Here is a 54366-nt window from a genome sequence, read left to right on the forward strand (position 1 = left end):
GGCGAGGCACCGAGTGGTGGGGCAAAGCGTTTTTTGGTTACTTTTTTAGGCGTTTGTAAAAAAGTGACCCGCTGTAAGAGCGGAACCATAAGTGGCCGTTACCGCAGCAACGGATATGTACACCCCACCCCACCCCACCTCACCTCACCCCAACTACCATCACCGCTCCACGGGCACCGAAAGCCCCGAATTCCCAAGCGCATGACTACGCGCATCAAAAAACCGCAACTCCACCTCCATCCCCTCAAACAACTCCGCAAAACGCCGCTTCTGCTGCTGAATAAACCCCGCACTGCGCCCAAACACCGAAATCGCCAACGTGCTGATCTTCGCCTGTCGAATCGCCTGCACCAGATGCACATCCTGCGCGCCGAGGTGATGCCCAAAGATGCATAGCCCACCTTCATGGCCCAACAGCTGCTCATAACAGAACGACAAATAGTCAGAACTGCGAATGGTCTTCAGCTTCTCCTCAACCTTGCCCTCGCTGACAAACAACGGCACATCATCCAGCGTCTTGATCGTGTTGTTGATCGCAAAACTGCTGAGCAACGTGCTGTCAGTGGTCGGCAATTTACGCGCCGTACCGTCAAGGTTACGCACCAGGTGCAGGCCACCATGCAGATACAAAATGCGCGTGGTGTCGCAGGCAGTATTACGCAGGTCAAAGCTCGCATCGGCACTGCGAAACAGATCATCGATGCCCGGCGCATGCAGGATCGCCCAGTAGTTGAGCAGGTCGTAATTGCTGGTGAACACCGTCGGGTAACTCGCCAGCTCCTGATGGAGGGTCGCCAGTGTCGACGGCTTCACCAGGCGCCACGGAATATGCACGCTGTGGATCGTATTGATCAGCGCTTCCTTGATCGCGTAATAGCGATTACGCGGCGCAGCCGAGCTGACCGCCAGGGCCTTGTTGACCCGGCTGGTGGTTTTCAGTGCACCCAGCACCTGCTCGAAGCTGCGGGTCTGCATCGCGTCAAACACGCTGAGTTCGGACTGGCTCAGGGGTTTTTCTTCCACGGTGCGGGCGTTTTCGAACAGTGAGTCGTAGGCAAAGTCTTCCCACACTGCGCGGCTGGCACCGTTGCCGATCAGGATCCCGCTGATGGCGGTACTGCTGCGCAAAGCGTTCCAGTCTTCTAGGTGGGCATCAAAATCCTGGGAATCCTTCATTGCGGCGGGTCTACTCGAAATCGGCTGGGCGGTGACTTTATCACGAGCGGGCGTTGATCCTGGTCAAGATGCCGCAGGCAATCGAGGTCGATGCTGTAGGCATAACGACTTTAAAGGATTAGCCACCATGAGCAGCACCTTCTTCATTCCCGCCGTCAACATCATGGGCCTCGACTGCCTCGACGAAGCCATGACCGCGATTCGCAACTACGGTTTTCGCAAGGCGCTGATCGTCACTGACGCCGGGATGGCCAAGGCAGGTGTGGCCAGCATGATCGCCGAGAAGCTTGCGATGCAAGACATCGACTCGGTGATCTATGACGGCGCCAAGCCCAACCCGAACGTCGATAACGTCGAAAAAGGCCTGGCACTGCTGCAACAGAGTGCCTGTGATTTCGTGGTGTCACTGGGCGGTGGCTCACCCCATGACTGTGCCAAGGGCATTGCCCTGTGTGCGACCAACGGCGGGCACATCGGCGACTACGAAGGCGTCGATCAGTCGGCCAAACCGCAACTGCCGCTGGTGGCCATCAACACCACCGCCGGCACGGCCAGCGAAATGACCCGCTTCTGCATCATCACCGACGAAACCCGCCACGTGAAAATGGCCATCGTCGACCGCAACGTCACGCCGCTGCTGTCGGTCAACGACCCGGCGCTGATGGTCGGCATGCCCAAGGGCCTGACTGCCGCCACCGGCATGGACGCACTCACCCACGCAATCGAAGCCTACGTGTCCACGGCTGCCAACCCGATCACCGACGCCTGTGCGATCAAGGCCATCGAACTGATCAGCGCCAACCTGCGGATTGCGGTGCGCGACGGTAAAGACCTGGCCGCCCGGGAGAACATGGCCTACGCGCAGTTCCTTGCCGGCATGGCCTTCAACAACGCGTCCCTGGGGTTCGTGCACGCCATGGCGCACCAGTTGGGCGGGCTGTATGACTTGCCTCACGGCGTGTGCAATGCGGTGCTGTTGCCTCATGTGCAAAGCTTCAACGCCAGCGTCAGCGCCGAGCGCCTGAGCCATGTGGCACGGGCCCTTGGCGCAGATATCAAGGGTACGTCGGTGGAAGAGGGCGCCCAGGCGGCCATCGCGGCGATTCGCAGCCTGTCCCAGGATGTGGAAATTCCTGCCGGGCTACGGGAGTTGGGCGCCAAGTTGCAGGACATCCCGCTGCTGGCGTCCAACGCCCTGAAGGACGCCTGCGGCCTGACCAACCCACGGCGGGCGGATCAGCGTCAGATTGAAGAGATCTTCCGCAGCGCGTTCTGATCAGTCCTGGCCATGGCGACGCACAGCAGTGCGCCGCCCGCCAGCGTCACGCATAACACCGCCAACGGCCAGGCCTGCTGACTCGCCAGCAGGCTGGCCACGCCACCGATCGCCGCTGCCATCAACTGATGCATAAAGCCGCTCAAGGCCATGGCGTAGGAGCCGCTCACCGGTGATTCGTCATTGGCCAGCGACAGGCTGATGGGATAACTCATCGATTGGCCGAACACCGCCAGGCAATACGGCAGCCACAGCAGGATCGCCAGCCCATTGGCAAACAGGCTGCCCAGCAACATCGTCGCGCTGCCGCACATCACCAACGCCACGCCCCAACTCATCATCGACAGGCGCCCGGTGCGGGCGACGAGGCGATTGACCATCAACGCCCCCGCCAGATACGCCCCGCTGATTGGCCAGCCGAGCCAGCCATATTGCGCCGCGCTCCACTCGAAATGGCCCTGCAAAATCAACGGTGCGCAGGTGTTGAACGCGATGATCACCCCGTAACCCAAACCGCCCGCCAACGCAGGCCGCAGGAACGCCGGATGGCGCAGGATCGTGCCGTAGATGCGCCAGGCCGAGACGTGTCCAGAGGCTTTTTCCAATCTTGGAAACACCACCCGTTGCAGCGCAATCATCAAGCCGACAGCCGCGACCGCCAGCCCATAAAAGATCGCCTCCCAACCAAACGCCACCTGCAACAGCGAGCCCACAAACTGCCCGATGCCCAGGGCGATCACGAACGTCATGCCCAGCCACGACAAACCTTTGGCCAACAGGGCACCGCTGAAGCTGTCACGAACCAGCACCCGCGCCATCACCGACACACCGCCCGCACCGAGGCCTTGAACCAGGCGCAGGCCGAGGAACGATTCGAGGCTGTAGGCGGACGGAATCGCCGCACTGGCCAGCGCATACAACGCCAACGCTGCCAGCAACACCGGCTTTCTACCCAGGCGCTCACCGAGGCTGCCCCAGAGCAGCATCGGCAACGCCATGCCGATCAAGTACACCGCCAGGGCCAGCGCCACATGGTCCTCTGCAGCGGTCAATGACAAGGCAATCGCCGGCACGGCGGGCAGATAACTGCTGATGCCAACCTGGGACAAAAAGGCCGCGCTGCAGGCAATGGTGAGGGTCGTGGTGCTTTTCAAGGGGCAAAAGATCCTGTTGAGCAGTAAGCTGCAAGCCGCAAGCTACAAGTTGCCAGTGGGTTTGTCTCTACCTTGCAGCCTGAAGCTAACCGCTTGTCGCTTAGGAACCAACCTTATGAGAGTTCTATTATTCGGCGCCACCGGCATGGTCGGCCAAGGCGTGTTGCGCGAGTGCCTGCTGGCCAGTGACGTGCAGGAAGTCGTCGCCGTCGGCCGTACCGCGCTGACCCAGGAACACGGCAAGCTGCACCAGGTGCTGCATGCCGACATGTTCGATTTCCAGCCCCTGGAGCATCTGCTGCAAGGTTTCGATGCCTGCTTCTTTTGCCTGGGCGTTTCTTCGGTGGGCATGGATGAAGCCAAGTACACCCATTTGAGCTACGACTTGACGCTGGTGGCCGCCAGCACCCTGGCGCGGCTCAACCCGCAGATGACCTTTATCTACGTGTCCGGCGCCGGGACTGACAGCAGCGAAACCGGCAAAACCATGTGGGCACGGATCAAGGGCAAGACCGAGAATGCGTTGCTGCGCCTGCCGTTCAAGGCGGTGTACCTGTTCCGTCCCGGGGTGATCCAGCCGTTGCACGGCGTGCGCTCGAAAACCCCGCTCTACCAGTCCATCTACACTGTGGTCGGCCCGTTGTTGTCGCTGCTGCGCCATGTGCGACCGGCCTGGGTGGTGAGCACGGAAACCGTTGGCCGCGCAATGCTCTCGGCCGTCCGGCACGGTGCACCTCTGCCGGTGGTGGAGCAGGCCGATATCAATCGCCTGGCCACCGAGCGCGCCTAGATGCTGCACAAAAGCCTGGTTCGCCGCCTTGACCTGATCACCCTGCAATTGTTTGTGGCGGTGCATGAGGAGGGCACGCTGACCCGCGCCGCCGCCCGTGAAACTATCGCGGTCTCGGCGGCCAGCAAGCGCTTGATGGAGCTGGAACAGGTGCTGGGCGTCAGCCTGTTTGTGCGCCAGGCCAAGGGCATGCAGCTCACGGCTGCCGGCGAGACCTTGCTGCACCATGCACGGCAGATGCTGTTCAATGTCGAGAAGATGGGTCTGGAGCTGGGCGAACACAGTCACGGCGTGCGCGGTTATGTGCGGATGCTGGCGAACCTCTCGGCAATCATTCAGTTCCTGCCCGAAGACTTGCGCGACTTTTCCGCGCTGCATCCACAGGTGAAGGCCGACCTGGAAGAGCGGCCCAGCAATGGCGTGGTCCAGGGTGTGATTGACGGCGTTGCGGACCTGGGCATCTGTTCCAGCGACACCGATACCAAAGGCCTGCCCGGCGTGACCTATCGCCGGGACAAGCTGGTGGTGCTGATGCCGGCGGATCACCCGTTGGCCTCGCGCAAGACCCTGACGTTCGCCGAGACGCTGGACAGCGACTACGTGGGGCTGCATTCCGCCAGTTCGATAAACATGCGCACCCATGCGGCGGCGCGGGAGGCGGGCAAGGTGCTGCGCTTGCGGATCCATGTGCCGGGCTTCGATGCCATGTGCCGGATGGTCCAGGCCAACATGGGCATCGGCATCCTGCCGCAAAAAGCCTATGAACTGTTTGGCCGGGCGTTGGGCTTGCACGCGGTGCCGCTGACGGATGCCTGGTCGGACCGCAGCCTGATCCTGGTGGTGCGTGACGAGGCGCAGCTGTCGCCGGTGAGCCGGTTGTTGTTCGATTACCTGCGGCGGGAGCAGGCGTAAGCAAACCCTGTGGCGAGGGCGCTTGCTGTGGTGAGGGAGCTTGCTGTGGCGAGGGAGCTTGCTCCCGCTGGGGCGCGAAGCGGCCCCAAAATCCAGGGAGCGCTACGCACTCCAGCGGGAGCAAGCTCCCTCGCCACAACCAGTCCTTACTCAAGCGTTCGCATTTGGCGAACGCTCGTTGCCAACTGACGGTTGGATTTCTACTGCCTGCGTCCTCTAGCCTTGGCCCCACATTCCAAGAACAAGAGGTACACCCCATGACGGCTCCCCTGAGCGGTATCAAGGTGATCGAGATCGGCACCCTGATTGCCGCGCCCTTCGCCGCCCGGCTGATGGCCGAGTTTGGCGCCGAGGTGATCAAGATCGAAGCCATGGGGCAGGGCGATCCGCTTCGCAAATGGCGAAAGCTTCACGAAGGTACGTCGCTGTGGTGGTACCTGCAATCGCGTAACAAAAAGTCCCTGGCCCTGGACCTCAAGTCGGCAGAAGGCCTGGACCTGGTCAAGCAATTGCTGGGCGATGCCGACGTGCTGATCGAAAACCTGCGCCCCGGCGGCCTGGAAAAACTCGGCCTGGGCTGGGACGTGCTGCACGCCCTCAACCCCAAGCTGACCCTGGTGCGCATCTCCGGCTACGGCCAGACCGGCCCTTACCGCGACCGCCCGGGCTTCGGTGCCATCGGCGAGGCCATGGGCGGGATTCGCTACACCACCGGCAATCCGGATTCGCCACCGGCGCGGGTTGGCGTGAGCCTCGGTGATTCCCTGGCGTCGCTGCACGGTGTGATCGGCGCGCTGATGTCGCTGCTGCGGGTCAAGACCGGCCAGGGCGACGGCCAGATTGTCGACGTGTCCCTGGCCGAAAGCGTGTTCAACCTGATGGAAAGCCTGGTGCCGGAATACGACATGCTCGGCCATGTGCGCGAACGCAGCGGCGGCGCCTTGCCCGGCATCGCACCCTCGAACACTTACCTGACCGCCGACGGCGCCTATGTGGTGATCGCCGGCAACAGCGACCCGATCTACAAACGCCTGATGCTCGCCATCGGCCGTGCCGACCTGGCCGAAGCGCCGGAGTTTGCCCACAACGATGGCCGCGCTGCCAAGAGCGGCCTGCTGGACGCCGCCATCACCCACTGGACCAGCAGCCTGCCCATCGACCAGGTGCTCAGTGCTCTGGAAGCCGCCGAAGTACCGGCGGGGCGCATCTATTCAGTGGCCGATATCGTCGCCGATCCGCACTACCAGGCCCGCGACATGCTGCTCAGCGCCGACCTGCCCGGCGGCCTCACGGTGAAGATGCCCGGTATCGTGCCCAAACTGTCGGAAACCCCCGGCGCGGTGAATTGGCAGGGCCCGAGCCTGGGCCAGCACACTGATTCAATCCTCGGCGACCTGGGCCTGAGCGGCGCCGATATTCAACGCCTGAAATCCTCGGGAGTGGTGCAATGAAAAACTATTCCGATGCGCTGATCGTGCAGGAAGTCTCGCCCCGTGACGGCCTGCAAATCGAGCCGACCTGGGTCGAGACTGTCGACAAGATCGCGTTGATAGACCAACTGTCCATGGCCGGGTTTTCCCGGATCGAAGCCGGCTCGTTCGTGTCGCCCAAGGCCATTCCCGCCTTGCGCGATGGGGAACAGGTGTTCCAGGGCATCACTCGTCGCCCCGGGGTCATCTACGTGGCGTTGATCCCCAACCTCAAGGGTGCCCAGCGTGCCATCGAGTCCCGGGCCGATGAGTTGAACCTGGTGATGTCCGCCAGCCAGACCCACAACCTGGCGAATATGCGCATGCGTTGCGAAGCCTCGTTGGCGGCGTTCGGCGATATCGTGAGCTTTGCTGCCGAGCACCCGGTGCGCCTCAACGGCAGCATCGCGACCACTTTTGGTTGCCCGTTCGAGGGCAAGATCGATGAGGACCGCGTGCTGCAATTGGTCGACGCCTACCGCGAGCTGGGCATCCAGGGCATCAGCCTGGCCGACACCACCGGCATGGCCAATCCGCGTCAGGTCGAGCGCCTGGTCAAGCGCGTGCTCGAACGTGTTCCGGCGAGCGACCTGACCCTGCATTTCCACAACACTCGCGGCCTGGGTTTGTGCAATGTGCTGGCCGCCTACGAGGCCGGTGCGCGACGGTTTGATGCGGCATTGGGCGGCCTCGGCGGTTGCCCGTTTGCGCCCGGCGCGTCGGGCAATATCTGCACTGAAGACCTGGTCAACCTGTGTGATGAAGTCGGGATCCACACCGGCATCGACCTGCCGCACCTGCTGAAAATGTCGCGGCAATTGCCAGCCTTGCTGGGCCACGAATTGCCGGGCCAGGTGGCCAAGGCCGGGCGCAATTGCGACCTGCATCCGCCACCGGCCTACATCGCCACCTTGTAAGCCGTAACCAGACAACAAAAACAATCGGACGCCTGCGAGCAGTCCGCTGGAGAGAATCGATGAGCCTTAATACGTTGGAGGCCGGCGTGCGCCCGGCCGCTGAACACGATGCCGAAAAAGCCCTGGTCAGCAAGGTCGCCTGGCGCCTGATGCCGCTGATCATGGTCTGCTACCTGTTCGCGTTTTTTGACCGCATCAACATCAGCTTCGCCAAGTTCCAGCTACAGGCCGACCTGAGCCTGAGTGACACTGCCTATGGTCTCGGCGCCGGGCTGTTTGTGGTGGGCTATGTGATCTTTGAAGTGCCGAGCAACATGATGCTGTACAAGGTCGGCGCCCGCCGCTGGATCGCTCGCATCATGATGTCGTGGGGGCTGGCGACGGCCGCTATGGTGTTCGTCACGGCCGAATGGCAGTTCTACGGCCTGCGTTTCATCATCGGTGCGATGGAGGCCGGGTTTGCCCCGGGCGTGCTGTATTACCTGACGTTGTGGTTCCCGCAGCACTTCCGTGGGCGCATCACCTCGATGCTGTTCCTGGCGTCGGCGTTTGCCGGGCTGGTGGGCGCGCCGTTCTCCGGGCTGGTGCTGGAACACCTCGACGGTGTGCTGCAAATGCGCGGCTGGCACTGGTTGTTCTTGCTCGGTGGCTTGCCCTGTGTGGGCCTGGGGTTCCTGGTGCTCAAGCTGCTCAAGGACCGTATCGAGGATGCCCACTGGCTGACCCCGACGGAGAAGACGTTGCTGGCCAGTCGCATTGCCGTGCATGAACCCCACAAGAGCGGTGGCTCGTTGCTGGCTGCATTGCGTATCCCAGGCTTCCTGATGCTGGGTTTTATCTACTTCCTGATCCAGGTGGCGTCCTACGGGCTGAACTTCTGGGCGCCGCAACTGATCCGCAGCGCCGGCACCCAGAGCCCGGTGATGATCGGCTTGCTGACGGCGATTCCCTACGTCTGCGGCGCCATTAGCATGGTGGTGATCGGACGCTTGTCCGACGCCACCGGCGAACGTCGCAAGTTCGTCAGCGGCCTGGTGGCGCTGGGGGCGGTGGGGTTCTTCTGTGCCGGGATCTTTGCCGATCACACCACGTTCCTGATCGTCGCCCTGAGCTTGCTGGGCGCGGGGATCATCGCTTCGATCCCGACGTTCTGGACGCTGCCGCCGAAGTTGTTGGCCGGTGCCGGCGCGGGCGCTGCTGGCGGGATCGCGGTGATCAACACGTTGGGCCAGTTCGGCGGCATCGTCAGCCCGGTGATGGTCGGCCGGATCAAGGACCTCACCGGCAGCACCACGCCGGCGCTGTATGTCATCGGCGTGTGTGCGTTGCTGGCGGCGGCGCTGTTGCTGTGGGGCTTGCCTCAGAAGCTGCGCACCCTCGACAAGCGCTGATCAGCCGGCGGTCACCAGCGAGCGGGTGGGTGCGGCACTGAATTGAATCAGGGCCACACCGCCAATCAACATCAGCGCCCCGATCAACCGGGGCGCGGTCAATTGGCGTTCCACCAGCCCGAACAAGCCGAAGTGGTCCAGCATCAACGAGGCGACGATTTGCCCGGCCATCGCCAGGGCGATAAACCCCGAGGCGCCGAGCTTGGGCATCAGGATCAACGCCAGCGAAATGAAGCACACGCCGAACGCGCCGCCGCTCCACATCCACAGCGGCGCCTTGGTGATAAAACCCAGGTTGGGCAGCGGCAGGCGCAGGGCCAGGATCACCGGCAGCAGCACGATGATGCTCACCAGCAGCGAGGCCAGGGTGGCCCACAGCGGATGCCCCAGGCCGCGTCCCAGGTTGGCGTTGATCGCGCTTTGAAACGGCACCACTGCCCCGGCGAACGCGGCCAACAGCAACAAACCTACCCAATGCAACGTCGTCATGATCAATCTCCCAGAGGTTTTGCTGGACTCTAGGCTATTCGTCGCGCAAATTTAAATTCCAAGTTCTTATGCAGAACATGCAGCTGATGAATGATCTACGACGCATCGACCTTAACCTGCTGGTGATCCTTGATGCCTTGCTCAGCGAGCAACACGTGACCCGTGCCGCCGAGCGCCTGCACCTGAGCCAGCCGGCGGTGAGCCACGCGCTGGCGCGGTTGCGGGATTTGCTCGGAGACGCGTTGCTGGTGCGCCAGGGCAGTTCGCTGGTGCCCACTGCTCGTGCTCTGGAACTGGCCATGCCGCTGGCGGAAGCGCTGGCCCAGGTACAGGCGCTGCTGGAGCCCAATCGTTTTGATCCGGCGTCGGCCAAGCGCACCTTCCGGGTCGCCATGTCGGACTACAGTGCGGCGATTTTCTTGCCGGGGCTGGTGCGCACCTTGCGCCGGGAAGCGCCGGGGATTGATTTGCAGATTATCCAGGCCAGTCGCGAAGGCATGCTTGACGGTGTGCTCAATGGCGATATCGACCTGGCGGCCGGGGTGTTTCCCGACATGCCTGCCGAACTGCGCAGCACGCCGCTGTTTGAAGAGCATTACGTGTGCCTGGTGGACCGCGACAGCCTGCCGGCAAGCGGTGTACTCGACCTGCCCACCTATCTGGCGCGGCCCCACGTATTGCTGGAAATGCGTGGCAGCGGCACCCCGGAAATCGAACGGGCGCTGACGGCGATTCGTGAGCGCCGGCACGTGTCTATCAGCTTGCCTCATTGGGGTGTTGCACCGCAGTTGATCCAGGGCACGGACCTGATTCTTACCGTGTCGTCTCGCGGGCTGCTGAACATTGATCACGAACAGTTGTTGGCGGTGCCGCCGCCGTTTCACATTCCGTCGTTTGCGTTTGTGCTGGCGTGGCATTCGCGGCGGGGTGGGGACGCGGCGTTGCAGTGGTTGAATGGGCAGGTGCAGGTTGTGATACAGGGTTGATCGGCGTTACCAACTGTTCGGTGGTTGGCGCCGTGTGTGAAATATTCGAAGAACCTGTAACCGTCCCTCGCGAATACGATATGGCACGAGATAGGGCCAGCGTGGCATCACCCACTCACGTGTACCAGGAACGCGTCCTTCTCGACCCATCGCCGGAAACTCAGCAACATGCTCAAGCCCCGTCCGGATGGCCTGAACAAACTCATAAGCCGCTTTGGGGTTTTCCTGGGCGATGAAAGCTGCTTCATCATCAAGATTTTTGAGTGCTGCCTTCAGCCACTCAACGCGCATTGGCACGCCATTTGTTTGCCACTGCGTCTACTTCGGCGGCAGTTGCAAAGTCACCCGCATCGGCTTCTTTCAACGCCTTTTGAATTTCCTCGATTTGCCATGCTTCACGCGTCAGGTATTCGCGTAACGCATCGACGGCGAGGAACGATTTGCTGCGCCCGGTGGCCTTGGCAAGGCTGGCGAGTGTTTCGGAGATGTCTTCAGGTAGACGTAATGACATGACCGACATAAGTGCCTCGATGTAGTGATGTGTAATACAACATACTACATTGTCACCGTTGCATCGTTGTGTCCCGTTCGTCAGGACTGCTCCTCAGTAAGCCCTGACGACCGTTCGTCGCACTAACAAGTTTTTTCTAAACCTTTGCCGCCCTGAAAATTCAGATTCAGAGCGGGGCTCGTTTCCCTGCACCTGTTTATTACCTGGAGGAACCCATCATGAGCCGCATGGCTATCCGGTTACGCACCGCCAGTTTCGCGATGCTGCTGGGCCTCGGCGCCAGCAATGCTTTCGCCCAGTCGCCTGCCGATTTCATCGAGCAGGCTTCGGCCAAGGGCATGGCCGATATCGAGACCAGCCGCATGGCACACGCCAAGACTTCGTCCCAGGAGATCAAGGACTACACCATCGAAGTCATCAATGAACGCACCGTGGCCAATCAGCACCTGGCGGCCATCGCCAAGAAGCTCGACTTGCCGGTGGCCCCACGGGACAAGATTGTCGACAAGGCCGAATCGCTGATGCCCGAGCTCAAGGACGGCGACTCCTTTGACGCCGCCTACACCGCCCAGCAGATCAAGGCCAACGAAGACGCGATCGCCTTGTTCAAGCAGGAGGGCGCCGAGTCCGATATCCCGGAAATAAAGGCTTTGGTGGATGAGACCTTGCCCAAGTTGGAAGAGCGCCTGGAGAAAGCCCGGGCGCTGGCGTCGACGTACGGTAAGGGTCACCAGGGCGACGGTTGATTGCCTTGAGTACCCCATGAAAAACGGTGGCTGGAGTGATCCAGCCGCCGTTTTTTTATGCCTGGTTCAGGTCCGTCTTGGACCGGCCATTGTCATCCGTTGTTTCGGTAACCAGCGTCGTCACAGTGATGGTTTCACTGTCGCCGATGGTCTTGTATTCCTTGCGCAGTTTCTCCAGTTCCTTGCGGTCCAGGCCGTCCAGGCTCAATACGGCGTTTTGTGCATCCTTGGTGGCGCGCAGCAACTCGTCAATCTTGATATGCAAAATGTCGTTGTCGCGGTTTTGCGTGTTCTGGATCAGGAACACCATCAGGAAGGTGATGATGGTGGTGGAGGTGTTGATGATCAGCTGCCACGTGTCGTTGTAGTGGAAATAGGGCCCGCTCAGACTCCACAGGAGGATCAATCCCACCGCCGCGTAGAACGTGCGGGCGCTGCCTGCCCAGCGGGACAGGGATTGTGAGATGGCGGAGAATTTCATGACCGTTTTCCTATAAGGGTGGGTGATGAAAATACTGACCGCAGGCGCGCTCTGAAATTTCTTTTTACAATTGAGGATCTGAACAAAGTTGTACGTTTTCCTGCTGGGGGTCAGCCGTGATCCTCCAGCGCCAGCAGATACTGCTTGGCCTCAAGCCCGCCGGCGAACCCGGTCAAGCCACCCGACGCACCGATCACCCGATGGCACGGCGCAACAATCGAAATCGGATTGCGCCCGTTGGCGGCGCCGACGGCACGCACGGCCTTGGGGTTGCCTATCTGCGCAGCGATCTGGCTGTAGCTGCGGGTCTCTCCGAACGGGATGGTCAACAGCGCCTGCCAGACTTTCTTCTGGAAGTCGGTGCCGGCGAAGTCCAGTTCCAGCTCGAAACGGTTGCGGGCACCGGCGAAGTACTCCTTCAACTGTCGCTCGGTCTCCAGCAGTACCGGGCTGTTGCTGGCTTCTTGCAGGGCACCCAGGCGAACGCGATTGGGCCGCTCTTTTTCCCAGAGGATGGCGGTGAGTTTTCCGTCACGGGCCACGAGGGTCAGTTGGCCGACGGGGGAGGGCATGTATTTGTATTCGTAGGACATGGTCGGGCTCCTTGAGTGGGTATGGCTCTACTGTAGATGGGCCGACCCAGGGTGGAACTACGTTTCTTGCGGTCGAATTCGCGAACGACTTAGAAGTTCCAGTAAACCCAATCGGCGTAATACGGATACCAATAAAACCACGAGAACCAGTACAGCGCCTTGAGTACCGATGCCGTGCCAATGACAAAAAATGAAGCGATGTTGAGCAGCGTGATGATCACGGCAAATACGGTTACACGCCGACTGGCATGCAGTTGGGCAAACCGGGCGCCATAAACGGAGGCGGTGATGGACGCCAGCACCAACACGAGTCCCAGCGCAAAGGGCAGCCTGAGGAACGAGAGCAGCAGAGGAGCGATCAGCACCCAGCCCAGTACCTTGCGCAGTACGGGGCTGGGCGTGCGGTGTGAGGGAGGGCGCATTGCGCGGTTCCTTGAAGTGCTGTTACCGGTCCTGTTGCAATACCTTGAGGGCAGCAGACGCAAGAAAGCCCGAACGGCTTTTTTCTTCCGGATGATGCAGGACGTATTCGTCAATGCGGTTCAGCAGATAGCCGGGCAACGTGATATTGAGTTTCTGTGCCTTGCCCAGGTACTTGGTCACATCAATATCCACCACCGCCCACGTGCAGCCGGCATATTGCGGGTTGGCGGCATGGAGGGTGACTTTCTGTGCTGTAGGAATGGGCGCACCGTCTTCTGCGAGGATCTCGAAGTGGCCTTCGATCGCTTCGCGGGCCATGGCCATGGCGTCGTCCAGATCATCTCCAGCTGAGAAGCAACCGGGAATGTCCGGGACTTCCACACCCCAGGCATGGTCCTCGTCACCGGTTGAAATTGCGATTGGGTACAGCATGTTTGTTGTCCTCCACGAACGTGTTAGCTGAGCAGAGCTTGTTTCAAAATGCTCTTTGCGGTCTTGTCCAGCAGGTCCTTTTTAGGATGGGGAATCGTCACCAGCCCCGGCTTTGTCGGGTGCTTGAAATGATGATGGCTGCCTCTGATTCGCACCAGATACCAGCCATCCGCAACGATGTGACCTATCAAATATCGGCTGTCCACAGCACCTCCTTGTGGTGTGTGTTGGTGGAGACTATAACTACTGAAAATAAATTATCAACACTCTACCTACCAGCGGTCGATGACCGGTGTTTCTGTAGGGGCTGTATGCAGTGTATGAGCGCATGGGGACGGTGCCCGACGGAGGTATTGCGAGGTTTTTCGAGAGAACAATCAGGCTTTCTGACGAGCCTGCAGCAACTCATCAATTACCGTGAGAAATGCCGTGACCATCAAGCTGCTTGCGCCGCTGCGCGTAAGAACGAGCAGCCGTGCATACGCTTCCGCGTCCACCAACGGCCGATACGTCACGCCTTTGTTCATCAAACTCTGCGTACATTCCGGCACCAGCGCCACACCTTGTCCCGCCGCCACCAGTGCAATGATCGAGGTAATTTGCCGTCCCGACGGCCCGGCCCTCAGTGGCAAACCTTTGTGCCGATAAAGCTGCTCAATGGACTGGTTAAGCCCCGAGCCATAATCGGCTGGGAACAGAATCAACGGGTACCCACTCAACTGCGCCAGGCTGACCTCGGCCTGGTTGGCCAACGGGCTGTCGCTGGACACCGCCGCCACCAGCCGCTCCTCACCCAACGACAACGCTTGCACCTCAGTCTGACCGTCCTGGGGCAGTAACCGGCTCAAGCCGATATCCAGGCGGCCATCAGCCACCTGTGCGCCCAGGCTGCCGGAGGCGCATTCCACCAGCGTCAGTTGCACATCGGGAAAGCGTTGGGCGAAGGCTTGAATCGCCTGGCTGAACAAGTCCGACAGGGCTATCGAACTGACGTAACCCAGCGCCAGTTGCCCGGCGGCACCCGCCGCCAGTTTGCCCGCGATGACTTCAGCGAGGTCGACCTGCTCCAGCACCGCCCGTGCGTAGGGCAGGAACGCGCGCCCCTGGGGAGTGAGCGAAACCGTGCGACTGGTGCGGTCGAACAGGCGAAATCCCAGCTCAGTCTCCAGCGCGGAAATCTGCCGGGTCAACGGCGGCTGGGCCAGGTGCAGGCGAATGGCCGCTCGGCCGAAGTGCAATTCTTCGGCGACGGTCAGAAAGTAACGCAGCTTGCGTAGGTCGAGCATCCTGGCCCCAGGGTATTGATCGGTTCGAAATCGGTATTGGTCTCGGGTGTGCGGGTCATTCTATAAAGGCCTCAGATAATAAAACGAGAGGTTTCATGAAACCGCGCTTGCATTGTGCCCGTCTTGCCCTGTTCCTGTGTGGCTGCGCGGCGTTTCTCAACCTCTACGCCACCCAGAGCATTTTGCAGACCCTTGCCGCCAACTTTGAAGTGAGCGCCAGGGCGGCCGGTTGGAGCATTACCGTCACCACCTTGGCGGTAGCGCTGACCGCGCCCTTTGTCAGCCGCCTGACCGGGCGTTTTGAGCAACGCACGGTGATCTCGGCGGCCGCGCTGTTGCTGGCGTTGCCGGCGCTGATGACTGCCTATGCCAGCAGCTTTGCCGAACTGCTGGTGTGGCGCTTTATCGAAGGCATGCTGATCCCCGTGGTGTTCGCCACCAGCGTGGCCTACATCGGTGATCGCTGGCGCGGCGGCACCGTCACCGAAGTCACCAGCCTCTATGTGGCCGGCACCGTGCTCGGCGGGTTTGCCGGGCGCTTCGTCACCGGTGTGATGACCGAGTACGTCGGCTGGCGTGAAGCCTTCGAGCTGTTGGCAGTGTTGAGCCTGATGGTGGGCGGGTTTATCCAGTTCCTGCTGCCGGGCAATCCACCCCGAATTGCGCGACCTTCAACCACCTGGGCCGATGTGCTCGGCACGCCGTTGCTGGCAGCCTACGCCGTAGGATTTTGCGTGCTGTTCTCCCAAGTGGCGACGTTTACCTACGCTGGCCTTTACCTCAGCCAAGCCCCGTTCGACCTTGGCCCGGCGGCGCTGGGCACGATCTACATGGTGTTCCTGCTGGCCCTGGTGGTCATTCCCGTTGCCGGGCGCCTGAGCAAATCCCGCCCGCAATCCGAACTGCTGACGGCGGCTGCGGTGCTTGGCGTTTGTGGCTCGGGCCTGACCTTGCTGCCATCCCTGTGGTGCATCGTATTGGGCCTGGCCTTCAGCTCCACGGGCGTGTTCCTCGCCCAGGCCGCCGCCAGCGCCTTCACCACCGCCACCGCTCGCCACAACAAGGCCGGCGCCGTGGGCCTGTACCTCACCTGCTATTACCTGGGCGGCAGCTTCGGCGCCATCGTCCCGGCGCTGATCTGGGGGCGTTGGGGTTGGGTGGGGTGTGTGGCGCTGATCATCGGTTTCCAGCTACTGTCGTTGCTGATCGCCCTGGCGGGCTGGAAGCCCCTCCAACCTGAACTGAGCAAGACCTCATGAACGATGCCGTTGCCCTGCCGGTACCCGAGACTTCCGCCCGTCGCCGCTCGTTGATCGCCGGCTGCAGCGCCCACGCGATTCACGATGGCCTGACCGATGTGATCTACGTGCTGCTGCCGATCTGGCAAGCGCAGTTCGGCATGACCTACGCCCAGGTCGGCCTGCTGCGCGGTGCCTATTCCGGGATGATGGCGGTGTTTCAGTTGATGGCCAGTCGTGCCGCCAAACGCTGGGGACGCACGCCGATGCTGGTGGGCGGCACGGCGCTTGCCGGTGTTGCCTATCTGTTGGTGGGGCAGGCGACCGGGTTGGGCATGTTGTTGCTGGCGCTGCTGTTGGGCGGGCTGGGGGCGAGTACCCAGCATCCGCTGGCTTCTTCGATGATCACCGACACCTACGAGAGCGGTGGTGGGGTCAAGGAAGCGCTGTCTCAATACAACTTCTCCGGAGACATTGGCAAAACCCTGGTTCCCGGGCTGGTCGGCCTGTTGCTGACCGTCATCAGCTGGCGCGCGAGCGTCACGCTTCTTGGAATGCTGGGATTGGCCGCGGCGGGGTTGCTGTGGTGGCTGATCCCAACGCAGGCAGCGGCGTCTGCTTCCGGCAAAACCGCCAAGACCTTGATCGGAAGTGGCTCGGTCAGCGGTCTGCGTGCGCTGATCGTCACGGGCACACTCGACAGTGCCGTGCGGATGGGCTTTCTCACGTTTCTGCCCTTTCTTCTGCAAGCTAAAGGCGCCGGCACTGCGGGCATCGGTCTCGCGCTGACCATGCTGTTTATCGGCGGCGCCTTCGGCAAATTGCTCTGCGGCTACCTCGGCGCACGCATCGGCATGATGAAAACCGTGTGGCTGACGGAGAGCAGCACGGCGGTGTTGATCGTTGCGGCGGTGTACCTGCCGTTGAGCGGGTTGATGGTGATGTTGCCGGTGTTGGGGCTGGCATTGAATGGCACGTCGTCGGTGCTTTACGGCGCGGTGCCGGATCTCGCTGGCGCAGGTAAACGAGAGCAGGCGTTTGCCGTGTTCTACACCGGCACCATCGGCGGGGGCGCGTTGGCGCCGGTTCTGTTTGGCGGGCTGGGGGACTTGATGGGCGTGCCGGTGGCGGTGATGGTGCTGGCGGGGATGTTGTTGCTGACGTTGCCGTTGGCGTGGGTGGTGCAGCGGGGCTGCTCACTCAAATAATCGAATGATTGGCGACATGCCCCGGCTGTGCTTGCAGATCGATACCCAGTGCGTGAAGCACCTTGAGTACCGTTTCGAAGCGGGGCTTTGCTCCAGGGGCAAATGCCTTGTACAGACTCTCACGGCCCATGCCGGTATCGGTCGCGACCCGCGCCATCCCGCGAGCTTTGGCCACGTACCCGACGGCCCTGAGGAACTCCTCATTATCGCCGTCGGCCAGAACTTGAGAAAGGTATTCGCTGATGGCTTCATCACTGTCGAGCAGTGCCGCCATATCAAATGTCGTCAGTGTTTGGCTCATGATCAAACTTCCTTTGCCAGTTTTTTTGCTCGCCGGATGTCGGCGTCTTGTGAGGATTTGTCGCCACCGGCCAGCAAGACGATGACGGTTCTTCCTCGCTGCGTGAAATACACTCGATAACCCAGACCGATATCTACGCGCATTTCCGAGACACCATTGCCTACCGTCTTTATATCGCCCAGATTGCCAGCAGATGCGCGATCGATGCGCCGGGCGATGGCGATTTTTGCGCGTAAATCAAGTATTGCTGAATGCCAGGTAATGAAGGTCTGCGTTTGCTGGACTAGATAGTTCACGGATTTTCACTGTATCCATATGGATACTTGCTGGCAATAGGCATGAGCACGTGCGCGCGGCGCGGTTAGGCGCAGGAGAATGATGTGAGTAAGGCTAAGGATTCAAATGGTCTCTTGTTGCGAGCGATTGCAGTGTCGAAGTCTCTTGCAGTTGCTGGCGCCTAATCCATCAAGGATGCGATCCGCTGCGCATCCTCCGGCGTCGCCGGGTTGTACACCACCATATTCAGATCCTTGCGCCCATCGACCGCAAACACCGAATACTCAAATTCGATCGGCCCCAACACCGAATGGCGTATCCGCTTGATGCGATCACCATGGGCGCCCTGAACATCGTTTTCGCTCCACATCGCCTTAAATTCAGGGCTGCGTCGACACAGTTCATCCACCAGCGGCTGCACCTGCTCCGCCGCGCCTGAGCGCGCTGTATCAATCCTGAAAGCCCCCAACACAAACCGCGCCACGCTTTCCCAGTCGTATTGGGCCGCGCGGGAATTGGGATCAAGGAACATGAACCGCAGGATATTTCGCTGTTCCGGCGCCTGGGATCCGTAGTCCATCAACATCACCGTCGCCGCCTGGTTCCAGGCCACCACGTCCCAGGTCGCCGTACGCAGGATCGCGGCGCTGGGGTTCAAGGCATCCAGTACCCGTTGCAGGCGTGGCGTCACCGTTTCGTTTTGCTGATAGCGCACTTCGGGTGGGCGTCCGAAGGCCAGCAGGAACAGATGCTCGCGTTCGATATCGGTCAACATCAGCGCATGGGCAATCCGCTCCAGCACTTCCACCGACGGCGCGCCGCCACGGCCCTGTTCGAGCCAGGTGTACCAGGTGGGGCTGATGTTCGCGCGTTGGGCCACCTCTTCGCGGCGCAAACCTGGCGTACGCCGTCGTGCCGATGAGAAGCCGAATGCCGCCGGATCAAGCCGGGTACGTCGGTCTTTCAGATAGCTGCCCAACTGGTTTGCGCTCATAGCCTGTTAGCCTCTATACCCTGATAACTTCACTACTTTACCCGTATAGGGCAAGCGCACAGATTAGTCTCTGAATACACACGGAGATACGGTTCATGCGCATATTTATAACGGGTGCCAGCGGATTTATCGGGTCGGCTGTCGTCAAGGAACTGATCGCGGCGGGCCATCAGGTGCTGGGGTTGTGCCGCTCGGATGACAAGGTGGCAGCGCTGGAGGCCGCCGGGGCTCAGGTACATCGTGGGTCGCTTGAGGACCTGGGAAGCCTCAAGTCTGGTGTTGCCCAGGCGGATGGCGTGATTCACCTGGCGTTCAATCACGACTTCTCGAAATTCGTCGCGAACTGCGAGGACGACCGCCGGGTTATCCAGGCGCTGGGAGAGGCACTTGCCGGGTCGGATCGACCGCTGATCATTACCTCCGGTGTCGGAATTGCGAGCACCGTGCCGGGGCAGTTGGCGACGGAGGATGGTGCGGTGGTTACCTCAGCGCAAATTCCTCGTGCAGCGTCGGAAGAAGCGGCTAACGCTGTAGCCGCGACGGGGGTGAATGTGTCGGTGATGCGTTTGCCTCAAGTACACGACACCGTCAGGCAGGGGCTGGTTAGCCCGGTGATCGAGTTGTATCGCGAGAAAGGCGTTTGCGCTTACATCGCTGACGGGAAAAACCGTTGGCCGGCGGCACATATTCTGGACGTGGCCCGGCTCTACAGGCTGGCGATTGAAAGAGCCGAACCGGGCGCGAGGTATCACGCGGTGGCAGAGCGGGGTGTGTCGCAGCGGGAGATTGCCGAGGTGTTGGGGACTCGGCTTGGTTTGCCGGTTAAATCCATTTCGGCGCAAGAGGCTCAGGAGTTTTTTGGTTGGTTGGCAAGGTTTACCGCTCACGATATGCCTGCATCCAGTGCGATCACGCGCAAGACGTTGGGATGGGAACCGGTGGGGCCGGGGTTGCTTGCGGATCTTGCGCAGTTGGAGGGCTTTTAAGGTCGAATTGCTGGAGGGCAGATTACTAATGTTTTCGAGAACGGGTTTGTTTCATTAGTCGTTGTTTCTCCAGCATTCCAACGTCAAGGAATAGCGCTTCGGCTGCTTGCTGCTCTGAGACCGCCTGCAAGACGATGAAGCTTTTTACCTCGGCAAATACGTCCAACGTCGCTTCCCAGAGACTCATCGCCAAGGCTGGTTTTTTCCAAGCGGGGTTATCGAGAACCCGGATGAGGATGATCCGGAGCTGGTTTATTTCAAACGTATTCGGTGAATGAGACGGGCCGTTTGATCATTGTGAAACACCACGCTTGAGGCCTGGCTTAGTGTTTGCCGGAGTTGTGTGCTCCTAACACACGATGCAACTCCCCCGCGACAGCAAGCAGTTGCTGTTCCAAGGCTTCCACATCGGATGCATTGATCCTGTCATTGATGACAGGCAAGGTTTTCGCCCGCTTTTTCGGGGCGGTTACTAGGTTATGTGCATCCTGGGAGACCAGAGCCTGGCGCAGAATGTTATTGATCACCGTCTGATAGCCCGTACCGGCGTTTTCGGCGCATGTGCGTGCTGCATCGATCACGATGTCATCCAGCATGATGGTGATGCGTGTCTTGCCTTTGTTGCCTGCAATAGCACCGCGCTTCCCTGAGCTGAAATCGTATTCGTCTTTCATGGTTCAAACCTCCAGATACTGGCGTCGTTCACTTTTGGATGCGAGCCTTGCACTGATGATGCGTACGAAATTCGGATCACGGTAGGTGTAGGCCACCACCAATATTCGATCCTTTGCATCTTTGCCCACGACTACCCAGCGTTCTTCATCGTGGTCGCGGTCTTCTATCATCAATGCTTTAGCGTCGTGAAATACCGGTTCAGCATCGGCCAGGCTTACACCTCTGTGCTTTAGCTGATTCAGTGTGTTCTTGGTGTAGTCATACTGGATTCTGAAGGTTTTCATTATGCATATTTTATATGTATAAAAAAGCGATTGATTGGGGGATGGATCTTGAGGGAAGGGATGACGGATTTCCGTCGGTCGACGCTGATGCGCCCGGTATGAGGGGGATGCTTAGTGTGTAGGGAAGGTGAGGAACCAAGGGGGGATTGTTGAGCGCAGCTATCTGGAAGAGAGATCTTGCGGCTTTGCCTACACAGCCATCAGAATCGTCCCGGTTGTACGCCTTGGGCGACGTCTTTAAGGTTCGTCAGCCGCTGCCCATCAGCGGTCGGGTTTAGTAGCCCGATTTGATCAACGGCGTATGGCTGTGCCATTTTTCAGACGTTTGAATGTCTGGTCTTTATGGTGGCTGTACGCGGGGCGCCTTTGGGCGCGCCGGTTTCGTTGATCAACCGGTCTACTAACCCGCGTATAGCCGCCACCCTTTGTTTAGTAGCTTCGGAAGGTGGTCCTAACCGAGGATCAACAGATGTGTACTGGCTCGTATAACTCACCCACATTGATTCGACGCCCCCAATCGCTGTCGGATTGCTGGCGTTGCAGTTGGCGCTTTGACGAATGATCGGTGACGGTGATGCACGCATTTAAAGTGTTTGGCGCTGGATTTAGCGTGGTGTCGGTCTTGGCCATCGGAGTGATTTTTAACGGTGGAAATGCCTTTGCCCTGGATGCCACAAAAACCCCAGGCGACAACCTGCCCAACCTGAGCCGTGCGTACGTTCTTCAGGATTTCAATGCGCAAGGTCAGCCAGAAGAAATAGCGCTAGGCGAAAATCTTCAGAACGCCTATTTCTACACAAACTGTTATCGCTCATCGGGATGCCATCAAGGTGTGCCGGAAGGAGCGCTGGTATTCAACACACCCTCGGGTTTTAACGCGACGCCCAACAGTCACTATCCCCGGGTTGAACTGCGGGCAAAAAGAGAGTTCACCGCAGGTGATGTGTTTGATAACACCCAGTCCGGCGAGCTTTATGTGGTGCAAAATCCAAGCACAAAATCGATCATATTTGCCCAGATACATGGCGACAAGGCGGGAGGTTCGGAGCTGCTGAAGCTTCGCTGGGAAGGTGGCTCGATCATCGCCGGGACCAAAACGCGCTATGGGCAGAAGGAGCAACGGACAGTATTGCTGAAGGGGCTCGAGCTTAACGACAAGCTGAATTACAAGATTGAGGTCAAGGGCTCCGAGGGTGGCATGGTGCTGCTGGTTTCGGCTGCGGCGAATGGCAGGCAGGCCAGCCGGGAATTCGATATTCCGCCATCGGGTTGGCAGGGCATCAATCTGTATTTCAAGGCCGGGAATTACAACCAGACCGCTGAGCAGGACGGCGGGGCAGCTATTGTTGCGTACACCTCCCTGGATGTGGGTTACCAGTAGCAGTGTGCGCCGGTTCAGAGACTCCCCGGCCCAGCAACCTGCGTACAGTTTCACCCTGTCTGCGCAGTACTGCGTCAGTAATGCCGAGTAAAAAGATTCGTTCCCCCTCTCCCCATTAGCGTCCGACGTCGTTGTAAGACACTTCTCGTTGTTCGCGCCTCCATTGAAGTTCTCCACGGTGATTGCCTATGTTTGATGGCATCAAACCAAGGAGGAATGACCATGCCTCGAAGTGCCTTAGCAGAAGATGGATATCTGCATTACATGCCTCGTGTGAGCCAGACTCATTGCGTCGAAGAGCTCGCAGAATTACGTCGAGAGTTTGAACAGTTGGAGCCGGATGAGTACGCCCCGCCTGGAGTAAACAGGTTTCGACGGTATGGCAACGGAGTCATTCTTCCCTGGCAAGACACGCATAAAGGCCACTGGTTGCCAATCGTCAAAGATGGGGCAGGCCACGGACGCGCAGGTTACGACCAAGGCGGTAACAATCCGGATCACGCAAATATTCGCTACTTTCACGCGTTGAGTGATGCGGTAAAAAACAATCGAGTACTACTCGACCTGATCGATGAAGATTTTTCCCTGACGTTCTGGCAGCATCCTGGCCAGCCCCTTCCTATCTATTTTGGGGTGCATTTTGTAAAACTCACGTCCGCGAGTTCGGATCAGCCAGGTATAAGCTCACCGAACTTTTTTCACCAGGATGGAGAGCCCTTCACGTTTGCGCACTTGATCTACCGTTCTTCGAACATGACGGGTGGCATCAATTTTATTGGGCATCCGGAAATTCGAAACATGCTGTTTGAGGACGCGCGGTCAAGTCAGATTTGGGCGGAGTTTACCCTTTCGGAGCCTCTCGATAGTTTTGCCGTTCATGATCCGAAGGTTTCGCACTACATAAGCCCGATCAAGAAACTTGACGACGCCTCTCCCGGAGTCTGTGAGCGCTGTATTGTTTTGGTTGATTTCTCGCCAACCATTCAGAGGATATGACGGTGCAGGCGTTGAGCTCGATATTACCCATCTTGATTGCGTTGGGAATAGGCTATCTATCGAGCAAACTCTTGCTCCCGGATAAAGTTGTTGCCCGATTGGTCAGTCTGATCAGCCCTTTGGTTTGGGGGCTACTTTTTCTGATAGGCACTGAGTTCGGCGAAGTGGTTTCTTCGCTGGATGCGGTTGGCTATGTGCTCAAGACATCTTCGCTTGTCGCGGTCGCAACAACAGTGGTGCCTTGCATGCTGCTGCTGGGCTTGGCGGCTTTGAGAGGGGCTGGACGAGAACCAGGCAGGGTTGCCAGTTTCGATATGCATGGCGCTGCTGCTCCTCTGAAAGAGTGCTTTATTGCGCTGCTGATGGTGGCCTTGGGCGTGTTGTTCACATATGCAGAATCAACCGTTGCAAGCTTGTGGCTTCCACCCAGCAACGTGATGTTAATGGTACTGATCTTCTTGGTGGGACTCGACTTGTCGAGCATCAAGTTAGGTCGTGACTGGATCTCATGGGGCGTTCTATGCGTTCCGATTGCCGTGGTCATTGGCTCAATATTGGGAGCCTATGCGGTTCATTTCATCACTGGCGAAGATATCCGTTTGCTCCTGGCACTCTCGACGGGATTTGGATGGTTCACGCTATCCAGCGTACTGGTCGGAGGGCTGTCCGGAGAAGTTCATGGCGCTACGGCATTGCTCGCAGACCTGGGGCGCGAACTGATCGCGATCGCTTTACTGTACCTGGTCGGTGGCTTCCACCCAAAGGTCGGTATTGCCGCCGCTGGGGCAACCGCTCTGGACTCGACGTTACCGATCGTGCGCCAAACCTGCCACTGCGACACGCTGCCTACCGCTCTCATGAGTGGTTTGATTCTGACGGTGTTAGCGCCCTTTTTTATAACCTTCTTTCTGACCGCATGACGTGACCTCTTACTGGAGGAAATCATGACTCCACGATTTTCAGGAGAAAAACCGAGTCTGCAACCATCAGCATTTAAAAGTCTCACGCTCGGCCCGATGCTTGCCGCGTTTGAACAGCTGCTGATGTGTATCAAAACTCAGCCCAAGGCGTTGATCCCGGTGGCTATGTTCCTGTCGCTGGCGGGGCCTGTCCGGGCGGAGCCAACGATTATGGAAAATGTGCGTGGTTATACCGTGAGTGGAGGCGGTCTGATGCGTTTTGATGCGTTGGCCTTTGATGCGTCGGGCAAAGTGATTTGCGTCGGTATGGCGGCCGATCTTGCTGGCAAGCATGCATTGGCGACGCGCATCGATGGTAAGGGGGCGTCCCTCTTGCCTGGGTTGACCGATGCGCACGGCCATATCAAATGGCTTGGAGAGTCCCTTCGAAGCATTGCTTTACGGGGCTCTCCAACACTGGTTGATACGCAGGAGAGGCTTCGGGTATTCGCTGCAGCGCGCCCCGGCGCCCGTTGGCTGACCGGCTCAGGCTGGAACCACGTTACCTGGAAGTTGGGGCGGTTTCCGACGGCTGCCGAAATTGATAAGGTCGTTGTCGATCGACCAGTGTGGCTAATTCGGGTGGATGCCCATGCCGGATGGGCTAATACCAAGGCGATGCAACTGGCGGGTATTACTAAGGACACGCCTGATCCGAAAGGCGGACGTATCGAACGGGATGCAGAAGGTAACCCGACAGGTGTATTTATCGACGCCGCTATGGGGCTGGTCGCGGATATTATTCCGCTGCCTGACGAGCAGGAGCGAGAGGTCGCGTTGCAGGCTGCATTGGAGCATCTCAATGCACAAGGACTGACATCTGTGCACGATGCAGGTGCTGATAGGCAGATGATCAAGACGATGCGCGGTTTTGCCGATCGCGGCCGGCTTCCGTTACGTGTCTACTCGATGATCAACGGTGCGGGGGATGATTTCGCGGTGTTGTCCCAGGACGGCCCTTTGATCGGCTACGGCGATGATCGTCTTACCATTCGTAGCGTCAAGCTTTATGCCGATGGCGCTTTGGGAAGCCGTGGTGCGGCGCTGTTTGAGCCATACACCGACGACCCAACCAACAAGGGGTTGCTTTTTGAAAGCCGGCAGGAGATGAAGCACAAGATTGAGTCGGTACTGAAAGCCGGCTTTCAAGCTAATGTGCATGGCATCGGTGATGCTGCCATCAAGCAGGTCATGGATAGCTTTGAACAGACCTACGCCACAGTCGGTGGGCGCGCCTTGCGTAACAGGATCGAGCATGCGCAGGTGGTTGATGTGGCGCAGATACCGCGCTTTATCGATCTAGGGCTGATTGCATCGATGCAGCCTACACATGCTACCAGCGACATGAATATGGCTGAGGACAGGGTGGGTGTCGAACGGATCAAGGGGGCTTATGCCTGGCGCACTCTGCTTAACCAGGGAACGAAAATTGCGGCAGGGTCAGACTTCCCAGTCGAATCTGCCAATCCGTTCTACGGCATACATGCTGCCGTGACTCGCTCGGATCATGAGGGCAACCCCTTGGCTGGATGGCACCCTGAGCAGGCCATGACCCTCTTCGAGGCTTTCCGTGCATTTACGCTGGATGCAGCTTATGCAGCCCATCAAGAAGCTACCCAAGGCAGCATTGAGCCCGGAAAGTGGGCCGATTTTATCCTGGTTGATCAGGACATTTTTGCCGTCAGCCCGGCAGACATCTGGAGGACACGCGTCCTGCAGACTTGGGTTGGCGGGAAGAAGGTCTATCAGGCGATTGAATGAGCCCGGTTCGACCGTTTAATTTCCAAATCCCACCCATAAAAAAACCGGACACCAAGGACCGGTTTTTTTACACATCCCCCGTCAAAACCAGCCTGACGCAGGAGCAAAATCTGAGTGGAGCGGGTAGAGGGAATCGAACCCTCATCTAAAGCTTGGGAAGCTTTCGTTCTACCACTAAACTATACCCGCTCAGAGCGGCTGACTTTGTACCAGATGTGCTCGCGGATTTGAAGTTTTTCTTCGAAAATTCTGTGTTTTACGTGCCAACGGTCGATCGTGGGCAGGCGGCCCCCCTGGGAAATCCGGCCCGCCCACAACCCCACCGCTCATACGGCAAACGCATGCTGTGGCTGTGACGCGTGGTACCGCAACCGGCTTGGCTGCTGCTCCGGTCTCAAAAAGCCCATCAACGCCTCCCGGCTATCCCGGCACGCGGCCTTGTGCTCCATATCCAGAAAGTGCCCGGTTGCCTGAATCGTGCCGAAGCTGCTTTTCGCAATATGTTGCCCAAACAGCTTGGCATCCTGGGCACTGGTGTACTCGTCCCATTCGCCGTTCAAGAACAACACCGGTATATCAATCTGCTTAGCGGCCTTGAGGTAGCACAGCCGGTCGCTGTTGAGCACGTGGCTGATGTGAAAGTGCATCTGCCCATACTCGTGCTCGGCCAGGCTGCTCACGTGTTTGTGATTGAAGCGTTTGAACAGCGACGGCAGGTGTTTGCCGATGGTGCTGTTGACCAGGTGGCCCACGCGGTCGCGGTCGAGGTTGCCGAGGTAGTCGACACCGCGCTCCAGGTAGTCGCGCATCGGGGCGTTGATCACCGGGGAGAACGAGCTGATCACGGCCTTTTCCACACGGCGCGGGCGGTGGGCGAGGGCGACGAGGGTCGCGGCGCCGCCCCAGGAAAAGGACAGCACGTGTTCGGCGGCGAAGTGGTCGATGAGTTCCAGAAGGATCTGGCCCTCGACTTCTTTCGTCAGCATATGCTCGTGGCGGTTGTGGATTTTGGAGCGGCCAGCGTAGGGCTGGTCATACAAAACCACGTTGAACGTCGGGTGCAGGCTTTTCACGGTCTGGGCGAAAGACGCAGTGGTGGCCATTGAGCCGTTGACCAGGATGATGGTCTTGGCTGCTGCGTCCGCGCGATAGAACTCCGTGTAAACCCGATACTGACCCTGTATATCCAGCACAGCGATTTCTGGCCTCATGTCGTAAGACTCCTGGCAAGCGGGTAATGCGCGCAGATCACTCTGCACGAGCTTTGTGACAGGTAGGCATACGCCTGGAAGTGAGGGCCCATGTCGATCCGGTACTGGCTGGCCGACGGGTGTTGTTATGGCGGGCAATTTGCCGTGAGAGGCCCGCAGGTCAAGCGTGCGGACGGGCAAAGTGTTTCTTGTAGGTAGGGGTGACTCGCCAGTCAGATTGCGGCTGGCTGGGTTGATTCAAGCATCAGGGATGCCAGTTCGCCAGTCGATGGCGTGGGTTTTTGCCATCATCGGCTGAACGGTCATCAGACCTGTTGGATTTCAGCCTCTGTAAGCGCCCGGTAATGGCCTGGCGCAAGGGCTGCGTCCAACTCCAGCGGTCCCATGCGTTCGCGGTGCAGGCGTATCACTTTGTTGTCGAAGTGCCCGAACATGCGCTTCACCTGGTGATAACGCCCTTCAATGATGCTCAGGCGCGCCGTTCTGGGGCCCAATAGTTCCAGTTCCGCCGGTTGGGTGGTGAGGTCTTCAAAGGCGAAGTACAGGCCGGCGGCGAAAGTGGCCGTGTATTGCGGGCCGATGTCCTGCTCGGTCTCGACGTAGTACACCTTGGGCAACTTGGTTTGCGGCTGGGTCAGGCGGCGCGACCACTGGCCGTCGTTGGTAATCAGCATCAGGCCGGTGGTGTTGAAATCCAGACGACCGGCGATGTGCAGCTCGTGCTTGTCCGGTTCATCCAGCAGGTCGAGCACCGTGGGGTGTTGCGGGTCGGACGTGGCGCTGACGCAGCCCTGGGGTTTGTGCAGCATGAAGTAACGCGCGGGTTTGCCGGCTTGCAGCACTTCGTCATCCAGCAACACACGGCTGAACTCGCTTACCGGGTGGTGCGGATCGCTGATGGCCTGGCCGTCGACGCTGATCCGCCGCTCCACCAGCAACAGGCGAACCTGTTTACGGTTGAAACGCGGCAGGTTGCTGAGGAAACGATCTACGCGCATTACGACCGCTCGTTGCCGCGCAGTTGTTCGTCCACCTGGGCACAACGCGGGCACAGGCAGGCTTTGTTGCGCAGTTCCGCCGGCAAGGCTTCGAGCACCGCGGGGTCGATGCTGACGGAATAGCACCAGCACGCCTGGTCGGCAGTGCGCGGGTCGGCCAGGGCGCAATCGTTGCGGGCGCCGCAGGCGGGGCAGAGGGTTGGCGTGGTCATCGGTCGGTTCAGGCTGTATCGGACAAGGTCCCGGTGAAACCCGGTGTGCCTTGCACGATACAGCCCCGCCGCGTTATTGCAAATCACGCTCCAGCACCACCACCCGTTGGCCTGCGCCAATGCCGCTGCCGGGCTGCACCGGAATTTCCCGCACGGTACCGGCGAACGGTGCGACTACCGGGATTTCCATTTTCATCGACTCCAGGATCACCAGCACATCCCCCGCCGCCACGCGTTCGCCAGCGCTCACCTGCACTTGCCAGAGATTGCCGGCGATGTGGCTGTCGATGCTGTATTCGTTGGCCTGCAAGGGCGTGTCTGCGCCCGGTGGTGCGGCGAGTTCCTCGCTGTCGAAATGCGCCTGGCCGCTGGCGATCCAGCGTTCGCGTTCGGCGTTGAACGCGCGCTGCTGTTGCCCGCGAAACGCGCCGATGCTTTCGGCTTCCTGCGCGAGAAAGGCCTGGTAATCCGTCAGGTTCAACTGGCTGTGTTCGATGTTCAGTTCAAACCGCCCAAGGGGGAAATCCCGGCGTATCTGCACCAGCTCATCGGCGCTCACCGGGTAAAAGCGGATCTGGTCGAAGAAGCGCAGCAACCACGGTTTGCCATCGAACGCGGCCACTTCCCGGTAGCGGTTCCACATCTGCAAGGTACGCCCGACGAACTGATAACCGCCGGGGCCTTCCATGCCGTAGACGCACAGGTAGGCGCCACCGATGCCCACGGAGTTTTCGGCGGTCCAGGTGCGTGCCGGGTTGTACTTGGTGGTGACCAGGCGGTGACGCGGGTCCAGCGGCGTGGCCACGGGCGCGCCGAGGTAGACGTCGCCCAGGCCCATCACCAGGTAGCTGGCATCGAACACGGTGTGGCGCACTTCGTCGAGGTTGGCCAGGTCGTTGATGCGGCGGATGAACTCCAGGTTGCTCGGGCACCACGGGGCATCCTTGCGCACGGTGGTCATGTATTTTTCGATCGCCAGTTGGCAGGCCGGGTCGTCCCAGGACAGTGGCAGGTGGACGATGCGCGACGGCACCTGCAGGTTTTGGCTGGCGCAGACGGCGTGCCATTCGGCGGTGATCAGCGCCAGGAGGTCGGCGAGGGTAAGTTGTTCGGGCTGATAGTGGATTTGCAGGGAGCGGATGCCGGGTGTCAGGTCGATGACGCCGTGCAGGGCTTGTGCTTCGAGGGCTTGCATCAGGGCGTGGGCGCGAAAGCGCAGCACCAGGTCGAGTTCCGGGGCGCCGATTTCCAGGAGCAGGTGGGTGTCGCCGGCGAGGCGGGCGACGAGGCGGGTGTCGGCCTGGCCGATGTCCAGAACAACAGGCGACCTGATCATTCCCACGCTCTGCGTGGGAATGCATCCTGTGACGCTCTGCGTCATTGCGTCGACAGCGGGACGCGGAGCGTCCCAGGCGGCATTCCCACGCAGAGCGTGGGAACGATCCCAGTTCAAGGCGAGGTCGCGGGCGGTCTTGATGTCGACGGGGGTGAAGCAGATTTTGTCACCCGCCTTGAGCTGGCCCAACTGCCACAAGTCCGCCTCGATCACCGTCACCGGGCATACAAACCCACCCAGGCTCGGGCCGTCGGGGCCGAGGATCACCGGCATGTCCCCGGTAAAATCCACCGCACCGATCGCATACGGATTGTCGTGAATATTCGACGGATGCAACCCCGCCTCACCGCCATCCGTACGCGCCCACAGAGGCTTCGGCCCGATCAACCTCACACCCGTGCGGCTGGAGTTGAAATGCACTTCCCACTGGGTGGCAAAGAACGTCTCGATGTACTCGGGCTTGAAGTATTCCGGCGCGCCGTGGGGGCCGTAGATCACCCGCAGTGTTCGCACCTCGCCAAGCGGTTCAGGCACTAGCGTATTGCCGCAACTGAGATCCTCCAACGGCAGTAAGTGCAACACATCACCTGCCCGCAAAGCCCGCCCGCCATGCCCACCAAACTGGCCAAGGGTGAAGGTACTTTTGCTTCCCAGATAATCCGGAACCTGCAGCCCGCCGCGTACGCAAAGGTAGCTGCGAGCTCCGGCCCCGGCGATGGTGCCCAGGCTCAAGGTTGCGCCCGCCGGGATCAGCAACGCGGTGTTCATCGGTACCGCTTCATCATTCAAGCGCAGCACAATGGCTGCACCCGTCACCGCCACCACCGCCGCACAATTGAAGCGCAGCAACGGCCCGCTCATGGTGATTTCCAGCGCAGCGGTGCCCTCGGCATTGCCCAGCAGGCGATTGCCCAGGCGCAGCGCGCGACTGTCCATCGGCCCCGACGGCGGCACGCCTACGGCCCAGTAACCGAGGCGCCCCGGATAGTCCTGCACACTGGTTTGCGTGCCGGCGCTGAGCACTTCAAACGTGTTGGCGTGGTACACCAAATCTTCAAGGCAGCGCGTCCACGGATGGCCACTGGCGAACGGTGTAGCGAGCAGAATCTGGCGCAGATAATCGCGGTTGGTTTCCACGCCGTACAGTTGGCTGTTGCTCAGGGCTTGATGCAAATCCAGGCGTGCCTGTTCGCGGGTCGGCGCCCAGGTGATGAGCTTGGCGATCATCGGGTCGAAGTAGGGCGGAATCTCGCAACCGGCCTCCACCCACGTGTCGATGCGCAGGCCTTCAGCGACCGGGAAGTCCACATACGTCAAAAGCCCCGGGCTTGGCTGAAACTCCCGGCCCGGATCTTCGGCGTACAGGCGTGCCTGAATCGCGTGGCCGTGAGGCTTCAGTTGCAGTTCCCGCAATGGCGGCATTTCCCCGGCGGCCAATTGCACCATCCAGCGCACCAGGTCCACGCCCCACACTTGCTCGGTGACGCCATGCTCCACCTGCAACCGGGTGTTCACTTCCAGAAAATAGAAGCGGCCATCGGCGCTATCAAAGATAAATTCCACGGTGCCGGCGCTGCGGTAATTCACTGCCTTGGCCAGGGTGATGGCGGCACGGCACAGCTCATCCGCCATGCCGTCGGGCAGGTTCGGCGCCGGGGTTTCTTCAAGCACTTTCTGGTTGCGCCGCTGCACCGAACAGTCGCGCACGCCGAGGGCGATGACCTCGCCGCAGCCATCACCAAACACCTGCACTTCCAGGTGCCGGGCGTGCTGGATGTACTTCTCGATAAACACACCGGCATCGCTGAAATTGTTCTGGCCCAGGCGCTTCACCGCCTCGAAACAGTCGCGCAATTCATCGGCGCTGTGGCACACGCGCATGCCGATCCCGCCACCACCGGCGGTGCTTTTAAGCATGATCGGATAGCCCACGGTTTCCCCGGCCAGTAGTGCGGCGTCGAGGCTGTTAAGCAGCTCGGTGCCTTCCAGCAGCGGGATGTTGTGCTGCCTGGCCAACGCGCGCGCGGTGTGCTTGAGGCCGAATACCCGCAGCTGTTCCGGCGTCGGGCCGACGAAGGCGATGCCTGCTGTTTCGCAGGCTTCGGCGAAGGCGGCGTTTTCCGATAGAAAGCCATAGCCGGGATGAATCGCGGTGGCGCCACAGGCCTTGGCCGTGGCGAGGATTTTCTCCACCGACAAATAGGTGCCGGCCGCCGCGCCTTCGCCCAGGCTGTAGGCCTCATCCGCTTGCTGGATATGCAGGCTCGCGGCATCGGCTTCGGAATACACCGCCACGCCCTTGACCGAAAGCTCACGCAAGGTGCGCAGGATGCGGCAGGCGATGGCGCCACGGTTGGCGATCAACAGTTTTTCGAACATGGCAAAACCCCGCAGGCCGATGAGTGCTCGGCCTTGTCCTGGGATGCGGGCCGTCCCGCAAATGTGGATGGCGCTGCGGTCGTCCGCAGCGCAAATTTCAACACCAATGGAGATCAACTGTGGGAGCCGGGCTTGCCCGCGATGGCGGTGGATCAGTCACCCCATATGTCGGCTGATCCACCGCTATCGCAGGCAAGCCAGCTCCTACCGGTCATCTCCACAGTTGATCTTCAGCGTTTTCGCAGGCACTGCCCGGCCCGGGCCTGGCACAGGGCGAACAACCACTGGCGCAACCGCTTGATCTTCAGTTCCATACCAGTAACTCCGCAGGGGTTGGGTTGTAGCCGTTGCACGGGTTGTTCAGTTGCGGGCAGTTGGAGATCAGTACGATCACGTCCATCTCGGCCCGCAGGTCGACGTACTTGCCGGGGGCGGAAATCCCGTCCTCGAAGGTCAACCCGCCATCGGCGGTCACCGGCACGTTCATGAAGAAATTGATGTTCGGCCCGATGTCGCTTTTACCCAGCCGGCCATCGTGGGCACAGGCCCGCAGATAGTTGTCACGGCAGCTGTGCATGTAGCGTTTTTCCAGGGCGTAGCGCACGGTGTTGCTCTCTTGGGCGCAGGCGCCGCCAAGGGTGTCGTGGCGTCCGCAGGTGTCGTCGACGATGGTCAGCATCGGCTGGCCGAGGTTGGAATACAGCACGCTGCCGGTGCTCAGGTACACGCTGTTTTGCCGACGCAGGGTGCGCTGCACGTCGTAGCGTTCCCTGGGGTTTTTCAGGCTGTAGAACAGCGTGTCGACCGCCTGGTTGCCCTCAAGGTCGAGGATGCGCAGGGTCTGGCCGGCCTTGACTTCCATCAGCCAGGGTTCGCCGGCGGGAATGGTCGCGCGGTACACGGCCGCGTCCGGTTGTTTGGCGAGTGCGATAGACATGGCAGGTCCTCAGGCGAACAGACGGTCGGTGTTGATAAAGCCGCGCTCGTTTTCCGGGCGCGAGGTACGGCAGTGTTCGGCGACGCTTGGGTCGGCGTTCATCCAGCTGAGTTTCAGCGGCTGCGGCGCGTACTCGGGGTTGGGGTCCATGGGATGTTGCAGCGCGGTGAGCACCACCAGTGTGTCCATCGGTGCGTAGAGTTCGATGTAGTCGCCGGCCTTGGAGTGACCGGGGACAAAGTGCAGGCTGCCAGCTTTATCTACCGTGACTTTGCTGAACAGGTTGAGGGTCATCAGCAGGTCGGACAGCCCCAGGCCCCACTTGCCCAGTTCCACCAGCAGGTTGTCGGTGCCGTTGCGGTAGAAGCCGTTGCGCAGCTCTTGATAGCGGCCTTTGCCATATTTTTCCGCGACCTCGGAGGCGCATGAAACGCCGCCGATGCTGTCACTCCAGCCGCAGGTGTCGGCGGTGATGGCAGCCAGCACGCGGCCCATGTCCGAGTACAGGCAATGGCCGCTGGTGAGCTTGGCGGTGTGTTGGCATTTGAGGCTGTCGGGCAGGTTCAGGCGCTCGGTTTTTTCATTGGCATTGAGCAGGGTCAGGCTGACGTTGGCGCCGCCGCGAATGTCGGTGAGGCGCAGCAGTTGGCTGCGCTTGAGTACAAAGGAACGGTGGCCGCCGCCGGGGAGCATTTCCTCGGCGAAGGGTGGGAACAATTGAGTTGAGTCGGTCATTTGGAAGTGGCTCCAAGTTCGGCGGCGATCGCCTTGCGGCGCTCGCTGTTCAAAGGGATGTCGTAGGTGATGCGGGCGCCGTAGGCGCCGGGGGCGTGTGGGTCGAGGCGCACCTTGTCGAATACCAGCAAGCGGGTGCCGAGGCTGAAGCCTTCACTCAGGTCGTGGGTGACCATGAACACCGTCAGCCTGGTTTCGCGCCACAGCTCCAGCAACAGCAGGTGCATGTCTTTGCGAATGCCCGGGTCGAGGGCGCCGAAGGGTTCGTCCAGCAGCAACACGCGGGGCTTCATGATCAGCGCCTGGGCGATGGCCAGCCGCTGCTGCATACCGCCGGAAAGCTGCGCCGGGTACTTGTCCAGGGCATGGCCCAAACCGACTTTATGCAGCAGGGCTGCGCCCTGTTCCCGCGCCTGTTTTTTCGCGCTGCCGAACAGGCGGCCGAGCAACGCTGAACGCGGCAACTCAAGGCCCAGCGCAACGTTGTCCAGCACCGTCAGATGCGGGAACACCGAGTAGCGCTGGAACACCACGCCACGGCTGGCATCGGGTTCGGCGGCGAGCGGTTTACCGTCCAGCAGGATCTCGCCATGGCTGGCGGTTTCCTGCCCCAGCAGCAGGCGCAGGAAGGTCGATTTGCCGCAACCGGAGGTGCCGACCAGGGTGCAGAATTCGCCTTCCGCCACGTGCAGGTTCAGGCGCTCCAATACCACCTGATCGCCATAGCGCTGCCACACATTGTTGACGCTGATAAAGCTCATGCCCGCGCTCCTTCGTACCAGGGAAACGCGCGCCGGGTCAGGGCCTTGAGGCCCCAGTCCATCAGCCAGGCCAGCAGGGTGATCCACACCACGTAGGGCAGGATCACGTCCATCGCCAGGTAGCGGCGCACCAGGAAGATCCGGTAACCCAAACCGTCGGTTGAGGCGATGGCTTCGGCTGCAATCAGGAACAGCCACGCCGAGCCGAGCATCAGGCGCAGGGAGATCAGCAGGCGCGGCAGCAATTGCGGCAGCACCACCCGAAGCATCAGGGTCCAGGTGGAGGCGCCGAGGGTCTGCGCCTTCACCAGCAACTCCACGGGAATTTCCCGTGCCCGCTGTTCCAGGTCCCGCGCCAGGGCCGGGGTGATACCGATCACGATCAGCATCACTTTCGACAATTCCCCCAGCCCGAACACGATGAACAGGATCGGCAGGATCGCCAGCGGCGGCACCATCGACAGCACCGTCAGCAAGGGGGACAACGGTGCGCCAAACAGCGGCAAGGTGCCGGCTGCAATGCCCAGGCACAGGCCGGCGAGGGCGCTGATGCCCAGGCCGATCGCCAGGCGGCGCAGGCTTGAGGCGCTGTCTTGCCACAGCACGTATTCACCGGTGCGAGTGTCGGCGCTGAAGGCCAGGCGTTTCACTGCGTCGCCCATTTGTGCGGCGCTGGGCAGCAGCTTGTCGTTGGGGTTGTCTGCCAGGCGCTCGGCCGAGCCCACGAAGTAGGCGAACAGCAGCAGGGCGAAGGGCAGCAGCACCAACAGCAGGCGACTGGAGCGTTCCGGGTGACGGTTGATCAGGCGCATGGCCGGGTCCTCTTACAGCGTGCCGTCGGCGGCCATCTGTACGTAGCTGGGGTCGAAATGCAGCTTGAGGTTGGCGGTGTCACCGCGGGTCACGCCATTGGCGAAGCTCATGCCCACGGCGTTGGTGTCCTTGGCACCTTCACCCAGCAGGCCGTGTTTAAACGAGAACTCGGCGACTTTGCCCATGGTGGCGGGCAACTGCGCGCTGGTGGCAAAGGCCAGGGCTTCCTTGGGCGTGGCGAACAGCTTGGTGGTGTCCAGTTGCGACTGGAAGCCCTTGAGGTCGGTGCCGGAGGCCTTGGCCATGTGTTCCAGGGCGTCGGTGCTGGCGGCGTTTTTCGCGTTCATCAGCGCCACCACTTCAAACCAGGCGCCGGTCAACGCTTTGCCCAGCTTGGGGTTGTCCTTGAGGGTCTGGGTGTTGACCACCATCATGTCCATGATTTCGCCGGGCACTTCGCTGGAGTCGAACACTTCGGTGACGCCGGGCTTGGCCTTGATCTCCGAGAGCATCGGGTTCCAGGTGGTGACGGCCTTGACCTGGTCGGTGTTGAAGGCGGCGGCGATGTCGGCGTCGGAGGTGTTGACCACTTTCAGGTCTTTTTCGCTGAGGTTGGCCGACTCCAGGGCGCGGGCCAGCAGGTAGTGGGACACGGAAAGTTCCACCAGGTTGACGTTCATGCCCTTGAGGTCGGCGACGGTCTTGCCTTCACCTTTGATGACCACGCCATCGTTGCCATTGGAGAAGTCGCTGACCACCAGCGCGGTGCTGTCCACGCCGCCGGCTGCGGGAATGGTCAGGGCGTCCATGTTGGTCATGGTGCAGCCGTCGAACTGGCCGGCGGTGTACTGGTTGATGGATTCGACGTAGTCATTGAGCTGCACCATGTCGATCTTGATGCCGTACTTCTTGGCCCACTTGTCGAGGATGCCTTGGCTGCCGGCGTATTCCCACGGCATCCAGCCGGCATAGATCGTCCAGCACACGCTGAAATGGTCTTTGGGGGCGGCTTGGGCGGAAAAACTCACCACGGCGGCGAAGGCGGCGGCGAGCAGGGCGGGTAAACGTATCGAGGGCATGGATGCTTCTCCAGTTGATCAAGGGCGAGCAGGAGCAACGCGGCACCGTGAACGGTGGCTTGTCTCCCGGGCTTTTATCCCGCCGTGTAACCTCAACTGGAGGTCGCCGACTCTCGGACCAGCCACTCGCCTTAGCGAGCCGGAACCCTAGTCAGCCATTGCAAATTGTGGTGCCGCGAACCTGTGATGACTCCTGCACGGGAGAGGTAAAGCGAGAGTCGTGCCAAGTGGCACGGGCGCAGTAATGGCGTGGTTTGGCGCGAGGAGGAGGGAGAAACGTGCAGGGAATATGCATTGTGGTGGTGCGGGGTTGCACTGCAATGAGGCGACCGGCAGATGTATCAATCTATGTCTAAATCGCACCAGATTCCGTTTTTGATGTCAGATATTTCGTCAGGCAGTGAAAGCTGTTTGCCGCCCCCCAGCGTCGCTGGGTGTGCTCTTCCGCGGTCCAGGAGGCCGCCATGTATCGTCGACTGCTTCTCATCGCTTTGCTCGGCTTGACCCTTTCTGCGTGCGCGCCTTATTACGGTGGCGGCCAGGCCTACTACGGTTCCGAGGTCTACACGGCGCCCGCGCCGGCGTATTACTACGGCGGCGGCCCGTATTACCATTACCGCCAGGGTTACTACCCGCCACCGCAGCGTTATTACCCGTCGCCGCGTTATTACCAGCCGGCGCCGCGCTATTATCCTGCGGGGCCGCGCGCGGGTTATCGGCCTTACCCAAACCAGGGTTGGGGCAACAGTCACTGGGGTAATGGTGGCGGACATGGCCAGGGTGGTGGTCAGGGTGGAGGCCGTGGCGGCGGTCATCGCTGATAGGAATAATTGGAAAAACGGCGCTCAGGCGCCGTTTTTGTTTACCGTTGGTCGGCACTGTCATATTTGACAGCTATCCTGTGGGTTACGCCTGTAGTTAATTGGGAGCAGTCGCCTGTTTGGCGTATCGCTTCCAGCATCGACTGATGGAACCCATGACATGAACGTCAGCCCGCTCTACCTGTTATTTTTTGCTTTTCTTGGCGTCAGTACGTTGGCAGCAGCGCAATCCTGTCCTTACCCGAGCGCTGTACGCTACGTTGACGGTCACTTTCAGGGAACTGACAGCGACTCGCCATGGATAAGCCAGGCAATGAGCGGCGGGGAATTCGTGGAAACCTTTGTCGGCGCGCTTTTTACTCCTAGCGAGCAGGACGAGCGCAAGCAGGGCTATCTGGAAAAGTGCATTTATAAAACCCTGAGGGGTAAGACAGTCACCCTGAGGTACGGCACGGCTCAAGCCGGGGGGGCGATGTCGCTGGCAGATACCACGCATTGGGTGCCGGGCACCGATGCTTTCGGGCAACAGATTTTCCAGTGCGACGACCACCAACCCGATAATTGTGCCTTCACGTTCGAGGGCAAAAAAGCGCCGACGGGCGCTCAATAGTCAGACAGGTCCGCCAGCGGATGCCGCCCTTCCCAGACCTTGTGGAAGTGCGCCTGCACCACGGCCTCGGGGATCAAGTTGATGTCCGGCCAGTGCCAGTGTGGCTGCTGGTCCTTGTCGATCAACCGCGCCCGCACACCTTCGCTGAATTCCGGGTGACGGCAGCAGTTCAGGCTCAAGGTGTATTCCATCTGGAACACCTGGGCCAGGGACAGGTGCCGCGCTCGCTGGATCTGTTCCCACACCAGGTGCGCGGTCAGCGGGCAGCCTTCGTTCAGGGTCTTGCCTGCGCGGCGGAGCAGCGGGTCGGTGTGATCGCGTAACTGGCTCAAGGCTCGCCACGCACAGCGCACATCCCCCACGTCCAGCCACTCGTCGATCTGCCCACGGCGCGGCAGCCATTGGGCTTCGGGCAACTGGCCGGTGGCTTCCTGGGCCAGGGCCTTGAGCAGGCTGTTGAGCTGCATGTCGGTCTGTTCCTGCCAGTTCAGTTGCAGCAGGCCTTCAAGCAGTTCGTCTTGTTGTTCATCCAGCAGGAAACGGTCAGCCAGGCCCAGGTCCAGGGCGTCGCGGCCATTCATATGCGCGCCGGTCAGGCCGAGGAACAACCCCAACTTGCCGGGCAGGCGAGACAGGAACCAACTGGCGCCCACGTCCGGGTACAGGCCGATGCTGATTTCCGGCATGGCCAGGCGGCTGCTCGGAGTGACGATGCGCACGGCGGCGCTTTGCAGCAAGCCCATGCCACCGCCCAGCACATAGCCGTGGCCCCAGCAGATCAGCGGTTTGGGATAGGTGTGCAGGCGGTAGTCGAGGCGGTACTCCGCGGCGAAAAATTGCGCGGCCAGCGCCGGTACTTCGCCGGGATGTTCACGGCAGGCCTGGGCCAGGCTGCGCACTTCGCCACCGGCGCAAAAAGCCTTGGGGCCATTGCCGCGCAGCAGCACGCAGACGATTTGCGGGTCTTTGGCCCAGGCGTCCAGGCGTTCGCTCAGGGCCAGGATCATCGGCAACGACAAGGCATTGAGGGATTTTTCCGCGTCCAGGCTGGCGATGCCAACGCGGGCGCCGCCGGTGCCAATCAGCTCTTCGAAGTGCAGGTTCATCATGACCTCAATCGAGAAAGTGAAGGTTCAGTATGATCGCTTCGCAGGAAAGTGCGGTATCTGCGTCAGATCAATTGACAAGCAAGGTCGGCTTTCCTAGGGTTCGCCTCATTCTTTTGACTAGACAGCGTAACCATGACCACCGACGACCGTATCAAACTCGAACCCAGCTGGAAACACGCCCTGCGTGACGAGTTCGACCAGCCGTACATGGCCCAGTTGCGGGAATTCCTGCGCCAGGAGCACGCGGCAGGCAAGGAGATCTATCCACCCGGCCCGATGATCTTCAACGCACTCAACTCAACGCCCCTGGACAAGGTCAAGGTGGTGATCCTCGGCCAGGACCCGTATCACGGCCCGGGCCAGGCCCACGGCTTGTGCTTCTCGGTGCAACCGGGCGTGCCGGCACCGCCGTCGCTGGTCAATATCTACAAAGAACTCAAGCGTGACCTGAACATCGACATTCCCAACCACGGCTACCTGCAAAGCTGGGCCGACCAGGGCGTGCTGATGATCAACACCACCATGACCGTGGAGCGCGCGAATGCCAACGCCCATGCGGGCAAGGGCTGGCAGTTCTTTACCGATCGGATTATTGAAGTGGTGAGCGAGCATCAGCCGCACCTGGTGTTCTTGCTGTGGGGCGCCCATGCGCAGGGCAAGCAGAAGCTGATCGACGCTACCAAGCACCTGGTGCTGACGTCGGTGCATCCGTCGCCGTTGTCGGCCTATAGAGGGTTTATTGGCTGCGGGCATTTCAGCCGCACCAACAAGTTTCTTGAGCAGAATGGCGAGACGCCGATCGAGTGGCGATTGCCGCCGGTTTGACATAGCTCCAATGTAGGAGCTGTCTCGCTAAAGCTCGACAGCTCCTACAATTGAATGTCTCTTAGGCTTCAGATTTTGTCTGGCTGCCGGTTCCAGTGCCGAAACAAAGGCTCCGCCAGAAACAGCACAAACAACAAACGCATCACCTGCATCGCCGTCACCAATGGCACCGACAATTGCAGGGTTTCCGCCGTCAGGCTCATTTCCGCAATTCCGCCTGGCATCATGCCCAGTGTCAGCGAACGCAGGTCCAGATGTGTGAGTGCGCTCAAGCCCACAGCCGCCAGCGTCGCAATCAACATGGTCAACGCCGTACCGATCAACGTACGTCCCATGAACAACGGCGCGCGCCGGAAGAACTGCCGGTTGAAGTGGCAGCCCAGGCCGCTGCCGATCAGCCACTGGCCGATCTGGCTGCCGCCGTCGGGCAGCCCGATGTGCAAGTCCCAGGTAATGCTGGCGGCGGCACTGACCAGCAGCGGCCCGAACAGCCAGGGGTTTGGCTGACGCAAGCGTTGCCAGCCCCAGGCCACCAGGGCGCCGACGGGAAACAGCAGCGCCAGCCAGGTCCAATCCACCGTCGCCGGATGAAACTGCGGGGCACCTTCCCCCAGCAAATACTTGAACGCCGCCGGCACACAGAGCACCACCACCAATACCCGCAAACTCTGGCCCGCCGCGACGCGGCTGAGCACTGCGCCGTTGCGTGCGCCGAGGTTGACCATCTCCCCCGACCCACCCGGCATGCTCGAGAAAAACGCTGTGGCACGGTCTTCACCGCTGCGGCGCATCAACCACACGCCCACAATGCTGGAGAGGCTGGTGACCAGCGCGCCGAAGAAGATCAGGCCGAAGTGGCTCATCACCTGCTCGATCACCACCGGGGTGAAGTGCAGGCCGATGCCGATGCCCACCACCCATTGGCCGCATTTGCGGCCGCCGGGAATTTCCGCGAGCTGCCAGGGTGTCAGGCAGCGCACCAGGATGATCGCCAGCAACGAGCCGACCATGTACGGCAGTGGCCAGCCGATCTGGCTGGCGAGATACCCGCCCAGCAGACCGACCAGCGGTGTTGCCCACCAGTTTCTGAACGTGGCCTCAGACATCGGCCACGGCACGACGCTGCAGGGAACGCTTGCGCCAGATGCGCAGGAGCGGGAACAACAGCATCAAGGCCGTCAGTACCCACACGCCGAAGGTGATCGGGCTCGACCAGAGGATCTGCAATTCGCCGTTGGAAATCGACAGCGCACGACGCAGGTTCTGCTCCATCAACCCGCCGAGGATAAAGCCCAGCAGCACCGGCGAGAGCGGGAAATCCAGCTTGCGCAGGATGTAGCCGAAGATGCCGATGCCGACCATCAGGAACAGGTCGAAGGTGGTGGCGTGAACCGCGTACACACCGATCGCAGTGATGATGGCGATCACCGGCACCAGTGCCCAGTTCGGCACGGCAAGGATGCGGGTGAAGATGCGGATCATCGGGATGTTGAGGATCACCAGCATGATGTTGGCGATAAACAACGAGGCGATCAGGCCCCAGACGATGTCCGGTTGCTGTTGGAACAGCAGCGGGCCGGGGGTGATGTTGTACAGCGACAGGGCGCCGATCATCACCGCCGTGGTGCCCGAGCCGGGTACGCCGAGGGTCAGCATCGGCACCAGGGCGCCGCAGGCGGAAGCGCCGATCGCGGTTTCCGGAGCCGCCAGGCCGCGCATGTCGCCCTGGCCGAATTTACCGCTGGCACCGGCCAGGCGTTTTTCGGTCATGTAGGCCACGGCCGAGGCCAGTGTGGCACCCGCGCCCGGCAATACGCCCATGATGAAACCCAGCAGGCCGCAGCGAATATTCACGACGAATACCGCGGAAGCTTCCTTCAGGTTGAACATCATGCGTCCGGTGGCTTTCACGGCTTCCTGGCCACGGTGGGTTTTTTCCAGCAGCAACAGGATCTCGCTGATGGAGAACAGGCCCAATACAAGCACCACGAACTGGATGCCGTCGGTCAGGTGGATGTTATCGCCGGTGAAGCGGTATACGCCGCTGTTGGCATCGATACCCACTGCTGACAGAAACAGGCCGATCAAGGCCGCGACAAAGGTCTTCAGCGGCTTGTCACCGGCCATGCCGCCCAGGCAGACGATGGCAAACACCATCAGTACGAAATATTCCGCCGGGCCGAAGGCAATCGCCCATTTGGCCAGCAGCGGGGCGAACAGCACCATGCCGCAGGTGGCGATAAACGCACCGATGAACGAACTCCACGCCGACAGCGACAACGCCACGCCCGCCAGGCCTTTGCGAGCCATCGGGTAGCCGTCGAGGGTGGTCATCACGGTGGAAGCTTCACCCGGGATGTTCAACAGGATCGAGCTGATGCGCCCGCCGTATTCGCAGCCCAGGTACACGGCCGCCAACAGGATCAAGGCCGACTCAGGCGGCAGCCCCAGGGCAAATGCGATGGGGATCAACAGCGCTACGCCGTTGATCGGCCCAAGGCCCGGCAACAGGCCGACCACGGTGCCGATCAAGGTGCCGCACAGTGCGGTGATCAGGTTGTAAGGGGTCAGTGCAACGCCGAAGCCCTGGCCCAAATAGCTGAACGTATCCATATCAGTTCTCCAGAACTTCAAGCAGGCCGAGCGGCAGCGGTACATCCATGGCCTTGTCGAACAGCAGGTAAAGACCGATGCTCATCAAGGTCACGATCACCACGCTGGGCATCCAGCGGCCGCCATACAGGCGCGCCATCGGAATGCCGATCAGCATGCTGCTGAGGATGAAACCCAAGGGTTCGAAGGTGCCGGCAAACACCAGCAGCAACCCGACGCAGATGCCGATCTTGATCAGGGTCTGGCGGTCCAGCGCGGGCTCTTCTTCTGTGTGCTTGGTGGGCTGTGGACGAAACAGCATGTAGATCAGGCCCAGGCCCATCAGCCCGAGCATCAGCAGCGGGTAGGCCCGAGGCCCTACCGGCTCGTAGGAAAACGACGCCTGATATGGCCAGGCCATCAGTGCGAGGCCGGCACAGACCAGCAACATCACTGAGGCGAAAATGCGTTGTAAGAGCATGGGAAACTCCTTGGAGACTCTTGTAGGCGCGAGCTTGCTCACGAAGAACGCCAGGACGTCGCGTTTATACAGGCAGCACGCGTCATCGTTGAAGTTTTTCGCGAGCAAGCCCGCTCCCACAGAGGGGCGATTACTGGATCAGGCCGAACTCTTTGGCCAGCACTTTGTAGTCAGCCACCTGTTTCTTCACGTAGGTGTCCAGCTCCGGGCCGGTCATGGCGAACGGGAACAGCTCGCGCTGGTCACGCAGCTTGGCGAACTCTTCGGAAGCCAGCAGTTTGTCGAAGGCGTCTTTCCACCAGGCATAGTCTTCGTCGCTGACTTTTGGCCCGAGGTAGAAGCCACGCACCACCGGCCAGACGATGTCGTAGCCTTGTTCCTTGGCGGTCGGGATGTTCTTCATTTCCGGCTCGTCCAGGCGTTCGTCGGAGAACACCGCCAGCAGGCGCATGTCACCACTGAGGATGTGCGGCATGGAGTCGGAGATGTCGGTACTGCCTACCTGGATATGGCCGCCGAGCAGGGCGGTGGCGATCTCGCCGCCGCCTTCCAGTGCCACGTAGCGCAGGTCACGCGGGTTGATGCCGGCGGCCTTGGCGATCAGGGCGGTTTGCATCCAGTCCTGGCTGCCGACGGTGCCGCCGGAACCGATGACCACGCTGCCCGGATCTTTCTTCAGGGCCTTGACCAGATCGTCGAGGTTTTTGTAGGGCGAATCGTTTTTCACCGCGATGGCACCGTAGCTGGTGCCGACGGCCGCGAGCCAGCGCACGGCGCTTTCATCGAAGCGGCCAAATTTGCCCTGGGCCAGGTTCAACAGCGAGCCGCTGGACCACGCCACCAGCGTGCCGGCGTCGGCCGGACGCTGCGCCACGACGGCGTTGTAGGCCACCGCGCCCACGCCGCCGGGCATGTAGGTCACGCGCATCGGCTTGCTCAGCAGTTTCTCGTTGACCAGCGCGCTCTGCGCCAGTTTGCAGGTCAGGTCGAAACCACCGCCAGGGGACGCCGGGGCGATGCACTCCGGGCGCTTGGGCTCGGCGGCCAGCAGTTGGCTGGCGAACAGCATGCAGCTGGCCGTCAGGGCAAATTTACGCAGTGAAAGGGTCATGTTCATCTCCATCATTGTTGTTATGAGGTTGCTGTTACCAGAGTGCGACGCTGTAGCTCACCAGCAGGCGCACTTCATCCGCATCACGGGCCGAATAGTTGGAACGGTAGGTGGCATTGCGCAGACGCACGGCCACGTCCTTGAACGTGCCGCTTTGCACCACGTAGCGGATCTCGCTGTTGCGTTCCCACTCCTTGCCGGTCTCGCCGTTCTTGAGCTTGATGTTGTCACCCGACAGGTAACGGCTCATGAAACTCAGGCCGGGAATCCCCAGCTTGGCGAAGTCGTAGTCGTAGCGAGCCTGCCAGGAGCGTTCTTCGGCGCCGGCAAAGTCGTTGATCTGCACGAAGTTGACAAGGTAAGGATCGCTACCGTCCACGTAGGGAAAGGCGCTGTCGCCGGACATGTGCTGGTAACCGGCGCTGAGCTTATGGCCATTGAGGGCATAGCTGAAGAGGCCGTTGAGGGAGGTGTTGTCGATCTTGCCGCCGCGCGCCGCGCCGGTGTCGTCACTGACGGCCAGGCGCAGGTCGGCGCCGAAGGTGCCGGGGCCCATCGGGCGCGAGGCCACGAGGCCGAGGAAATGCTGGCGGTACACGTCGTCGAGTTGGGCGAAGTGGTAGCTGCCGGTGATCTTGTCGGCGAACTTGTAGTCCACGCCGCCGAAGTCGAAATGCTTGCCGGTGGCGCCGCTGAGGAAGCGGCTGTTCTTGTTGTTGAGGCCGATGTCTTCGTAGTTGGTGTCGTCGCGGTCCTTGGCCTTGTTCAGGCGGCCGCCGGTGAACACCAGGTTCTTGAATTCCCTGGAACTGAGCAGGCCGCCTTCAAACGTCTGCGGCAGGATGCGCCCGTCGTTGGGCTTGAGGATCGGCAATTCGGGGATCAGCGCGCCGATCTTCAGCTCGGTGGCGGAGATCTTCACTTTGCCGGTCAGGCCGAGTTTGGAATATTCGTTGGCGGCGCGGCCGTCGTCGTGGGTCGGCAACAGCCCGGTGCCGGTGCGGTCGGGGCTGGAGTCGAGCTTGACCCCGAGCATGCCCAGCGCATCCACGCCGAAGCCGACGGTACCGTCGGTATAGCCCGACTGCAGGTTGAGCATGAAGCCCTGGGCCCACTCGTCGCGCTTGGATTGTTGTGCGCTGGTGCCGTCGCGAAAGTCGCGGTTGAAGTACATGTTGCGGGTTTCGAGGGTGGCGGTGCTGTCCTCGAAAAAGGCGGCCTGGCCTACGGGCGAAAAGCCGGCGAGGGCGGCGGCACTGGCAAGGGCGGTCTGGGTGATACGAGAAGAACGAGCAGGCGGCTGTGTGCGCAGCATCGTGGGTGTACTCCGTTATTGTTCTTATTTTGGCGAAAACGCTTCGAGGCGTTTTTCGGGCGCTATGGGTGAAATAGCTCGGCAGGCGAAACCCACCGTGGCTGGATGCTAAAGGGCGAAGCTTTCACTAACCTTTCAGTCGCCTTTCAATGTTTTCGGGCTTCACAGCGCAGGCCGCGCCTGTAAACTCCCCGGCAAAGCGTGGCGCCGACCACCCCCGAACGAGGTAAAAACCCATGCGTGTCCTTCTGGTCGAAGACCATTTGCAGCTAGCCGAAAGTGTCGCCCAGGCGCTCAAGAGCACGGGTTTGACCGTCGACGTGTTGCACGATGGAGTGGCGGCGGACCTGGCCTTGAGCAGCGAGGAATACGCGGTGGCGATTCTCGATGTGGGCCTGCCGCGCATGGACGGTTTTGAAGTGTTGGCGCGCCTGCGGGCCCGTGGGAAAAATCTGCCGGTGTTGATGTTGACCGCACGCAGTGATGTGAAGGACCGCGTGCATGGCCTCAACCTGGGCGCGGATGACTACCTGGCCAAGCCGTTCGAACTGACGGAGCTGGAGGCCCGGGTCAAGGCGCTGCTGCGCCGTAGCGTGCTGGGCGGTGAGCGGCAACAGGCGTGTGGCGTGCTGATTTACGACCTGGATACGCGGCGCTTCACCCTGGGTGGTGAACTGCTGACCCTGACCTCCCGCGAGCAGGCGGTGCTTGAGGCGCTGATCGCGCGTCCTGGCCGGGTGATGAGCAAGGAGCAACTGGCCTCCCAGGTGTTTGGCCTGGATGAAGAGGCCAGCCCCGATGCCATCGAAATCTACGTGCACCGCCTGCGCAAGAAACTCGATGGCCAGCCTGTGGCCATCGTCACCTTCCGTGGCCTGGGGTACCTGCTGGAAGCCCGCGATGCATAAGCCCAGCAGCCTGCGCTGGCGCCTGCTGTGGAACCTGGCGCTGTTGCTGGTGGTGTTGATGATTGCCAGCGGCTTGAGCGCTTACTGGAATGGGCGCGAGGCGGCGGACACGGCTTACGACCGCACGCTGTTGGCCTCGGCGCGGACCATTGCGGCCGGCCTGTCCCACCGCGACGGCACCTTGAGTGCCGATGTGCCCTACGTCGCCCTGGATACGTTCGCCTATGACAGCGCCGGGCGGATCTACTACCAGGTCAACGATATTCACCAGAAGCTGATTTCCGGCTACGAAAACCTGCCGGGCCCGCCGCCGGGCACTCCACGCACCGATGACTATCCGGCGCTGGCGCGCTTTTATAACGCCAGGTATCAGGGCCAGAACGTGAGAGTGGTCAGCCTGCTCAAGGCAGTCTCCGAACCGAACATGAACGGCATGGCGGAAATCCGCGTGGCCGAAACCGACGAAGCGCGGGTGGCGATGGCGCGCAGCCTGATGGCCGATACCTTGCTGCGCCTAGGGATGCTGGCCATCGGTGCATTGTTGTTGGTGTTCTTTGCCGTGAGTGCGGCGCTGCGGCCGTTGGAGCGCTTGCGCACGGCCGTGGAAGAGCGTCAGCCCGATGACCTGCGGCCATTGCCGCTGGTGGAGGTGCAGCATGAATTGGGCCCGCTGGTACATGCGCTCAACCATTTCACCGAACGCCTGCGCGGGCAGTTCGAGCGCCAGGCACAGTTTATTGCCGATGCCGCCCATGAGCTGCGCACTCCGTTGGCAGCGCTCAAGGCACGCTTGGAGCTTGGCCTGCGTGCCGAAGACCCGGCTACCTGGCGCACCACCCTGGAAACCGCAGCCCAGGGCACTGATCGCCTGACTCACCTGGCCAATCAATTGCTCTCGCTGGCGCGCATCGAAAACGGCGCCCGGGCGATTGCCGAAGGCGGGGCCCAGTTGCTGGACCTGAGCCAGTTGGCTCGCGAGCTGGGCATGGCCATGGCGCCGCTGGCCCATGCGCGTGGCGTGGCCCTGGCGCTGGAGGCGGATGAACCGGTGTGGCTGCGGGGCGAGCCCACCTTGTTGAACGAGTTGTTGAGCAACCTGGTGGACAATGCCCTGGCCCACACGCCCCCGGGCGGCAACGTGATCCTGCGGGTCACGGCGCCGGCGGTACTTGAGGTGGAAGATGACGGCCCGGGCATCCCGCTGGATGAGCGGGACCGAGTGTTCGAGCGCTTCTATCGGCGCAGCCAGCAGGGCTTGGGGGCGGGCTTGGGGTTGGCGATTGTTGGCGAGATCTGCCGGGCACATCTGGCGCAGATCAGCTTGCATGACGGAGAGTTGGCGGGTTTGAAAGTGCGGGTCAGTTTTATCGCGGGGTAGTCAGTAGAACATCGACCGTGCTTCATCCAGCTCGGCGCGCAAGGTGTCGCTGTAGGGGTCGAGTCGCAGTTTCTTGATCGCAGGTACCGTCGATATCGGCACACTGGCCAGCGGGTGGTCAGTGCCGCGGTGGCAATACAACACGGCGACCTGCACCAGGTCGATATAGTCCAGGCGCTCGGAGTCGCGTTCAAGGTCCATGTACTGCGCCGGCAGGTTCACCAGCATTTCCGGGAAGTCCCAGCGCCGCAGCAGCTTGTCCCCCAGCAACGGGTGGATGCTTTCAATCACGTGATCGAGGCTGACCGGATCGGACAGCAGTTCATAGTGATCTTCGGCGTAGGTCAGGATCGGCAGCACGCCAATCTGGTGCACCAGCCCACCCAGCGCCGCCTGGTCAGGCTTCAACTGGCTGTGGTTGCGGCACAACGCATAGCTCACGCCGGCCACTTCCAGGCTGCGCCGCCAGACATCGCGCATCTTCTGTTCGACCACTTCGGAACGGGCGTGGAAGATCTGTTCCATCACCAGGCCGATCGCCAGGTTGCTGCTGTAGTTGGTGCCCAGGCGGGTGATGGCGGTGTGCAGGTCGGTGACTTCCTGGGTCGCGCGCAACAGCGGGCTGTTGACCACTTTGATCAGCCGTGCCGACAAGGCAGTGTCACGGCCGATCACTTTGCTCAGGTGGCTGATGCTGATGTCCGGGTCTTCGGCGGCCTGGCGAATGTTCAGGGCCACTTCCGGCAGCGTTGGCAGAACCAGGTCATCGTTATCGATGGCCACAACCAACGCCTGTTGGACTTTTTCCGCCAGCTTGTTCATTCAAGATCTCTAGGGTGTAGCAAAAAGGTACGACGATCAGCGCTGGATCTCGCGATCACGGTCCAGCTGGTAGGGCAGGTCGAGCAGTTGAAGGCCCGGGCCTTCCAGCGTGCCTACATGCACATCGCCACTCTCTGCTGCTTCGGCTTGCAGCACCGCTAGAAGTTCAATCGCCTGATCGGCACGGGCGGCAATCACCACCTCGCCGATGGCACTATTGTGATTCGGGGAAAACAGTGGGGTGCCGGGCTCAGGCAGCTCGCCGGCATTCAGGCTCAGGCGATACAGGCGACGCTTGAGTTTGCCCAAATACTGCATGCGCGCGACGATTTCCTGGCCGGTGTAGCAGCCTTTCTTGAAGCTGACGCCGCCGACGGCTTGCAGGTTGAGCATCTGCGGGATGAACAGTTCGCGGGTCTGGGGCATGACCTGGCCGATACCGGCACGGATCTGGCCCAGCAGCCATTGGTTCAGTTCACCTTCGTGCAATTGTGCGGCGAGTTGGCTGTGCAGGGTTTGAGCTTGGGCGGCGGGAGCCCAGAGTTCGGCACGGCCCGGCGATACGCGGATGGCGATCAGGTCATCGCTGCGCACCACGCTGTCGGTCTCGGCGGGTAGTTGGAGGCCGAGGCCGGCCAGTACCTGATCGGCATCCGACACACCGAAACGCGCCCAGGCAGCGCTTTCGTCGGTGAGTTTGGATTTGGAGAACACGGCGTACTTTTTCAGGTCCGCCAGTTGTGGCTCCAGCAGTTCGGTGGCCATGGCCAGCAGCACGCCATCGCCTTGCAGCAGGATGCGGAAGCTCGACTGCATGCGCCCTTTCTGGGTGCAGCGCGCGCCCAGGCTGGCCTGGGTGTCACTCAGGTAGTTAAGGTTGCAGGTCAGTTGTCCCTGGAGGAACTTGGCAGCGTCGGCACCGCGGACGGCGAGAACGCCTTCGTGGGACAGGGGGCAGAAAAAAGCAGAGTCAGCCATGGGTCATCGCAGGTTAAAAAGTCATGAGTGCATCATAGAGGGGCGCCCGGCAAATGGATAGTTTCCGTATGGCCGACCAAAGCCGACTGTTCCAGGCAGCTTCGGCCTGTATACTTGCGCTCTATTTGAGGAGCGCTCCATGGTCGAAGATGTAGAACTCAATCGCCTCTACTGGCACAGCCGCCGCGGCATGCTTGAACTGGACGTGTTGCTGGTACCGTTCGTCAGGGAGGTCTATCCGCACCTCAACGACGTCGACCGCGACTGCTACCGCAAGCTGCTGGAATGCGAGGATCAGGACATGTTCGGCTGGTTCATGGAACGCGCCGAATCGGAAGACCCGGAGCTGCAGCGCATGGTTCGGATGATTCTGGATCGTGTCCAGCCCAAGTAATACGTTCGAATGCCGCTGGCACGCCTCCGGGCAGTTGCTGGCGGCTTATCTTTTCGCCCAGGCGTTCGCACTGGGTGCGCTGTGGTTTCTCGATGTGTCCCCGTGGTTCGGAGCCTTTGGCGCCTTGTTGTGCCTGGCCCATGCCGGTTGGGTATTGCCGCGTCATATCCTGCTGACTCACCGTTCGTCGATCCGTGGCCTGCGTCGCGACGAGGATGGCTGGCAGTTGTGGAGCGCCGCGCGTGGCTGGCACAGCGTGCAACTGCGCCCCGACAGCCTGGCGTTGCCGTTGATCGTGGTGCTGCGCTTTCGGGTGCAGGGTGACTGGCGGGTGCGTTCGATCTGCGTGCCACGGGATTCGCAGGCTACCGATGTGCATCGGCGCCTGCGGGTGCGCTTGAAGTTCAGCCGCCGTAGGTGGTTGGCACCAGAATAGTGTCGCGTGCTTCGGGCAGCATTTGCGGGTAGTCGAGGGTGTAATGCAATCCCCGGCTTTCCTTGCGCTCCATGGCCGAGCGGATCATCAGTTCCGCCACCTGGGCCAGGTTGCGCAGCTCGATCAGGTCGCGGCTGACTTTATAGTTGCTGTAGAACTCGTCGATCTCATCCAGCAACAGTCGAACCCGGTGCTGCGCCCGCGCCAGGCGCTTGTTGGTGCGCACGATGCCCACGTAGTCCCACATGAAGCGCCGCAACTCGTCCCAGTTGTGGGCGATGATCACGTCTTCGTCCGAATCGGTCACCTGGCTGGCGTCCCAGCGGGGCAGGGCGGCCGGCACCGGGATGCGCGGCAGCTGTTCAAGGATGTCGGCGGCGGCGGAGCGGGCGTACACGAAACACTCCAGCAACGAATTGCTGGCCATGCGGTTGGCGCCGTGCAGGCCGGTGAAGCTGGTTTCGCCAATGGCGTACAGGCCGGGCACGTCGGTGCGGCCGTTCTGGTCGACCATCACGCCGCCGCAGGTGTAGTGCGCCGCCGGGACGACCGGGATCGGGCCCTTGGTGATGTCGATATTGAACGCCAGGCAGCGCTCGTAGACCGTCGGGAAATGGGTCTTGATGAAGGCTTCGGGCTTGTGGCTGATGTCCAGGTAGACGCAGTCGATGCCCAGGCGCTTCATTTCATGGTCGATGGCCCGGGCGACGATGTCCCGCGGGGCCAGTTCTGCTCGTGGGTCGAAGCGCTGCATGAAACGTTCGCCGTTGGGCAGCTTCAGGTGTGCGCCTTCGCCGCGCAGGGCTTCGGTGATCAGGAAGCTCTTGGCCTGCGGGTGATACAGGCAAGTGGGGTGGAACTGGTTGAATTCCAGGTTCGCCACCCGGCAGCCCGAACGCCAGGCCATGGCAATGCCGTCACCGCAGGCGCCGTCGGGGTTGCTGGTATAGAGGTAGACCTTCGCTGCGCCGCCCGAGGCGAGAATGGTGAAGCGCGCGCCGTAGGTGTCGACTTCGCCGCTGGCCCGGTTGAGCACGTAGGCGCCGAGGCAGCGTTCGCCCGGCAGGCCAAGGCGCTTTTCGGTGATCAGGTCGACGGCGACCCGCTGTTCCAGCAGTTCGATGTTGGGGCGTTGCCGGGCCTGGGCGAGCAGGGTCTTGAAGATCGCGGCGCCGGTGGCGTCGGCGGCATGGATGATCCGCCGATGGCTGTGGCCGCCTTCGCGGGTCAGGTGGAACTCGAAGCCGCCGTCGTCGGTGCCGGAATGTTCGTCGCGGGTGAAGGGCACGCCCTGGTCGATCAGCCACTGGATGGCTTCGCGGCTATGCTCGACGGTGAAGCGCACCGCCTCTTCATTGCACAGGCCGCCGCCGGCATTCAGGGTGTCTTCGACGTGGGATTGCACCGTGTCGGTGTCATCGAGCACCGCGGCGACACCGCCCTGGGCCCAGAACGTCGAGCCATTGGCGAGGTCGCCCTTGCTCAGTACGGCTATGCGCAGGTGGCCCGGCAGGGTCAGTGCAAGGCTCAAGCCCGCAGCGCCGCTGCCAATCACCAGGACATCGTGTTGAAACTGTTGGCTCATTTGAAGGATTCCGCAAAAAGCGATCCGTAGGGGGGCGCAAACAGGACGCCTGGATCGGCGAATCAAAGGGTGACACGGCCCACTAGTATATAGAGGGGGGGAGCGGCACAATAGCCGGGCATTCGTGGCATTGTGAGACTACGGGCAACGAACTGCACGGCTTTCATGAAACGGACAGCGATTGGGATGGGAACTTTTTGCATAGGCCCCGACTCAATAGCAGGATGCCCGAAAGCTGGGAACACGCTGGATTTGCTGAGCCGCGTCTGTGTCAGGCGCGTCAGGAAACTGGCGACAGATTATTCGCGCAGCCGGCATTGCCCGCGCTGCGTTTTTCGTGTGTGCCAAATCAGTGCGCGCCGGAAACTTGCTTGGAGGGGGAGAACTTTTGCGAAAAGTCCGAGTCTATGTTTGCAAGCCTGATCGATTAGTTATGCAAGCCTCCTTCAAGTACAACGAGGAGTGTTCATGCTAACCCAGGAAGAGGATCAGCAGCTGGTCGAGCGCGTTCAACGCGGCGACAAGCGGGCATTTGATCTGCTAGTGCTGAAATACCAGCACAAAATTCTCGGGTTGATCGTGCGGTTTGTGCACGACACCCATGAAGCGCAGGACGTTGCACAGGAAGCCTTTATCAAGGCGTACCGTGCACTCGGTAATTTCCGCGGTGACAGTGCGTTTTACACGTGGCTGTATCGCATCGCCATTAACACGGCGAAGAACTATCTGGTTTCTCGCGGTCGCCGCCCGCCGGATAGTGATGTTAGTTCGGAAGATGCTGAATTTTATGATGGTGATCACGGCCTCAAGGATCTCGAGTCGCCGGAGCGTGCATTGCTGCGCGACGAGATCGAAGGAACCGTCCATCGCACTATTCAACAACTGCCAGAAGATTTGCGTACGGCGTTAACTTTACGTGAATTCGATGGTCTGAGTTACGAAGACATTGCGAGCGTCATGCAATGTCCGGTGGGTACCGTACGCTCCCGGATCTTCCGGGCTCGGGAAGCCATCGATAAAGCCCTGCAGCCGTTGTTGCAGGAAAACTGAGACAGCGGCGACAGCCAAGAGAGGAACCGCCATGAGTCGTGATGCCCTGCAGGAATCGCTGTCCGCAGTGATGGATAACGAAGCGGATGAACTGGAACTTCGTCGAGTGCTTAATGCATTTGATGATGCCGAAACCCGTGATACCTGGTCTCGTTACCAAGTCGCTCGGGCGGTGATGCACAAGGATCTTCTAATCCCTCGTCTGGATATTGCTGCGGCCGTTTCTGCTGCACTGGCTGATGAAGCCGTTCCGGCAAAAGCTGCTCGCGGTCCTTGGCGTAGCCTGGGCCGTCTGGCAGTCGCTGCTTCGGTGACCGTCGCTGTATTGGCAGGTGTTCGCCTGTACAACCAGGACGAAATCGCCGGTGCCGAACTGGCCCAGCAGACCCAGCAACCGGTCATGGCCGGCCCGCAGGTCAAGGGGCCAGCCGTACTGGCCGGCTACAAGGAAAGCTCCGATACTACCGGGCCTATGGCCAACGGTGTACTTCAAGGGCAATCCGGCTGGCAGGATCAGCGTCTTCCAGGCTACCTGCGCCAACACGCACAGGAATCGGCCTTGAAAGGCACTGAAAGCGCTCTGCCTTACGCTCGCGCTGCAAGCCTGGAAAACCGCTAGTCCGCCAAGGAGCTTTATGCGCGCCATACCGCTCCTTGCGCTTTTGCTCAGTGGCTGGTTTGCAGTCCCCGCCCATGCCGATGAAGCCCAAGACTGGCTGACGCGTCTTGGGCGGGCGGAGCAGCAGCAAAGCTTTCAGGGCACCTTCATCTACGAGCGTAACGGTAGTTTTTCTACCCATGACATCTGGCATCGTGTCCAGAATGGTCAGGTCCGTGAGCGGCTTTTGCAGCTCGATGGTTCTGCCCAGGAAGTTCTGCGCGTCGATGGCCGTACCCAATGCGTGAGCGGCACGCTGGTTGCCGGGCTTGGGGGCTCCCCCAATACCTCTGCGCGTACCCTTGATCCGCAAAAACTCAAAGCGTTCTACGATCTTGCCGTCATCGGCAAATCGCGCGTGGCCGGTCGGAATGCGGTGATCGTCTCCGTGACCCCCCGCGATCAATACCGTTATGGTTTTGAGCTGCATCTGGATCGTGAAACTGCGCTGCCATTGAAGTCATTGTTGCTTAACGACCAGGGCCAGTTGCTGGAGCGTTTCCAGTTCACCCAGCTCAATACATCGGTGCCTGACGATCGTGATTTGCAGCCCAGTGGCGAATGCACGCCGGTGGCGGTGACCAACGCCAAGGCCCCGGAGGTCGAGATCCCTCAGGATTGGCGCCTCGACTGGTTGCCACCAGGCTTTCAGCTGGTCAACAGCAGTGCCCATAAAGACTCCCACACCAAGGTAACCGTCAGCAGTCTGATGTATGACGATGGTCTGGCGCGTTTTTCGGT

The 54366-nt window shown here is 60.7% G+C and carries 59 protein-coding genes, 1 tRNA gene, 1 pseudogene and 1 riboswitch (1 of these 62 only partly in view); of the genes and pseudogenes, 26 read left to right on the forward strand and 35 right to left on the reverse strand.

Translation table 11 applies throughout. The features are described 5' to 3' along the window. Positions 1-159: 159 nt before the first annotated feature. Positions 160-1176, reverse strand: a complete 1017-nt coding sequence (locus HX869_RS13110) for a DUF4917 family protein (protein ID WP_003212103.1) — start codon at positions 1174-1176, stop codon at positions 160-162. 127 nt (positions 1177-1303) lie between these two features. Between HX869_RS13110 and yiaY the strand changes: the two genes are divergently transcribed. Then, positions 1304-2452, forward strand: coding sequence for an L-threonine dehydrogenase (gene yiaY / locus HX869_RS13115; protein WP_003212101.1), 1149 nt, complete (start codon positions 1304-1306; stop codon positions 2450-2452). Here the strand turns inward: yiaY and HX869_RS13120 are convergent. Continuing rightward, a complete protein-coding gene (locus HX869_RS13120) occupies positions 2419-3606 on the reverse strand; it encodes an MFS transporter (RefSeq protein WP_178903167.1) in 1188 nt (395 codons plus the stop codon). The genes yiaY and HX869_RS13120 overlap by 34 nt on opposite strands. A 115-nt stretch (positions 3607-3721) precedes the next feature. Here HX869_RS13120 and HX869_RS13125 point away from each other — a divergent pair, with 115 nt between their 5' ends. The 5 genes from HX869_RS13125 (at position 3722) to HX869_RS13145 (ending at position 9085) form a co-directional block, all read left to right on the forward strand. After that, positions 3722-4396 (forward strand): NAD(P)H-binding protein, encoded by a 675-nt coding sequence (locus tag HX869_RS13125; protein WP_102604145.1) that lies wholly within the window; start codon positions 3722-3724, stop codon positions 4394-4396. After that, positions 4397-5308, forward strand: coding sequence for a LysR family transcriptional regulator (locus tag HX869_RS13130; RefSeq protein WP_178903168.1), 912 nt, complete (start codon positions 4397-4399; stop codon positions 5306-5308). A 257-nt stretch (positions 5309-5565) separates the two neighbouring features. Then, positions 5566-6759: a CaiB/BaiF CoA-transferase family protein gene (locus HX869_RS13135; RefSeq protein WP_087692626.1), complete on the forward strand. Its 1194-nt coding sequence runs from the start codon at positions 5566-5568 to the stop codon at positions 6757-6759. Continuing rightward, positions 6756-7694, forward strand: a complete 939-nt coding sequence (locus HX869_RS13140; RefSeq protein ID WP_087692625.1) for a hydroxymethylglutaryl-CoA lyase — start codon at positions 6756-6758, stop codon at positions 7692-7694. The genes HX869_RS13135 and HX869_RS13140 overlap by 4 nt, the downstream gene beginning before the upstream one ends. Before the next feature lie 59 nt (positions 7695-7753). Then, positions 7754-9085, forward strand: a complete 1332-nt coding sequence (locus HX869_RS13145) for an MFS transporter (protein WP_178903169.1) — start codon at positions 7754-7756, stop codon at positions 9083-9085. On the opposite strand, the gene HX869_RS13150 is transcribed toward HX869_RS13145, so the two are convergent. Next, positions 9086-9574 carry a DMT family transporter gene (locus tag HX869_RS13150; protein ID WP_003212086.1) on the reverse strand — a complete coding sequence of 163 codons (489 nt, stop codon included), beginning with the start codon at positions 9572-9574 and terminating at the stop codon, positions 9086-9088. Positions 9575-9642: 68 nt separating this feature from the next. Here HX869_RS13150 and HX869_RS13155 point away from each other — a divergent pair, with 68 nt between their 5' ends. Next, positions 9643-10560: a LysR family transcriptional regulator gene (locus HX869_RS13155; protein ID WP_008437802.1), complete on the forward strand. Its 918-nt coding sequence runs from the start codon at positions 9643-9645 to the stop codon at positions 10558-10560. A 6-nt stretch (positions 10561-10566) separates the two neighbouring features. Here HX869_RS13155 and HX869_RS13160 read toward each other — a convergent pair whose 3' ends face one another. Together HX869_RS13160 and HX869_RS13165 are read right to left on the reverse strand one after the other, a co-directional pair. Further along, positions 10567-10851, reverse strand: a complete 285-nt coding sequence (locus HX869_RS13160) for a type II toxin-antitoxin system RelE/ParE family toxin (protein WP_008437803.1) — start codon at positions 10849-10851, stop codon at positions 10567-10569. Next, positions 10841-11080, reverse strand: coding sequence for a CopG family ribbon-helix-helix protein (locus HX869_RS13165; RefSeq protein WP_008437804.1), 240 nt, complete (start codon positions 11078-11080; stop codon positions 10841-10843). Before HX869_RS13165 ends, HX869_RS13160 begins: the two co-directional genes overlap by 11 nt. 209 nt (positions 11081-11289) lie before the next feature. Here HX869_RS13165 and HX869_RS13170 point away from each other — a divergent pair, with 209 nt between their 5' ends. Continuing rightward, entirely contained in the window at positions 11290-11817 is a 528-nt protein-coding gene (locus HX869_RS13170) for a DUF4142 domain-containing protein (RefSeq protein WP_178903170.1), read from the forward strand. A 55-nt stretch (positions 11818-11872) separates the two neighbouring features. Here HX869_RS13170 and HX869_RS13175 read toward each other — a convergent pair whose 3' ends face one another. From HX869_RS13175 to HX869_RS13200, 6 genes are all read right to left on the reverse strand, one after another. Then, a complete protein-coding gene (locus HX869_RS13175) occupies positions 11873-12298 on the reverse strand; it encodes a low affinity iron permease family protein (protein ID WP_003212079.1) in 426 nt (141 codons plus the stop codon). A gap of 110 nt (positions 12299-12408) precedes the next feature. Further along, a complete protein-coding gene (locus HX869_RS13180) occupies positions 12409-12891 on the reverse strand; it encodes a methylated-DNA--[protein]-cysteine S-methyltransferase (RefSeq protein WP_003212078.1) in 483 nt (160 codons plus the stop codon). Positions 12892-12980: 89 nt separating this feature from the next. Further along, the gene (locus HX869_RS13185; RefSeq protein WP_178903171.1) at positions 12981-13313 is read right to left on the reverse strand and encodes a hypothetical protein; all 333 of its coding nucleotides are present in this window, start codon (positions 13311-13313) and stop codon (positions 12981-12983) included. 22 nt (positions 13314-13335) lie between these two features. Further along, on the reverse strand, positions 13336-13746 hold the full coding sequence (locus HX869_RS13190; RefSeq protein WP_003212074.1) for a type II toxin-antitoxin system HicB family antitoxin: 411 nt from the start codon (positions 13744-13746) through the stop codon (positions 13336-13338). Between the two features lie 23 nt (positions 13747-13769). After that, positions 13770-13952, reverse strand: a complete 183-nt coding sequence (locus tag HX869_RS13195) for a type II toxin-antitoxin system HicA family toxin (protein ID WP_003189411.1) — start codon at positions 13950-13952, stop codon at positions 13770-13772. 171 nt (positions 13953-14123) lie between these two features. Beyond that, complete coding sequence (locus HX869_RS13200; protein WP_087692622.1) at positions 14124-15032, reverse strand: LysR family transcriptional regulator; 909 nt, start codon at positions 15030-15032, stop codon at positions 14124-14126. A 95-nt stretch (positions 15033-15127) separates the two neighbouring features. Here HX869_RS13200 and HX869_RS13205 point away from each other — a divergent pair, with 95 nt between their 5' ends. Then, the gene (locus HX869_RS13205) at positions 15128-16291 is read left to right on the forward strand and encodes an MFS transporter (protein ID WP_178903172.1); all 1164 of its coding nucleotides are present in this window, start codon (positions 15128-15130) and stop codon (positions 16289-16291) included. Beyond that, positions 16288-17478 carry an MFS transporter gene (locus HX869_RS13210; RefSeq protein WP_178903173.1) on the forward strand — a complete coding sequence of 397 codons (1191 nt, stop codon included), beginning with the start codon at positions 16288-16290 and terminating at the stop codon, positions 17476-17478. The genes HX869_RS13205 and HX869_RS13210 overlap by 4 nt, the downstream gene beginning before the upstream one ends. Here HX869_RS13210 and HX869_RS13215 read toward each other — a convergent pair. The 3 genes from HX869_RS13215 to HX869_RS13225 all read right to left on the reverse strand — a co-directional run bounded on the left by HX869_RS13215 (position 17471) and on the right by HX869_RS13225 (position 19049). Further along, positions 17471-17779 (reverse strand): addiction module antidote protein, encoded by a 309-nt coding sequence (locus tag HX869_RS13215; RefSeq protein WP_003212064.1) that lies wholly within the window; start codon positions 17777-17779, stop codon positions 17471-17473. The genes HX869_RS13210 and HX869_RS13215 overlap by 8 nt on opposite strands. 2 nt (positions 17780-17781) lie before the next feature. After that, a complete protein-coding gene (locus HX869_RS13220; RefSeq protein ID WP_134325879.1) occupies positions 17782-18075 on the reverse strand; it encodes a type II toxin-antitoxin system RelE/ParE family toxin in 294 nt (97 codons plus the stop codon). Positions 18076-18236: 161 nt separating this feature from the next. Next, positions 18237-19049, reverse strand: coding sequence for a helix-turn-helix transcriptional regulator (locus tag HX869_RS13225; protein WP_008437810.1), 813 nt, complete (start codon positions 19047-19049; stop codon positions 18237-18239). A 95-nt stretch (positions 19050-19144) separates the two neighbouring features. Between HX869_RS13225 and HX869_RS13230 the strand changes: the two genes are divergently transcribed. Together HX869_RS13230 and HX869_RS31535 are read left to right on the forward strand one after the other, a co-directional pair. After that, positions 19145-20035 (forward strand): SDR family oxidoreductase, encoded by an 891-nt coding sequence (locus tag HX869_RS13230; protein ID WP_178903174.1) that lies wholly within the window; start codon positions 19145-19147, stop codon positions 20033-20035. A 33-nt stretch (positions 20036-20068) separates the two neighbouring features. Beyond that, positions 20069-20309, forward strand: a pseudogene (locus HX869_RS31535) (GNAT family N-acetyltransferase); the annotation flags it as partial. A 49-nt stretch (positions 20310-20358) separates the two neighbouring features. Here HX869_RS31535 and HX869_RS13235 read toward each other — a convergent pair. Continuing rightward, complete coding sequence (locus HX869_RS13235) at positions 20359-20709, reverse strand: BrnA antitoxin family protein (protein ID WP_178903175.1); 351 nt, start codon at positions 20707-20709, stop codon at positions 20359-20361. A 3-nt stretch (positions 20710-20712) separates the two neighbouring features. After that, positions 20713-20994, reverse strand: a complete 282-nt coding sequence (locus tag HX869_RS13240) for a BrnT family toxin (protein WP_008437813.1) — start codon at positions 20992-20994, stop codon at positions 20713-20715. Positions 20995-21568: 574 nt separating this feature from the next. On the opposite strand from HX869_RS13240, the gene HX869_RS13250 reads away from it, so the two are divergent. The 4 genes from HX869_RS13250 (at position 21569) to HX869_RS13265 (ending at position 26091) form a co-directional block, all read left to right on the forward strand. After that, on the forward strand, positions 21569-22375 hold the full coding sequence (locus tag HX869_RS13250; RefSeq protein ID WP_008437814.1) for a polysaccharide lyase family 7 protein: 807 nt from the start codon (positions 21569-21571) through the stop codon (positions 22373-22375). A gap of 222 nt (positions 22376-22597) precedes the next feature. Beyond that, positions 22598-23371 carry a 2OG-Fe dioxygenase family protein gene (locus tag HX869_RS13255; protein ID WP_177035866.1) on the forward strand — a complete coding sequence of 258 codons (774 nt, stop codon included), beginning with the start codon at positions 22598-22600 and terminating at the stop codon, positions 23369-23371. After that, the gene (locus HX869_RS13260) at positions 23368-24291 is read left to right on the forward strand and encodes a lysine exporter LysO family protein (RefSeq protein WP_043225584.1); all 924 of its coding nucleotides are present in this window, start codon (positions 23368-23370) and stop codon (positions 24289-24291) included. The genes HX869_RS13255 and HX869_RS13260 overlap by 4 nt, the downstream gene beginning before the upstream one ends. A gap of 24 nt (positions 24292-24315) precedes the next feature. Continuing rightward, positions 24316-26091: an amidohydrolase gene (locus tag HX869_RS13265; protein ID WP_256344527.1), complete on the forward strand. Its 1776-nt coding sequence runs from the start codon at positions 24316-24318 to the stop codon at positions 26089-26091. 115 nt (positions 26092-26206) lie between these two features. Here the strand turns inward: HX869_RS13265 and HX869_RS13270 are convergent. From HX869_RS13270 to HX869_RS13315, 10 genes are all read right to left on the reverse strand, one after another. Further along, positions 26207-26280, reverse strand: a tRNA-Gly gene (locus tag HX869_RS13270). Between the two features lie 137 nt (positions 26281-26417). Then, a complete protein-coding gene (locus HX869_RS13275) occupies positions 26418-27302 on the reverse strand; it encodes an alpha/beta fold hydrolase (RefSeq protein WP_003212046.1) in 885 nt (294 codons plus the stop codon). Positions 27303-27607: 305 nt separating this feature from the next. Then, positions 27608-28300, reverse strand: coding sequence for a pseudouridine synthase (locus tag HX869_RS13280; protein WP_178903176.1), 693 nt, complete (start codon positions 28298-28300; stop codon positions 27608-27610). Beyond that, positions 28300-28512, reverse strand: coding sequence for a cysteine-rich CWC family protein (locus tag HX869_RS13285; protein WP_003212042.1), 213 nt, complete (start codon positions 28510-28512; stop codon positions 28300-28302). Before HX869_RS13285 ends, HX869_RS13280 begins: the two co-directional genes overlap by 1 nt. Before the next feature lie 73 nt (positions 28513-28585). Next, positions 28586-32227: an urea carboxylase gene (gene uca, locus HX869_RS13290; RefSeq protein ID WP_178903177.1), complete on the reverse strand. Its 3642-nt coding sequence runs from the start codon at positions 32225-32227 to the stop codon at positions 28586-28588. Between the two features lie 304 nt (positions 32228-32531). Continuing rightward, entirely contained in the window at positions 32532-33164 is a 633-nt protein-coding gene (locus tag HX869_RS13295) for an urea amidolyase associated protein UAAP2 (RefSeq protein ID WP_003212037.1), read from the reverse strand. Positions 33165-33173: 9 nt separating this feature from the next. After that, positions 33174-33899 carry an urea amidolyase associated protein UAAP1 gene (locus HX869_RS13300; protein ID WP_178903178.1) on the reverse strand — a complete coding sequence of 242 codons (726 nt, stop codon included), beginning with the start codon at positions 33897-33899 and terminating at the stop codon, positions 33174-33176. Beyond that, positions 33896-34660 (reverse strand): ABC transporter ATP-binding protein, encoded by a 765-nt coding sequence (locus HX869_RS13305; RefSeq protein ID WP_178903179.1) that lies wholly within the window; start codon positions 34658-34660, stop codon positions 33896-33898. The genes HX869_RS13300 and HX869_RS13305 overlap by 4 nt, the downstream gene beginning before the upstream one ends. Next, on the reverse strand, positions 34657-35472 hold the full coding sequence (locus HX869_RS13310; protein WP_003212030.1) for an ABC transporter permease: 816 nt from the start codon (positions 35470-35472) through the stop codon (positions 34657-34659). The genes HX869_RS13305 and HX869_RS13310 overlap by 4 nt, the downstream gene beginning before the upstream one ends. Positions 35473-35484: 12 nt before the next feature. Continuing rightward, entirely contained in the window at positions 35485-36552 is a 1068-nt protein-coding gene (locus tag HX869_RS13315) for a putative urea ABC transporter substrate-binding protein (protein ID WP_178903180.1), read from the reverse strand. A 61-nt stretch (positions 36553-36613) separates the two neighbouring features. Next, positions 36614-36714: riboswitch (guanidine-I (ykkC/yxkD leader) on the reverse strand. A gap of 302 nt (positions 36715-37016) precedes the next feature. On the opposite strand from HX869_RS13315, the gene HX869_RS13320 reads away from it, so the two are divergent. Together HX869_RS13320 and HX869_RS13325 are read left to right on the forward strand one after the other, a co-directional pair. After that, positions 37017-37373 (forward strand): hypothetical protein, encoded by a 357-nt coding sequence (locus tag HX869_RS13320; RefSeq protein ID WP_003212026.1) that lies wholly within the window; start codon positions 37017-37019, stop codon positions 37371-37373. Between the two features lie 160 nt (positions 37374-37533). Continuing rightward, on the forward strand, positions 37534-37983 hold the full coding sequence (locus tag HX869_RS13325) for a DUF3757 domain-containing protein (RefSeq protein ID WP_178903181.1): 450 nt from the start codon (positions 37534-37536) through the stop codon (positions 37981-37983). Here HX869_RS13325 and HX869_RS13330 read toward each other — a convergent pair. Next, the gene (locus HX869_RS13330) at positions 37977-39089 is read right to left on the reverse strand and encodes an enoyl-CoA hydratase/isomerase family protein (RefSeq protein ID WP_177028564.1); all 1113 of its coding nucleotides are present in this window, start codon (positions 39087-39089) and stop codon (positions 37977-37979) included. The two genes, HX869_RS13325 and HX869_RS13330, sit on opposite strands and share 7 nt — an antisense overlap. A gap of 135 nt (positions 39090-39224) precedes the next feature. Here HX869_RS13330 and ung point away from each other — a divergent pair, with 135 nt between their 5' ends. After that, complete coding sequence (gene ung, locus HX869_RS13335; protein ID WP_003212020.1) at positions 39225-39917, forward strand: uracil-DNA glycosylase; 693 nt, start codon at positions 39225-39227, stop codon at positions 39915-39917. 68 nt (positions 39918-39985) lie between these two features. On the opposite strand, the gene HX869_RS13340 is transcribed toward ung, so the two are convergent. The 5 genes from HX869_RS13340 to HX869_RS13360 all read right to left on the reverse strand — a co-directional run bounded on the left by HX869_RS13340 (position 39986) and on the right by HX869_RS13360 (position 45416). Beyond that, positions 39986-41023, reverse strand: coding sequence for an AbrB family transcriptional regulator (locus HX869_RS13340; RefSeq protein WP_003212018.1), 1038 nt, complete (start codon positions 41021-41023; stop codon positions 39986-39988). Then, a complete protein-coding gene (locus HX869_RS13345; protein ID WP_003212016.1) occupies positions 41016-42530 on the reverse strand; it encodes a tripartite tricarboxylate transporter permease in 1515 nt (504 codons plus the stop codon). Before HX869_RS13345 ends, HX869_RS13340 begins: the two co-directional genes overlap by 8 nt. 1 nt (position 42531) lies before the next feature. After that, a complete protein-coding gene (locus tag HX869_RS13350; protein ID WP_008437838.1) occupies positions 42532-42990 on the reverse strand; it encodes a tripartite tricarboxylate transporter TctB family protein in 459 nt (152 codons plus the stop codon). A gap of 130 nt (positions 42991-43120) precedes the next feature. Further along, positions 43121-44107: a tripartite tricarboxylate transporter substrate binding protein gene (locus HX869_RS13355; protein WP_166742143.1), complete on the reverse strand. Its 987-nt coding sequence runs from the start codon at positions 44105-44107 to the stop codon at positions 43121-43123. A 28-nt stretch (positions 44108-44135) separates the two neighbouring features. Continuing rightward, the gene (locus HX869_RS13360; protein ID WP_178903182.1) at positions 44136-45416 is read right to left on the reverse strand and encodes an OprD family porin; all 1281 of its coding nucleotides are present in this window, start codon (positions 45414-45416) and stop codon (positions 44136-44138) included. Between the two features lie 236 nt (positions 45417-45652). Here HX869_RS13360 and HX869_RS13365 point away from each other — a divergent pair, with 236 nt between their 5' ends. Next, complete coding sequence (locus HX869_RS13365; RefSeq protein ID WP_003212008.1) at positions 45653-46324, forward strand: response regulator; 672 nt, start codon at positions 45653-45655, stop codon at positions 46322-46324. Next, positions 46317-47702 carry a sensor histidine kinase gene (locus tag HX869_RS13370; protein WP_003212006.1) on the forward strand — a complete coding sequence of 462 codons (1386 nt, stop codon included), beginning with the start codon at positions 46317-46319 and terminating at the stop codon, positions 47700-47702. Before HX869_RS13365 ends, HX869_RS13370 begins: the two co-directional genes overlap by 8 nt. Here HX869_RS13370 and HX869_RS13375 read toward each other — a convergent pair whose 3' ends face one another. Both HX869_RS13375 and HX869_RS13380 read right to left on the reverse strand, forming a co-directional pair. Then, the gene (locus HX869_RS13375) at positions 47703-48524 is read right to left on the reverse strand and encodes an HDOD domain-containing protein (protein ID WP_178903183.1); all 822 of its coding nucleotides are present in this window, start codon (positions 48522-48524) and stop codon (positions 47703-47705) included. A gap of 36 nt (positions 48525-48560) precedes the next feature. Beyond that, a complete protein-coding gene (locus tag HX869_RS13380) occupies positions 48561-49502 on the reverse strand; it encodes a folate-binding protein YgfZ (RefSeq protein WP_178903184.1) in 942 nt (313 codons plus the stop codon). A 139-nt stretch (positions 49503-49641) separates the two neighbouring features. On the opposite strand from HX869_RS13380, the gene HX869_RS13385 reads away from it, so the two are divergent. Further along, positions 49642-49896 (forward strand): succinate dehydrogenase assembly factor 2, encoded by a 255-nt coding sequence (locus tag HX869_RS13385; protein WP_003212000.1) that lies wholly within the window; start codon positions 49642-49644, stop codon positions 49894-49896. Further along, positions 49880-50332 carry a protein YgfX gene (locus tag HX869_RS13390; protein WP_008437845.1) on the forward strand — a complete coding sequence of 151 codons (453 nt, stop codon included), beginning with the start codon at positions 49880-49882 and terminating at the stop codon, positions 50330-50332. The genes HX869_RS13385 and HX869_RS13390 overlap by 17 nt, the downstream gene beginning before the upstream one ends. On the opposite strand, the gene nadB is transcribed toward HX869_RS13390, so the two are convergent. Continuing rightward, positions 50301-51917: an L-aspartate oxidase gene (gene nadB, locus HX869_RS13395; protein ID WP_003211997.1), complete on the reverse strand. Its 1617-nt coding sequence runs from the start codon at positions 51915-51917 to the stop codon at positions 50301-50303. The two genes, HX869_RS13390 and nadB, sit on opposite strands and share 32 nt — an antisense overlap. Positions 51918-52385: 468 nt before the next feature. Here nadB and rpoE point away from each other — a divergent pair, with 468 nt between their 5' ends. The 3 genes in view from rpoE to HX869_RS13410 are tightly spaced (at most 31 nt apart) and all read left to right on the forward strand, a layout consistent with a single transcriptional unit that may run on beyond the window. After that, positions 52386-52967: an RNA polymerase sigma factor RpoE gene (gene rpoE, locus HX869_RS13400; RefSeq protein ID WP_003172477.1), complete on the forward strand. Its 582-nt coding sequence runs from the start codon at positions 52386-52388 to the stop codon at positions 52965-52967. A 31-nt stretch (positions 52968-52998) separates the two neighbouring features. Next, complete coding sequence (locus HX869_RS13405; protein WP_003172479.1) at positions 52999-53586, forward strand: sigma-E factor negative regulatory protein; 588 nt, start codon at positions 52999-53001, stop codon at positions 53584-53586. Between the two features lie 16 nt (positions 53587-53602). Then, on the forward strand, positions 53603-54366 hold the 5' portion of the coding sequence (locus tag HX869_RS13410) for a MucB/RseB C-terminal domain-containing protein (protein ID WP_003211995.1). It continues 193 nt past the right edge of the window; only the first 764 of its 957 coding nucleotides appear in the window; its start codon is at positions 53603-53605; its stop codon lies beyond the right edge, outside the window.

The sequence above is a fragment of the Pseudomonas sp. P7779 genome, from assembly GCF_013386315.1.
In the GTDB taxonomy this organism is placed as follows: Bacteria; Pseudomonadota; Gammaproteobacteria; order Pseudomonadales; family Pseudomonadaceae; genus Aquipseudomonas.

What these genes read in the sequence shown, in the direction of transcription:
- HX869_RS13110 (WP_003212103.1), bottom strand. Translation starts at nt 1,176, where the DNA reads ATGAAGGATTCCCAGGATTTTGATGCCCACCTAGAAGACTGGAACGCT.
- yiaY (WP_003212101.1), top strand. Translation starts at nt 1,304, where the DNA reads ATGAGCAGCACCTTCTTCATTCCCGCCGTCAACATCATGGGCCTCGAC.
- HX869_RS13125 (WP_102604145.1), top strand. Translation starts at nt 3,722, where the DNA reads ATGAGAGTTCTATTATTCGGCGCCACCGGCATGGTCGGCCAAGGCGTG.
- HX869_RS13130 (WP_178903168.1), top strand. Translation starts at nt 4,397, where the DNA reads ATGCTGCACAAAAGCCTGGTTCGCCGCCTTGACCTGATCACCCTGCAA.
- HX869_RS13135 (WP_087692626.1), top strand. Translation starts at nt 5,566, where the DNA reads ATGACGGCTCCCCTGAGCGGTATCAAGGTGATCGAGATCGGCACCCTG.
- HX869_RS13140 (WP_087692625.1), top strand. Translation starts at nt 6,756, where the DNA reads ATGAAAAACTATTCCGATGCGCTGATCGTGCAGGAAGTCTCGCCCCGT.
- HX869_RS13145 (WP_178903169.1), top strand. Translation starts at nt 7,754, where the DNA reads ATGAGCCTTAATACGTTGGAGGCCGGCGTGCGCCCGGCCGCTGAACAC.
- HX869_RS13150 (WP_003212086.1), bottom strand. Translation starts at nt 9,574, where the DNA reads ATGACGACGTTGCATTGGGTAGGTTTGTTGCTGTTGGCCGCGTTCGCC.
- HX869_RS13155 (WP_008437802.1), top strand. Translation starts at nt 9,643, where the DNA reads ATGCAGAACATGCAGCTGATGAATGATCTACGACGCATCGACCTTAAC.
- HX869_RS13160 (WP_008437803.1), bottom strand. Translation starts at nt 10,851, where the DNA reads ATGCGCGTTGAGTGGCTGAAGGCAGCACTCAAAAATCTTGATGATGAA.
- HX869_RS13165 (WP_008437804.1), bottom strand. Translation starts at nt 11,080, where the DNA reads ATGTCGGTCATGTCATTACGTCTACCTGAAGACATCTCCGAAACACTC.
- HX869_RS13170 (WP_178903170.1), top strand. Translation starts at nt 11,290, where the DNA reads ATGAGCCGCATGGCTATCCGGTTACGCACCGCCAGTTTCGCGATGCTG.
- HX869_RS13175 (WP_003212079.1), bottom strand. Translation starts at nt 12,298, where the DNA reads ATGAAATTCTCCGCCATCTCACAATCCCTGTCCCGCTGGGCAGGCAGC.
- HX869_RS13180 (WP_003212078.1), bottom strand. Translation starts at nt 12,891, where the DNA reads ATGTCCTACGAATACAAATACATGCCCTCCCCCGTCGGCCAACTGACC.
- HX869_RS13185 (WP_178903171.1), bottom strand. Translation starts at nt 13,313, where the DNA reads ATGCGCCCTCCCTCACACCGCACGCCCAGCCCCGTACTGCGCAAGGTA.
- HX869_RS13190 (WP_003212074.1), bottom strand. Translation starts at nt 13,746, where the DNA reads ATGCTGTACCCAATCGCAATTTCAACCGGTGACGAGGACCATGCCTGG.
- HX869_RS13200 (WP_087692622.1), bottom strand. Translation starts at nt 15,032, where the DNA reads ATGCTCGACCTACGCAAGCTGCGTTACTTTCTGACCGTCGCCGAAGAA.
- HX869_RS13205 (WP_178903172.1), top strand. Translation starts at nt 15,128, where the DNA reads ATGAAACCGCGCTTGCATTGTGCCCGTCTTGCCCTGTTCCTGTGTGGC.
- HX869_RS13210 (WP_178903173.1), top strand. Translation starts at nt 16,288, where the DNA reads ATGAACGATGCCGTTGCCCTGCCGGTACCCGAGACTTCCGCCCGTCGC.
- HX869_RS13215 (WP_003212064.1), bottom strand. Translation starts at nt 17,779, where the DNA reads ATGAGCCAAACACTGACGACATTTGATATGGCGGCACTGCTCGACAGT.
- HX869_RS13225 (WP_008437810.1), bottom strand. Translation starts at nt 19,049, where the DNA reads ATGAGCGCAAACCAGTTGGGCAGCTATCTGAAAGACCGACGTACCCGG.
- HX869_RS13230 (WP_178903174.1), top strand. Translation starts at nt 19,145, where the DNA reads ATGCGCATATTTATAACGGGTGCCAGCGGATTTATCGGGTCGGCTGTC.
- HX869_RS13235 (WP_178903175.1), bottom strand. Translation starts at nt 20,709, where the DNA reads ATGAAAGACGAATACGATTTCAGCTCAGGGAAGCGCGGTGCTATTGCA.
- HX869_RS13240 (WP_008437813.1), bottom strand. Translation starts at nt 20,994, where the DNA reads ATGAAAACCTTCAGAATCCAGTATGACTACACCAAGAACACACTGAAT.
- HX869_RS13250 (WP_008437814.1), top strand. Translation starts at nt 21,569, where the DNA reads ATGCACGCATTTAAAGTGTTTGGCGCTGGATTTAGCGTGGTGTCGGTC.
- HX869_RS13255 (WP_177035866.1), top strand. Translation starts at nt 22,598, where the DNA reads ATGCCTCGAAGTGCCTTAGCAGAAGATGGATATCTGCATTACATGCCT.
- HX869_RS13260 (WP_043225584.1), top strand. Translation starts at nt 23,368, where the DNA reads ATGACGGTGCAGGCGTTGAGCTCGATATTACCCATCTTGATTGCGTTG.
- HX869_RS13265 (WP_256344527.1), top strand. Translation starts at nt 24,316, where the DNA reads ATGACTCCACGATTTTCAGGAGAAAAACCGAGTCTGCAACCATCAGCA.
- HX869_RS13275 (WP_003212046.1), bottom strand. Translation starts at nt 27,302, where the DNA reads ATGAGGCCAGAAATCGCTGTGCTGGATATACAGGGTCAGTATCGGGTT.
- HX869_RS13280 (WP_178903176.1), bottom strand. Translation starts at nt 28,300, where the DNA reads ATGCGCGTAGATCGTTTCCTCAGCAACCTGCCGCGTTTCAACCGTAAA.
- HX869_RS13285 (WP_003212042.1), bottom strand. Translation starts at nt 28,512, where the DNA reads ATGACCACGCCAACCCTCTGCCCCGCCTGCGGCGCCCGCAACGATTGC.
- uca (WP_178903177.1), bottom strand. Translation starts at nt 32,227, where the DNA reads ATGTTCGAAAAACTGTTGATCGCCAACCGTGGCGCCATCGCCTGCCGC.
- HX869_RS13295 (WP_003212037.1), bottom strand. Translation starts at nt 33,164, where the DNA reads ATGTCTATCGCACTCGCCAAACAACCGGACGCGGCCGTGTACCGCGCG.
- HX869_RS13300 (WP_178903178.1), bottom strand. Translation starts at nt 33,899, where the DNA reads ATGACCGACTCAACTCAATTGTTCCCACCCTTCGCCGAGGAAATGCTC.
- HX869_RS13305 (WP_178903179.1), bottom strand. Translation starts at nt 34,660, where the DNA reads ATGAGCTTTATCAGCGTCAACAATGTGTGGCAGCGCTATGGCGATCAG.
- HX869_RS13310 (WP_003212030.1), bottom strand. Translation starts at nt 35,472, where the DNA reads ATGCGCCTGATCAACCGTCACCCGGAACGCTCCAGTCGCCTGCTGTTG.
- HX869_RS13315 (WP_178903180.1), bottom strand. Translation starts at nt 36,552, where the DNA reads ATGCCCTCGATACGTTTACCCGCCCTGCTCGCCGCCGCCTTCGCCGCC.
- HX869_RS13320 (WP_003212026.1), top strand. Translation starts at nt 37,017, where the DNA reads ATGTATCGTCGACTGCTTCTCATCGCTTTGCTCGGCTTGACCCTTTCT.
- HX869_RS13325 (WP_178903181.1), top strand. Translation starts at nt 37,534, where the DNA reads ATGAACGTCAGCCCGCTCTACCTGTTATTTTTTGCTTTTCTTGGCGTC.
- HX869_RS13330 (WP_177028564.1), bottom strand. Translation starts at nt 39,089, where the DNA reads ATGAACCTGCACTTCGAAGAGCTGATTGGCACCGGCGGCGCCCGCGTT.
- ung (WP_003212020.1), top strand. Translation starts at nt 39,225, where the DNA reads ATGACCACCGACGACCGTATCAAACTCGAACCCAGCTGGAAACACGCC.
- HX869_RS13340 (WP_003212018.1), bottom strand. Translation starts at nt 41,023, where the DNA reads ATGTCTGAGGCCACGTTCAGAAACTGGTGGGCAACACCGCTGGTCGGT.
- HX869_RS13345 (WP_003212016.1), bottom strand. Translation starts at nt 42,530, where the DNA reads ATGGATACGTTCAGCTATTTGGGCCAGGGCTTCGGCGTTGCACTGACC.
- HX869_RS13350 (WP_008437838.1), bottom strand. Translation starts at nt 42,990, where the DNA reads ATGCTCTTACAACGCATTTTCGCCTCAGTGATGTTGCTGGTCTGTGCC.
- HX869_RS13355 (WP_166742143.1), bottom strand. Translation starts at nt 44,107, where the DNA reads ATGAACATGACCCTTTCACTGCGTAAATTTGCCCTGACGGCCAGCTGC.
- HX869_RS13360 (WP_178903182.1), bottom strand. Translation starts at nt 45,416, where the DNA reads ATGCTGCGCACACAGCCGCCTGCTCGTTCTTCTCGTATCACCCAGACC.
- HX869_RS13365 (WP_003212008.1), top strand. Translation starts at nt 45,653, where the DNA reads ATGCGTGTCCTTCTGGTCGAAGACCATTTGCAGCTAGCCGAAAGTGTC.
- HX869_RS13370 (WP_003212006.1), top strand. Translation starts at nt 46,317, where the DNA reads ATGCATAAGCCCAGCAGCCTGCGCTGGCGCCTGCTGTGGAACCTGGCG.
- HX869_RS13375 (WP_178903183.1), bottom strand. Translation starts at nt 48,524, where the DNA reads ATGAACAAGCTGGCGGAAAAAGTCCAACAGGCGTTGGTTGTGGCCATC.
- HX869_RS13380 (WP_178903184.1), bottom strand. Translation starts at nt 49,502, where the DNA reads ATGGCTGACTCTGCTTTTTTCTGCCCCCTGTCCCACGAAGGCGTTCTC.
- HX869_RS13385 (WP_003212000.1), top strand. Translation starts at nt 49,642, where the DNA reads ATGGTCGAAGATGTAGAACTCAATCGCCTCTACTGGCACAGCCGCCGC.
- nadB (WP_003211997.1), bottom strand. Translation starts at nt 51,917, where the DNA reads ATGAGCCAACAGTTTCAACACGATGTCCTGGTGATTGGCAGCGGCGCT.
- rpoE (WP_003172477.1), top strand. Translation starts at nt 52,386, where the DNA reads ATGCTAACCCAGGAAGAGGATCAGCAGCTGGTCGAGCGCGTTCAACGC.
- HX869_RS13405 (WP_003172479.1), top strand. Translation starts at nt 52,999, where the DNA reads ATGAGTCGTGATGCCCTGCAGGAATCGCTGTCCGCAGTGATGGATAAC.